This is a genomic window from Undibacterium sp. GW821-FHT11B02, assembly GCF_058808955.1.
This window is the reverse complement of sequence record NZ_JBXASD010000023.1, coordinates 1-57,671: the sequence shown is the minus strand read 5'-3', so window position 1 is coordinate 57,671 and position 57,671 is coordinate 1. Positions and strand designations below refer to the sequence as shown.

At 49.7% G+C, this 57,671-nt stretch carries 47 protein-coding genes and 2 pseudogenes (1 of these 49 running past the window's edge); 19 read left to right on the top strand and 30 right to left on the bottom strand.

Going from position 1 to position 57,671, the window contains the following annotated elements; genetic code table 11:
• The 5 genes from AC1RVX_RS29480 to AC1RVX_RS29460 form a co-directional block, all read right to left on the bottom strand.
• On the bottom strand, positions 1-921 hold the 5' portion of the coding sequence (locus tag AC1RVX_RS29480) for an NAD(P)-dependent alcohol dehydrogenase (RefSeq protein ID WP_493220156.1). Its footprint begins 12 nt before the window's first position; only the first 921 of its 933 coding nucleotides appear in the window; it begins with the start codon at positions 919-921; its stop codon lies beyond the left edge, outside the window.
• An 11-nt stretch (positions 922-932) separates the two neighbouring features.
• Positions 933-1,310 carry a nuclear transport factor 2 family protein gene (locus AC1RVX_RS29475; protein WP_493220155.1) on the bottom strand — a complete coding sequence of 126 codons (378 nt, stop codon included), beginning with the start codon at positions 1,308-1,310 and terminating at the stop codon, positions 933-935.
• A gap of 610 nt (positions 1,311-1,920) precedes the next feature.
• Positions 1,921-3,609, bottom strand: coding sequence for a methyl-accepting chemotaxis protein (locus tag AC1RVX_RS29470; protein WP_493220154.1), 1,689 nt, complete (start codon positions 3,607-3,609; stop codon positions 1,921-1,923).
• Positions 3,610-3,979: 370 nt separating this feature from the next.
• Positions 3,980-5,695: a methyl-accepting chemotaxis protein gene (locus AC1RVX_RS29465; protein ID WP_493220153.1), complete on the bottom strand. Its 1,716-nt coding sequence runs from the start codon at positions 5,693-5,695 to the stop codon at positions 3,980-3,982.
• 42 nt (positions 5,696-5,737) lie between these two features.
• A complete protein-coding gene (locus AC1RVX_RS29460) occupies positions 5,738-6,232 on the bottom strand; it encodes a chemotaxis protein CheW (protein ID WP_493220159.1) in 495 nt (164 codons plus the stop codon).
• A 482-nt stretch (positions 6,233-6,714) separates the two neighbouring features.
• On the opposite strand from AC1RVX_RS29460, the gene AC1RVX_RS29455 reads away from it, so the two are divergent.
• On the top strand, positions 6,715-6,933 hold the full coding sequence (locus AC1RVX_RS29455; RefSeq protein WP_493220152.1) for a transposase: 219 nt from the start codon (positions 6,715-6,717) through the stop codon (positions 6,931-6,933).
• A gap of 128 nt (positions 6,934-7,061) precedes the next feature.
• On the opposite strand, the gene AC1RVX_RS29450 is transcribed toward AC1RVX_RS29455, so the two are convergent.
• The 6 genes from AC1RVX_RS29450 to AC1RVX_RS29425 all read right to left on the bottom strand — a co-directional run bounded on the left by AC1RVX_RS29450 (position 7,062) and on the right by AC1RVX_RS29425 (position 11,440).
• On the bottom strand, positions 7,062-7,160 hold the full coding sequence (locus tag AC1RVX_RS29450; protein ID WP_493220158.1) for an Ig-like domain-containing protein: 99 nt from the start codon (positions 7,158-7,160) through the stop codon (positions 7,062-7,064).
• A gap of 145 nt (positions 7,161-7,305) precedes the next feature.
• Positions 7,306-7,821 carry an AAA family ATPase gene (locus AC1RVX_RS29445; RefSeq protein WP_493220151.1) on the bottom strand — a complete coding sequence of 172 codons (516 nt, stop codon included), beginning with the start codon at positions 7,819-7,821 and terminating at the stop codon, positions 7,306-7,308.
• A gap of 23 nt (positions 7,822-7,844) precedes the next feature.
• Positions 7,845-8,744: a glycosyltransferase gene (locus tag AC1RVX_RS29440; protein WP_493220150.1), complete on the bottom strand. Its 900-nt coding sequence runs from the start codon at positions 8,742-8,744 to the stop codon at positions 7,845-7,847.
• 16 nt (positions 8,745-8,760) lie between these two features.
• Entirely contained in the window at positions 8,761-9,300 is a 540-nt protein-coding gene (locus AC1RVX_RS29435) for a hypothetical protein (protein ID WP_493220149.1), read from the bottom strand.
• Positions 9,297-10,481 carry an SPASM domain-containing protein gene (locus AC1RVX_RS29430; protein WP_493220148.1) on the bottom strand — a complete coding sequence of 395 codons (1,185 nt, stop codon included), beginning with the start codon at positions 10,479-10,481 and terminating at the stop codon, positions 9,297-9,299. Before AC1RVX_RS29430 ends, AC1RVX_RS29435 begins: the two co-directional genes overlap by 4 nt.
• Positions 10,482-10,513: 32 nt before the next feature.
• Positions 10,514-11,440, bottom strand: coding sequence for an NAD-dependent epimerase/dehydratase family protein (locus tag AC1RVX_RS29425; protein WP_493220147.1), 927 nt, complete (start codon positions 11,438-11,440; stop codon positions 10,514-10,516).
• A gap of 634 nt (positions 11,441-12,074) precedes the next feature.
• Here AC1RVX_RS29425 and AC1RVX_RS29420 point away from each other — a divergent pair.
• Entirely contained in the window at positions 12,075-16,343 is a 4,269-nt protein-coding gene (locus tag AC1RVX_RS29420) for an NACHT domain-containing protein (RefSeq protein WP_493220146.1), read from the top strand.
• A 223-nt stretch (positions 16,344-16,566) separates the two neighbouring features.
• Here AC1RVX_RS29420 and AC1RVX_RS29415 read toward each other — a convergent pair whose 3' ends face one another.
• Complete coding sequence (locus tag AC1RVX_RS29415; RefSeq protein ID WP_493220145.1) at positions 16,567-17,352, bottom strand: alpha/beta fold hydrolase; 786 nt, start codon at positions 17,350-17,352, stop codon at positions 16,567-16,569.
• 116 nt (positions 17,353-17,468) lie between these two features.
• On the opposite strand from AC1RVX_RS29415, the gene AC1RVX_RS29410 reads away from it, so the two are divergent.
• Entirely contained in the window at positions 17,469-18,377 is a 909-nt protein-coding gene (locus AC1RVX_RS29410) for a LysR family transcriptional regulator (protein WP_493220144.1), read from the top strand.
• Positions 18,378-18,565: 188 nt separating this feature from the next.
• Here the strand turns inward: AC1RVX_RS29410 and AC1RVX_RS29405 are convergent, their stop codons facing one another.
• From AC1RVX_RS29405 to AC1RVX_RS29395, 3 genes are all read right to left on the bottom strand, one after another.
• Positions 18,566-19,234 carry a peroxiredoxin-like family protein gene (locus AC1RVX_RS29405; RefSeq protein WP_493220143.1) on the bottom strand — a complete coding sequence of 223 codons (669 nt, stop codon included), beginning with the start codon at positions 19,232-19,234 and terminating at the stop codon, positions 18,566-18,568.
• Between the two features lie 141 nt (positions 19,235-19,375).
• Entirely contained in the window at positions 19,376-19,726 is a 351-nt protein-coding gene (locus AC1RVX_RS29400) for a DUF6616 family protein (RefSeq protein ID WP_493220142.1), read from the bottom strand.
• A 108-nt stretch (positions 19,727-19,834) separates the two neighbouring features.
• Positions 19,835-20,476, bottom strand: coding sequence for an HD domain-containing protein (locus tag AC1RVX_RS29395; RefSeq protein WP_493220141.1), 642 nt, complete (start codon positions 20,474-20,476; stop codon positions 19,835-19,837).
• A gap of 120 nt (positions 20,477-20,596) precedes the next feature.
• On the opposite strand from AC1RVX_RS29395, the gene AC1RVX_RS29390 reads away from it, so the two are divergent.
• The gene (locus AC1RVX_RS29390) at positions 20,597-21,610 is read left to right on the top strand and encodes a GlxA family transcriptional regulator (protein WP_493220140.1); all 1,014 of its coding nucleotides are present in this window, start codon (positions 20,597-20,599) and stop codon (positions 21,608-21,610) included.
• A gap of 1 nt (position 21,611) precedes the next feature.
• On the opposite strand, the gene AC1RVX_RS29385 is transcribed toward AC1RVX_RS29390, so the two are convergent.
• Positions 21,612-22,535, bottom strand: coding sequence for an AraC family transcriptional regulator (locus tag AC1RVX_RS29385; RefSeq protein ID WP_493220139.1), 924 nt, complete (start codon positions 22,533-22,535; stop codon positions 21,612-21,614).
• A 112-nt stretch (positions 22,536-22,647) separates the two neighbouring features.
• On the opposite strand from AC1RVX_RS29385, the gene AC1RVX_RS29380 reads away from it, so the two are divergent.
• Positions 22,648-23,016: a nuclear transport factor 2 family protein gene (locus AC1RVX_RS29380; protein ID WP_493220138.1), complete on the top strand. Its 369-nt coding sequence runs from the start codon at positions 22,648-22,650 to the stop codon at positions 23,014-23,016.
• A gap of 51 nt (positions 23,017-23,067) precedes the next feature.
• A complete protein-coding gene (locus AC1RVX_RS29375) occupies positions 23,068-23,904 on the top strand; it encodes an alpha/beta fold hydrolase (protein WP_493220137.1) in 837 nt (278 codons plus the stop codon).
• A gap of 134 nt (positions 23,905-24,038) precedes the next feature.
• Here the strand turns inward: AC1RVX_RS29375 and AC1RVX_RS29370 are convergent, their stop codons facing one another.
• Complete coding sequence (locus AC1RVX_RS29370; RefSeq protein ID WP_493220136.1) at positions 24,039-24,605, bottom strand: TetR/AcrR family transcriptional regulator; 567 nt, start codon at positions 24,603-24,605, stop codon at positions 24,039-24,041.
• Between the two features lie 73 nt (positions 24,606-24,678).
• On the opposite strand from AC1RVX_RS29370, the gene AC1RVX_RS29365 reads away from it, so the two are divergent.
• The gene (locus AC1RVX_RS29365) at positions 24,679-25,398 is read left to right on the top strand and encodes a hypothetical protein (RefSeq protein WP_493220135.1); all 720 of its coding nucleotides are present in this window, start codon (positions 24,679-24,681) and stop codon (positions 25,396-25,398) included.
• A 313-nt stretch (positions 25,399-25,711) separates the two neighbouring features.
• Here the strand turns inward: AC1RVX_RS29365 and AC1RVX_RS29360 are convergent, their stop codons facing one another.
• The 7 genes and pseudogenes from AC1RVX_RS29360 to AC1RVX_RS29330 form a co-directional block, all read right to left on the bottom strand.
• Positions 25,712-26,197 (bottom strand): hypothetical protein, encoded by a 486-nt coding sequence (locus tag AC1RVX_RS29360; RefSeq protein WP_493220134.1) that lies wholly within the window; start codon positions 26,195-26,197, stop codon positions 25,712-25,714.
• 220 nt (positions 26,198-26,417) lie between these two features.
• A pseudogene (locus tag AC1RVX_RS29355) lies at positions 26,418-26,801 on the bottom strand (DUF2130 domain-containing protein); the annotation flags it as partial.
• Positions 26,802-26,941: 140 nt separating this feature from the next.
• Positions 26,942-27,280, bottom strand: a pseudogene (locus AC1RVX_RS29350) (helix-turn-helix domain-containing protein); the annotation flags it as partial.
• A gap of 834 nt (positions 27,281-28,114) precedes the next feature.
• Positions 28,115-29,224: a VirK/YbjX family protein gene (locus AC1RVX_RS29345; protein WP_493220133.1), complete on the bottom strand. Its 1,110-nt coding sequence runs from the start codon at positions 29,222-29,224 to the stop codon at positions 28,115-28,117.
• 219 nt (positions 29,225-29,443) lie between these two features.
• A complete protein-coding gene (locus tag AC1RVX_RS29340) occupies positions 29,444-30,031 on the bottom strand; it encodes a hypothetical protein (protein ID WP_493220132.1) in 588 nt (195 codons plus the stop codon).
• Positions 30,032-30,048: 17 nt separating this feature from the next.
• On the bottom strand, positions 30,049-31,551 hold the full coding sequence (locus AC1RVX_RS29335) for a sensor domain-containing diguanylate cyclase (protein ID WP_493220131.1): 1,503 nt from the start codon (positions 31,549-31,551) through the stop codon (positions 30,049-30,051).
• Between the two features lie 599 nt (positions 31,552-32,150).
• Complete coding sequence (locus tag AC1RVX_RS29330; protein WP_493220130.1) at positions 32,151-32,912, bottom strand: transposase; 762 nt, start codon at positions 32,910-32,912, stop codon at positions 32,151-32,153.
• Positions 32,913-35,092: 2,180 nt separating this feature from the next.
• Between AC1RVX_RS29330 and zigA the strand changes: the two genes are divergently transcribed.
• The 11 genes from zigA (at position 35,093) to AC1RVX_RS29275 (ending at position 46,054) form a co-directional block, all read left to right on the top strand.
• Positions 35,093-36,397: a zinc metallochaperone GTPase ZigA gene (gene zigA / locus AC1RVX_RS29325; protein ID WP_493220129.1), complete on the top strand. Its 1,305-nt coding sequence runs from the start codon at positions 35,093-35,095 to the stop codon at positions 36,395-36,397.
• Complete coding sequence (locus tag AC1RVX_RS29320) at positions 36,390-36,821, top strand: 6-pyruvoyl trahydropterin synthase family protein (protein WP_493220128.1); 432 nt, start codon at positions 36,390-36,392, stop codon at positions 36,819-36,821. Before zigA ends, AC1RVX_RS29320 begins: the two co-directional genes overlap by 8 nt.
• A 14-nt stretch (positions 36,822-36,835) precedes the next feature.
• Positions 36,836-37,783 (top strand): GTP cyclohydrolase FolE2, encoded by a 948-nt coding sequence (gene folE2 / locus AC1RVX_RS29315; protein WP_493220127.1) that lies wholly within the window; start codon positions 36,836-36,838, stop codon positions 37,781-37,783.
• Complete coding sequence (locus AC1RVX_RS29310; RefSeq protein WP_493220126.1) at positions 37,780-39,159, top strand: dihydroorotase; 1,380 nt, start codon at positions 37,780-37,782, stop codon at positions 39,157-39,159. Before folE2 ends, AC1RVX_RS29310 begins: the two co-directional genes overlap by 4 nt.
• A 31-nt stretch (positions 39,160-39,190) precedes the next feature.
• Positions 39,191-39,724: a DUF2796 domain-containing protein gene (locus AC1RVX_RS29305; protein ID WP_493220125.1), complete on the top strand. Its 534-nt coding sequence runs from the start codon at positions 39,191-39,193 to the stop codon at positions 39,722-39,724.
• A 5-nt stretch (positions 39,725-39,729) separates the two neighbouring features.
• Positions 39,730-40,443 (top strand): ABC transporter ATP-binding protein, encoded by a 714-nt coding sequence (locus AC1RVX_RS29300; RefSeq protein WP_493220124.1) that lies wholly within the window; start codon positions 39,730-39,732, stop codon positions 40,441-40,443.
• A complete protein-coding gene (locus tag AC1RVX_RS29295; RefSeq protein ID WP_493220123.1) occupies positions 40,443-41,717 on the top strand; it encodes an ABC transporter permease in 1,275 nt (424 codons plus the stop codon). The genes AC1RVX_RS29300 and AC1RVX_RS29295 overlap by 1 nt, the downstream gene beginning before the upstream one ends.
• Before the next feature lie 7 nt (positions 41,718-41,724).
• Complete coding sequence (locus AC1RVX_RS29290; protein ID WP_493220122.1) at positions 41,725-42,411, top strand: DUF3299 domain-containing protein; 687 nt, start codon at positions 41,725-41,727, stop codon at positions 42,409-42,411.
• Between the two features lie 82 nt (positions 42,412-42,493).
• Positions 42,494-43,705 carry a phospholipase D-like domain-containing protein gene (locus AC1RVX_RS29285; protein WP_493220121.1) on the top strand — a complete coding sequence of 404 codons (1,212 nt, stop codon included), beginning with the start codon at positions 42,494-42,496 and terminating at the stop codon, positions 43,703-43,705.
• Between the two features lie 666 nt (positions 43,706-44,371).
• Positions 44,372-45,559 (top strand): hypothetical protein, encoded by a 1,188-nt coding sequence (locus AC1RVX_RS29280; protein ID WP_493220120.1) that lies wholly within the window; start codon positions 44,372-44,374, stop codon positions 45,557-45,559.
• A 12-nt stretch (positions 45,560-45,571) separates the two neighbouring features.
• Positions 45,572-46,054: a hypothetical protein gene (locus AC1RVX_RS29275; protein ID WP_493220119.1), complete on the top strand. Its 483-nt coding sequence runs from the start codon at positions 45,572-45,574 to the stop codon at positions 46,052-46,054.
• Positions 46,055-46,331: 277 nt separating this feature from the next.
• Here the strand turns inward: AC1RVX_RS29275 and AC1RVX_RS29270 are convergent, their stop codons facing one another.
• The gene (locus AC1RVX_RS29270) at positions 46,332-48,113 is read right to left on the bottom strand and encodes a phosphatidylinositol-specific phospholipase C domain-containing protein (protein ID WP_493220118.1); all 1,782 of its coding nucleotides are present in this window, start codon (positions 48,111-48,113) and stop codon (positions 46,332-46,334) included.
• Between the two features lie 77 nt (positions 48,114-48,190).
• A complete protein-coding gene (locus AC1RVX_RS29265) occupies positions 48,191-49,480 on the bottom strand; it encodes a linear amide C-N hydrolase (RefSeq protein WP_493220117.1) in 1,290 nt (429 codons plus the stop codon).
• 342 nt (positions 49,481-49,822) lie between these two features.
• Here AC1RVX_RS29265 and AC1RVX_RS29260 point away from each other — a divergent pair, with 342 nt between their 5' ends.
• Positions 49,823-50,479: a response regulator gene (locus tag AC1RVX_RS29260; protein ID WP_493220116.1), complete on the top strand. Its 657-nt coding sequence runs from the start codon at positions 49,823-49,825 to the stop codon at positions 50,477-50,479.
• A 33-nt stretch (positions 50,480-50,512) separates the two neighbouring features.
• Here AC1RVX_RS29260 and AC1RVX_RS29255 read toward each other — a convergent pair whose 3' ends face one another.
• From AC1RVX_RS29255 to AC1RVX_RS29240, 4 genes are all read right to left on the bottom strand, one after another.
• Complete coding sequence (locus AC1RVX_RS29255; protein ID WP_493220115.1) at positions 50,513-52,699, bottom strand: ATP-binding response regulator; 2,187 nt, start codon at positions 52,697-52,699, stop codon at positions 50,513-50,515.
• A gap of 873 nt (positions 52,700-53,572) precedes the next feature.
• Positions 53,573-55,048 carry a hypothetical protein gene (locus AC1RVX_RS29250; protein WP_493220114.1) on the bottom strand — a complete coding sequence of 492 codons (1,476 nt, stop codon included), beginning with the start codon at positions 55,046-55,048 and terminating at the stop codon, positions 53,573-53,575.
• Complete coding sequence (locus AC1RVX_RS29245; RefSeq protein ID WP_493220113.1) at positions 55,045-56,028, bottom strand: ATP-binding protein; 984 nt, start codon at positions 56,026-56,028, stop codon at positions 55,045-55,047. Before AC1RVX_RS29245 ends, AC1RVX_RS29250 begins: the two co-directional genes overlap by 4 nt.
• Positions 56,021-57,499, bottom strand: a complete 1,479-nt coding sequence (locus AC1RVX_RS29240) for a hypothetical protein (RefSeq protein ID WP_493220112.1) — start codon at positions 57,497-57,499, stop codon at positions 56,021-56,023. The genes AC1RVX_RS29245 and AC1RVX_RS29240 overlap by 8 nt, the downstream gene beginning before the upstream one ends.
• Between the last annotated feature and the right edge of the window lie 172 nt (positions 57,500-57,671).

The following is a 57,671-nucleotide window of genomic DNA, read 5'->3' as shown; positions in this document are numbered from 1 at the left end:
TACGAGGCCCTTCCCGCCAAGCTTGCGGCCAGCTTCCAGAGCGCTGACCAGCCGAATTGCCTCGCTCAGGGGCACGGTCTCGGCGACCGGAAGGCGAAGTTTTCCGTCCTTGGCGGCACTAGCAAGGTCATCTAGAATATCGGACCTTGGCGTACAAACAATCGGTTTCAGTCGCCGGTTAAAGATTGAACGAATGAACTTGCCTGGGGTTGGGTTGATGTCGAGGAACACGCCATCCTTGCTCAGCAGGCTGAGACCTACAGCCGTAGTCATCGTTGCCGCCGTGTCGTAGACCACATCGAAGCGTTCACCGATCTTCGACAGATCGGTTGTCCGATAGTCGAAAACGGTTTGAACGCCAAGGGATCGAGCCCTCTTCGTTGCCCCCGCGCTGCAACCGCCTGAGACCGTGGCACCCAGCATCCGTGCGATCTGCACAGTTGCTTCGCCCACCGCGCCTGTACAGCCATTGGCGAAGACTCGCTGGCCAACTGCCAGCTTCGCCTTGTCTACCAGGCCGTTCCAAGCTGTTACGCCCGGGGTTCCAAGGCAAGCCGCATCCTCAAAGGAAACGTTGTCAGGCTTCTTGGCCATGAAGGTTTCATTGGTGACCACGGCATGGCCAAGCGCACCACTTTCCTTGATGCGGGCGAGACCGAACACGGCATCACCAGGTTTGAAGCGCGTCACGTCGGGACCGACCGAAATCACGGTCCCGGAGAAGTCACTGCCCATCGCACGCGGGAAGACTTTGCCGGTGACCATCTTGAGATAGCCGTTGCGCACCTTCCAGTCGATGGGGTTGATGGCAGCAAACTTGACCTTCACTGCCACCTCACCTTTACCCGGCGTGGCCAGCTCGAAGGCTTCGAGCCGCATCAATTCCGGGCCGCCGTACTTGTCGTATTGAATACGTTTCATAGCAGGCCGTTTCAGTGAGGCTGAACCGTTGCCATATAGGCTGCGAACGGCGTGGCATCGTAAATCACATCGGTAGAAGCGAGCTTTCCGTCCTTGACCCTGATGAGTTCAGCGACCATTGAGTGCGGAACCGGGTGTGTTTCAACGTCGTAGACCACCACCGCTTGCTTGTCGTCACCATGAACGGCGAGAACCGTCAGATTCGTGATCATCTGGGAAAACCCCGCCTGGAAGTCCCGGAAGCGCTCGATGCCTGTGGTTTGCCCGATGGGCGATGTGCAGACGATACCCTTGGCCGAAATCGAGATGATCGTTTCGACATCCTTTTTGGCCATTGCTTCCACATAGGTGTGAGCAATTTGTAAAGCCGTGGCGTCAGTTTTGGTCATGATGGTTTCCTTCTGTTGTGTAAGAAAACTCAGTTTAGATTACCACAGTGACAGATTCTGTCACCATTCTTTAAGCAAGCCCCCCCTCGAACGCAGTTCGGAGACTGCACGTTCGACGGGGTTGCCCACGCAGCAGACAACTCCTATAGAAGCGCAGATTTCCATGTATGGCTGAGAGCCAAATGAAAGAAAAGCAGAGCAGGCTGCGGAAAGCACCTGCATATGGTGAACCCGCTTACTCCGTAGGAAAATTGGTTGTGGCGAGCCTCAGCGAACGTCAGCCAAATTCGGTGCTAACGTCATGGTGAAATAAAAAAGTTCATATACACGAAAAAACACCCGAAGGCGGTCTTTGTAACTTGATTACGGTTTCGTTTGACCGTGGGAGAGCACAAGTCCTCACAAGCTCCTTTGATACTATCGTGTGTATTCAAGAGGTCAATGGCCAAGAAACCGCTATTGGGCTAATGTCTATGTAGTATGTGATTTGAAAAAGTGTCGTGCAAAAGACGATATGATACGGTTTGGCGTTACGGAATACCGCAGTCCAGGCGAACCGTTTTCAAGCGGTACTTGAGATGCTTGCGCATTGCCATTCCCCCTCTTGTCATCAGAGTGCTTCCCATTCCTCATGTTCAACTTCGGCCGAAACGGCAGCTCGGACCGCTGCAAGAACCGCGCCGTTCCGGGCCGCGTTACTCGGCAGTCCCACCCGTGATGTAGTCTGTTCCACAGCAGGCTTGGTGACGGTGACGCCGCTCGTCAGCTTGAAGACACTGATCACCTGGAATAAATTATCGGCCTGCTCCTGCATGCTCTGCGCAACAGCGGCATCTTCTTCCACTAGCGCCGCATTTTTCTGAGTGACCGCGTCCATCTGCGTTATGGCGCGATTGATTTGTTCAATGCCAGCCGTCTGCTCCTCACTGGCCAAAGCGATTTCGCCGATGATGTTGCTGACATGTTTGACGCTAATGACAATATCATCCATCGTGGCACCGGCTTGCTCCACCAGTTGCGCACCAGCATCAATATTGCCAACGGCGTCACCAATCAGGGTCTTGATTTCCCTGGCGGCGCTGGCTGAACGTTGGGCCAGGTTGCGTACTTCGGTAGCCACCACCGCAAAACCTCGGCCTTGCTCCCCGGCACGGGCCGCCTCCACCGCTGCATTCAAGGCCAGGATATTGGTCTGGAATGCGATGCTATCGATCACACCGATGATATCGACGACCTTCTTGGACGAGGCATTGATCGAGTCCATGGTGCTAACCACCTGGGACACCACGACCCCGCCTTTGACCGCAGCCTCGGAGGCTGAAACCGCCAAAGTATTGGCCTGGCGCGCATGATCAGCATTTTGCTTCACAGTGCTGGTCAATTCCTCCATCGATGAGGCGGTCTGTTCCAGTGCGTCAGCCTGGGCCTCGGTACGCGACGACAACTCCTGGTTACCACTGGCTATCTGCATCGACGCGGCGACAACCGTATCGGTGCCGACCCGCACTTGGTTCACGATCTTGAACAGGCTGCCATTCATGTCCTTCAGCGCCTGCATTAGCTGCCCAGTTTCGTCGCGCGAGCGGACAGCGATCGCGGAGGTCAGATCGCCATCGGCCACCCGTCGCGCCACTGCCAGGGCGTAAGTCAGAGGCCTGGTAATACTGAGCGTCAAATACCGGGCGAACAGTCCGCCCAACAGAACAAACGAGACGATGAGTGACACCACCAACAGCTTGCTGCTCGCCGCCACTGCATCCACTTCCTGGCTCAGTCCGTTCACTGACTCTTTTTGATAGTTCAAAAATTCCAGTTCGGCTTTCTTGTACGCCTCGGACAAGGGTGTGAATTGTTCAAACAACTTGGCCACGTCTTCACTGCGACCATCGTGCTTGGCTGCCAAGATCAGATCGCGGTTGGTGAGGTATTTCGAACGAGCAGCCCCGACATGCTGAAACAATGTCCGTTCCTGCTCGCTGGCCAGATGGGCCTCGATATACTTTTGAATCTCATTGATATGGCTGGTGGAAGCCTTGGCATCAGCAGCAAAGAAATCGGCTAAACTCGGATCACCACTTTTGACGATGGCCAACTGTCGCTTGAGTCCGGCAAACGTAATGTGATACCACTCCTCAGTCATGCGTTCTTTGGTGAGCGGTTCCTGCATCATCGCACGAGTATCGGCGGCAACTTGATTCAGACGCCACAGGCCCACACCGGATGAAACGGTCGCCAGTAGCAAGACAATGGCAAAGCCACAGCCAAGGCGGGTACCAATGCTCAGATTTTTAATTTCCATATGTCCTTTATCTCTTTCGTCGTGTTTCCTCAAGTATATTATCCGCATCGCTTATTAAACTGTAGCCCTCTAATCAAGCGGTTTCTTACGGACATACACCAATAAGAATTCAAGCTTGCGCAAGCTTCCTTAATATATTTTCGACAGAATCCTGGCCTGCTTTTGGCTTCCGATATCCACCGTACATCACAACTCACGCAATGCCCGCAGTTCAGGCTTCTCTGGAATACATTCCAGAGAATTTCTCGATAAGTTCACAAAAAAATCAGCTTCCCCTCTGTCCAAGATGACGAATGGCATCAATCAAATCAGACTAGGACACATCAAGGCGTGCTTGTTCGCTGATGTCAACGGCTTCATGCCCATGGGATCAAAACTCTTCCCAATCGCCGTTCGCGGATACTGATGAGTTCGCGGTCAACTTCACCGGTTTCGCACGCGCCCTCGCACGCTCGATGGGAGTGATCGGAGCAGAAACGGAGCTAGCGACCTGAGCCGGACGACTGACCGCCCTCAACGGTGTGACGACAGCGGAACGCACTGCTCCAATTTTAAATACGTTAACCACTTGAGCTAGGCTACCAGCCTGATCTTGCAGCGACTGGGAGGCTGCGGCGGCCTCTTCCACCAAAGCGGCATTTTGCTGGGTGGCCTGATCCATTTGAACGATCGCTTGATTCACTTGTTCAATACCCGCAGTCTGTTCTAGGCCAGCAATAGTAATCTCACTCATGATGTCGGTGACGCGTTTGACACTATCAACAATCTCGTTCATCGTCGCACCAGCTTGACCGACCAGCTTGGTGCCAGCGTCTACTTTCTCGACGGAATCGCTGATCAGCGTTTTAATTTCCTTGGCGGCTGCCGCCGAACGTTGTGCCAGATTACGCACTTCGGTCGCCACAACGGCAAAACCACGACCCTGCTCACCGGCTCGGGCAGCTTCGACTGCGGCATTCAATGCCAGGATATTGGTCTGGAAAGCGATACCATCGATGACGCCGATAATGTCAACAATTTTCCTCGCCGATTCGTTGATGGACCCCATGGTATCGACCACTTGCGAGACCACGGCCCCACCCTTGATAGCAACCTCGGACGCGGATACCGCCAACCCGTTCGCCTGACGCGCATTGTCGGAATTTTGTTTAACGGTACTGATCAGTTCTTCCATTGAGGATGCAGTTTCTTCCAGTGAGCTGGCCTGCTGCTCAGTACGTGAAGATAAATCGAGATTGCCGCTGGCGATCTGACCAGAAGCGGTGGCGATCGTGTCCGCACCGGTACGCACTTCGGAGACGATCTTGACCAGGCTATCGTTCATCTCCTTGAGTGCCTGCAGCAACAGTCCAGTCTCGTCGGTCGTGCGGGCTTCGATTTGACTGTTCAAATCCCCCGCCGCGACCGTGTGCGCAACGCGCACCGCTTCGCGCAACGGAACAACGATGGAGCGGGTAATCCAGATTGCCACTCCACTTCCCAACGCGAGTGTCAACACGGCAAGGGATAACAACGTCACGCGTGTGTTCTGATAAGTGCTCTCAGCTTGTTTTCCGCCTTCGGTGACCGCTTCTGTCTGTTGCCGAATCAAGTCTCTCAGCGCTTCAAAATAATTGCGTTGATCCTGTCGCATTTTTGTCAGCAAGAAGATGGTGGCTTCTTCTTTTTTTCCAGCGGCAGCAAGTTCCATGAACTGCTTTTGTGACACCCCATATTGCATCTTGGCGTCCACAGCAACACGCAGCAACGCCTTACCTTCATTTGACTTGACTAGCGCTTCCAATTTGGAAAAATTCTCACCATTTTCTTTCTTATTGTTGAGTATGTTTTGGCGCTCCCTTTCCACTTCCGCAGGGTCGCTCCACAACAGCATATTGCGCATACCCCGAGCGTTGCGATTCACTATATCCAAAATGTCATACGCATACACTGCCTTGGGGTACTTGTCATTGACGATTTGATCGGTACCCTCGTTTAACAATCGCAAACTTGAAATAGCAAACACTGTACTTACCGCCAACAACATCAGCACCAAGCCAAAAGCCCATCCCAGTCGTGTTCCAATTTTCCAATTTCCGATATTCATTCTTCTTCCTTTTTCCGTGATGTTGGTGGGCAGATACGGCCTTTACTTCGTCAATCTGTCGATCAGTCCCATTTCAGTGAAAGACATGAGCTTGTCAATATCGACCAAGATCAGCATGCGCTCCTCCACCGCACCCAGACCTATAATGTAATCCGTATTAAATACCACCCCCATATCCGGTGCAGGCTTGATTTGCTCCGCAGTCAAGGTAATCACGTCCGACACGCTATCGACCACCATGCCTATCACGCTACCACCAATGTTGAGAATGATAACGACAGTGAATTGATCGTAACTCGGGATGCCGAGATTAAACTTAATGCGCATGTCGACAATGGGTACGATGATGCCGCGTAGGCTGATCACTCCTTTGATGAACTCGGGCGCATTGGCGATATGGGTCACGGCCTCATAGCCGCGCAGCTCTTGGACTCTTTGGATGTCGATGCCGTATTCTTCTTGGTCCAAGGTGAAGGCAAGAAACTCTAACGCCTGAAAAGGCTTTTCCAGCGTTGCATGTGTCGTTGACGCTGGCATAATACTTTGTACCGTATCCATTCAAAAATCCTAAAAAAATAACTCCCTGCAGCGATATCCCCCACAGTTGATTAGCTCGGTATGCGAACGCATTAGGTTGTATATAGCGCCGCCATCAACTTGCATAAAGAAGTTATTGCTTGTTTGCGTATTATTTTTCCCCGACGTTACTGCGCGTTTTAATTTTGAGGTCCATTTAGTTTCCATGTGGAAATAAAGATATCACAAAAGAAAAATTCCACCTATCGGCAAAGCCTTATATTGAATAGGGAAATCCTTACTATATGGCGATCCGTAGCGGACAAGTCTTGGCTCGCCACTACCTCGAATATTCAAGTCCCCCGGTTACACCCTAATTCAGGAATTCATGCGATTGCACTACGGCGGTGCACCCAACCTCAGTAAGCCCCCGGTAATGTCACCTTGAATCCAAGCAGCTAAGCGCGGATGATTGTGTCCACGTAATAAGTGGACAAGTGTACATGAACGAAGAAATAGATATGCCGCAGGTGCGGCGTCGGCGTCACAGCGTCGAATTCAGGAATCAGGTGGTCAACGCCTGCCAACAACCTGGTGTGTCAATTGCAGCGACAGCCCTTCGATATGGATTGAACGCCAACATGGTACGGATCTGGATCCGTGAACATGAACGGCTAAGCAATGATCCTAAACAGGCGGTGGTGCGCCATGTGTCGTGTTGATGCCGGCTTATGTCAATGACATCAACACCATGCTGCGAGGTGAAGCGGAATCAGGGCTGAGGATGGGCAATAATGCTGATGAAGTGTTTTAACAGACAACCGAATCATCAGATGACTTTACCAGGTACTTACAATGGTGCTGTGGTAATGGTCGCAATAGTCGTTGTGCCATTGAAGAACTCCACCTTAGCTATCGTGCCATCGGTGTCGGTCGCGGTCGCACTCAGAATGATGGTCGCCGGTGCAGTGGCATTGGCCGGATTGGCCGTCAGACTGATTGTGGGTTGTTGTTGATGACATTGACGGTGGCCGGTGTACTGGTCGCAGTGTTGCTGGCACTATCAGTCGCTGTGCCGATCAGGGTAGCTTTTCTTATTGAATTTTGAAAATTTCGGAGTGCACTTGGTAAAAAACTGCCTTTGCTGATCGATCACCAATATTTAACAAAACTTCGCCATCCAGGTTGCTGCTCGAGAATCTTTGATTGATCTTTTTGGCAATTTCCAAGTTTATAAACCCTTCTTTTCTATTTTTCATTCGGTTGCACAATATTTCATCTGTTGTAATTAAAGTGATTAATTTGAATTCTATTTCATCTAAGTGGTTTGTAAGCGAATCAACGAAAGAGTCGTAAAATACATCAACAAGCACAATTGGAAAAGCAGAGGCTCCAAGAAAGGTTTTTACTAATTGAGCAGAAATTTCAATAGATTGGTAATAAGTATCATCGACGCCTGGAATGAATTTTTCTGAATTAATCATTCGCCTAATATCATCCACATCGACCACAACTGCAATTGAATTACACCTTCTTATATTCGAAACAAGCGTTGTTTTTCCAATGCCGGGTGCACCACGAATCACAATTATTTTATGGCAATTTGACATTCTGGTCTCTTAATCAAATCAGACTATAATCGATTCGTTGTCCGATATTTTTCACGATAGTATCCAATACACATGAAATAATATTGAAAACATTTTCCAATGTAGTTCCAAAAAGAAGGTAAACGTGGTTTGCTAAATTTTGGTTTCATGTTGATTTTTTGTGTAACTTCGATCTTTCGATTTCCTTTTCCATAACGCAAAAAGCGCTTGGAAAACCCTATTAATCCATCGGAAAAATCATGAAGAACAAGACTTTCTTCGCATATTTCAATGTTACCGAGCAACCATAATCGCCGTGTGACTTCGACATCTTCACCAGCAGCGTCATCAAAATATTCGTCGAAATAACCACTTTCAGCCAAGGCACTCTTCCAAACCAAAGCGTTGGCCGTGACGATGTATATCGGCACCAGCCTATCACTGGAATTTTTAACTTTTCTGGGAAGTAGGACATTTTCACTATCATAGAAAGCAGTAAGATTGGATTGGGGCCAGCCTTTGACATTGCCAGCAAATGCAATAGCTTTCTCCTTGCAGTTTGAATAGCCCGATAGCGTGGTTGCTGTTGGGATGCAATCACTATCACAGAAGAGCAGCCATTCTCCTAATGCAGCTTTCGCTCCCATATTTCTTGCAGCCGCGGGGCCTTGAATCAAACAATGTAAAACACGGATTGGGATCTTGCCGTAAGACATGAAACACTTGTTAAGTGTTATCGGAACATCGGAATTATTGTCAACAATAATAATTTCCATTGGGTATTCGTTTGACGGAATAACTTCAAAAAAAGTATCTAAAAATCTATTGATGCCAGACTGGTTGTTTTTCACTGGGATGACAACAGAAATTGACCCACATTCAATTGACGGGATGGTTCCAGAATACAAATTGTCGGGATTGATGGATTCTCCAAATCTTGCCATTGATTGCCCTAATATTTTATTGATTAAACATGAAATCTTGTAGCGAAGATTTCATTGACGATGACGCCGCATCTATTGTCGATTTATTTTCTGAATTGTTGTTACGCAAGAAATCATTGAATTTTTGCGATTGGATGATTCGGTTTCCATATGTAGACCACTCATCCGAGTTTGGTGGAGGCGTCTTATTAAATGAGTCATATTTCATCCTATTTATCAAATTCGTATTCGAACTTTCATCGCTGCTAAATATACTTAGTACTCCAACGTTCTTGTTTTTAAATTCTATTTTCATCGAAGAAATTTCTTCATTGGATAACTCTCCTAAAAGAAAAACTGGGGTATACCCGTGTCTTAGAAATGCTTTGATTGATTCCGTCTGTATCAAAGAGTTCTGAAGTGTCAAGCCATTCAATGATATAAAATGTTCGTTGACCATTTTTTTTAATTTATGATGATTAATACAAGCTCCTGACGAAAAAGCGGCGCGAACCTCTTTCTGGAATTCATCTGTCAGAAGAAATATTGGAATTCGTACCAATGCAATATCAATCATTTATCGCGCTTTATTGGAATACTCTTCTTAAAAGGAATAGATCGAGATTTTAAGAATTCAGATCGATCTGTACCTGAAATATTGCTTACAAGCGACTCGACAGTATGCGTGGAAATTATTCTCTCACTGGCATTGGAATTTGTAACCTCTTCGAAATCCACATACCTTCGCTTGTAACACCAGTTACAATGTGGGAGATCTGACTCCATTTTGGCCGACCCACCACGCCGCCCAACCACGTGTTGCGCTCGAAGATTTTGGTATTGATCTCCATTCCAAATTTCCTCAAATGTATTCTTGGTCAAATTCCCTAATGTAAGTGCGGCATGGCCAATAAGGTGATCACAATAACCAATATTCCCTGCATAATCTATATAGCAATATTGCCATGGATGCGAGCATCGAAATGGCAAGCCTGCATCTAATGTTAAAGTTGAATCAAGGCTAGCGCCAAGACGCAACTCTATGTTCAAATCGAGTGCACGTGCGGTGGCAATTCTTAAGCTTTCCGGAATTATGGACATCACGTTGTCTAAGTGAAGTGGATTCTCTTTCCTTGTAACTATTGGGAAAAGGGTTAATTTTTGCACGCCATAGGATGCCGAAAATTCGACAATATCTTTTATCTCATTGATATTCAAACTCGAAATCACTGTGTTGAAACAAATTTCGCCTTTTCCTCCAGCTTTAGTTTTTTCAGACTTACCTACTTCGAGCGAGCTTTTTAGTTTATCCAAACTGCCACGGCCTAGAGACTTAACTGTCGAGCTATTAATAGAATCTACCGAAACGACTACGTTGGCTTGGCTCTCCATAAGTTGTTGCCATAAAGGTTGGCGAATTGCAAGCGCATTCGTAACTAGTCGAATTTTTGCACCCGAAGTACTTGCGATCTTTAGCTTTCCTTCGAAATCCTTCAATATTGTGCTCTCGCCATATCCCCGTAAATCAATTAACGAAGCAGACGGGAATAGTTTTTTCGACACTAATTCAAATAATTCGTTGCTCATGTTTCGATCTTTATACTTCCCGTCAGCAGATCGACACATTGAACAACTCAAATTGCAATTCTGTGTCAGTTCTACAAAGAGTACAGGAGGCAAACTCTCTAACTTGATAATTCCATTTTCAAATTCGCTATTATTTATGTCAAGATTGTGATGCCTAGCAAATGTTTCCATATCTCTTTGTCCAGGAGTTAACTTTGACTAATTTATCTTCTTGCATTGACGATTTCATCAATGCTTTCCTTTGAGAACGCTGAAATCAGACGTGCGAGACCTTCACTAAGCGGCGTTGTTGAACGCCATCCTATTTTCTCTCGCGCGCGCGTTGGCTCCCCGCAAAATCTTGAAACGTCATATGTACGACATGGCGCGTTAGAAAACGTAGCTTTCATTCCTCCAATTTCGATTGCCATTTTTGCAAGTTCGTACAAACTCGTCGCTTGCCCTGACGCGAAATGTATTGGATCAAGACTTGAACAGCCAACATCTTCAAAATACCTAACTACTTTAATCAGTCCATCAACAATATCATCAACGTGCGTGAAATCAAACGCGTTTTCAGCTCCTTCAATCTGCAAATTTCCGCCGATAGCCGCTGCCCTGGCGAACGCTGGTACAACCCGATCTGAATGATCTTTTGGGCTCCCATAGACGCTCGAAAATCGAATTATGGATGTTCTAAGACCATTATCTGTTGCCCTTCCTATTAATCGTTCACCCTCGACCTTTGATTCTCCATAAATGTTGACAGGCTTTAGTGGTGAAGATTCACTAATTGGGATGCCGGTACCTTCTCCATATACTTCTCGACTACTAGCTGAAATTATCCAAGGTTTTTCAGCTCGTCTCAATGCTTCGTTCAGCAAAGTCTCCAATCCACCAACATTCGTCTTCCAACATTCTTCTGGATTCCTCTGCGCATGTACAACTCGCGATACCGCTGCCAAGTTTATTATCCCAGAACAACCACCAATAGCACGAATGACAGATTCCCTATTTCGAATGTCTCCAAATTCAGCGGCCCGTCCACGAATATCAAAACCAATTACGTTGTAACCAAATTCAATTAGCGCCAATTTAAGTGCGGTTCCAATCAAACCACATGATCCAGTTATTAATATTGATTTATTCATGATCAAATGAAATGGTCCTTACGCCATGGGAGAGCGAATGACGCAATCAAAATCGGAACTAAATATTTTGACTAAGGGATACTCTGCCCCAGTAATTTTTTTGCACATGTCTGCACTCGATTTAGAAAATTATCTCTTAAATGGAAACGAACTAGAAACTCCGGATGATGAGACACAGCCATCTGCTCATGCTTATTGAGTTGTCAATGTAGATATTATCGTCAAATCGGAAGATCAATTTTATTAATTTTGCTACTCAAATTAATAATTAACTATATATTACATTTATGGAAATCTTCTTTATGATAATTTGTGTTCTTCTCAATAAGTGTTTTATTTTGCATCGAGAGCTGCTTTAAACTGTTCTATTACTATTGAGCTCCGGCCAGGAGAGCGGAGCAAACACAATACTTGAGAGGCTAATTTGTTGTTACGCATGAATTTCGCTGACATTCGAGAACACCGAGGCAGACAGATGGGGGGCTTTGAGGAACTCTGCTGCCAATTGGCTGCCTTAGAGGACCCGGTTGAGGGCTCATGGTTCGTTCGGAAAGGTCCAGGGGCGGACCAAGGCCTGGAGTGCTACCGAAGGTACGCAGACGGGCGCGAAGTTGGCTGGCAAGCCAAGTACCTCATGAATAGCTTCGAATCGACGCAGGTAAATGATCTAACTGATTCCTTTCAGCGCGCGATGGCCGCCCATCCTCAGCTAAAGAAGTTCATTGTCTGTCTGCCTATCGACCTTCAAGACAACCGCTCGGGCCAGAAACTGAGCCAGGTACAACGATACGAGGGCTGGCGCGACAAGAGCATCAAGGATGCCGCAGCGGAGGGCCGCATCTTGGAAATCGAACTTTGGAGCGCGTCAAGTATCACGGAGCGGCTTGGCCGCGACACCCCTGCCTACTCGGGGCGAGCACGCTACTGGTTTGACACCGTCCGCTTCAGCACAGTTTGGTTCTCTGAGAAATTCGAGGTTCCGCGTCGCAATCTTGGCGAGCGATACAGTCCGGAGAGCCATGTGGACTTACCCATCCAGCAAGCCTTACAAGCGCTTGCGCGTAATGCTGAACTGCTAAAGGAACCGGCCGCCTGGGCTGCAGAAATCACATACCGGCTCGACGGAGCGACTCGCAACCTGGTACTGCACGGCTTTACTTCCGTAGCAGGCCGGATGAAACAATCCTGCGAGCCGCTTCTAGATGCTCTCACCAGCTCACCCGCTACACTGGACGCTCCCCTCCCCTTGGATATCTGGGTCGCATTGTCGGCAGATGGCGTGCTGAGCGTCTCGAATGCGTTGAGCGAGATTCAAGACAAAGTCGCCGCCAAGGACCATACAAGTGTCCGGAGAGACCTGTTCGATCTGTATTCATCGATAGACCACGTTAGGCGCGAGCTCGCAAGCGTACGTTGGCGTCTCGCGAACAAGCGGGAACTGCTCATCTCTGGACAGGCTGGCATCGGCAAGTCGCATTTGGTTGCCGACTTCGGCGCAAAGCAACTTGAGCTGGCACGCCCATTTATCTTGGTACTGACCGGAACCTTGGCCGAGGCCGAACCTTGGCAACAGATACGCGAGCATCTGGATCTAGGTCAGGTTAGCACGAACGAGTTCCTCGGGGCTCTGGACGCTGCTGCAGAGGCCGCAGGTTGCCGGTCCGTTCTCGCAATTGACGCCTTAAACGAAAAGCACGGGATCGACCTGTGGGAAACTCGCCTTCAAGGGTTCGTTACACAAATGCAGCAATTCCCGCGCTTGGCCCTAGTCTTGACCGTGCGTGACACATATCTGGAATACCTCCCGCTGAAGGGAATCGAGCATGTGGTTCATCATGGCTTCGCGGGCCATGCCGGAGCGGCAGCCAAGGCATATCTAGACAAGCGCGGTATAGCACGTCCCAGTTCGCCAAATTTGGCTCGTGAGTTCGAAAATCCCCTATTCTTACGGACATGCTGCGCGTACCTTGACGCGGAAAACCTCAAGCAACTTCCCAAGGGCCTGGAAGGCATCACGGCTATTTTTAACTTCTACCTGTCAGCGGTGGCTAAGAAGGTGGAAAGAGAGTTGAAGCTGATGCCCCAACTGAAGATTGCACGTAAAGCACTCGACGAATTTCTTGATGCTTGCGCTGCGCACTGCGACTTCGGTAGTCTGCCATTCGATACTGCGAGTGAACTATTCGAGCGCTTCCTCCATTCAGGGGGAAGAGTGGATCAGAGCCTTTTGTCGGCGTTTCTCTCCGAAGGCGTGCTTACTCAGGAAATGGAGCGCCACGAAGGAAGGAATATCGAAACCATCAGGTTTACGTTCGAGCGGCTGTCGGATCACCTGCGAGCCGAGCGCCTCATTGCGCAAATTGACCCTGCCGACCTGACAGGATCAATTCGACGAGAGCCCCTTGTCACCTACTTTGATCCCGACGCATCTTGGCGCTTTGCTGGTGTCATTGAGGCGCTTACGGTCCAGTTTCCCGAGAGATTCGGGTACGAATTGTTCGATATATTACCCAAGGATGCAATCAATTCCTCGTCGCTAACCGACGCCTTCATAAGCTCGCTTGCGTGGCGTGCGCCCAGCGCGTTCTCGCAACGGACGGTCGATTGGGTGTCAACGCTATGCGAGTACACTGGCCAATCATCTTACGGGTTGTTGCTGCTAGTTTGTACTGAGCCGGAAAATCAATTTAATGCCGAATGGTTGCACCAAGACCTCTGGCAGCGTCCCATGCCTCAGAGAGACGCTGTGTGGTCTATCTTCCTTGCGGAAGACGACTTAAGTGAAGGCGGTACGACCGAGACCCTCATTGAGTGGGCTTGGCAAGTGGAAGCTGGGGAAGTGGAACACCAGCGTCTGTGGCTCGCTGCTGTCGCGCTGACATGGTTCCTGTCGACCAGTAACCGGGCCGTACGAGATCGCGCCACGAAAGCCTTAGTAAATCTGCTGTCCTCTAACCTTGTTGTTGCCGCTGCCCTGCTCGACAAATTTGGTCAAGTGGACGATCCGTACATCTCTGAACGCCTGCTTGCGGCTTGTTATGGAGCCATGATGCAGGGAATAGACCGCTCCGGATGCAAAGCGGTTGCTTCAGCAGTTTGGGCGAACTACTTCGCCGGTGACCGCACACCGCCTCTTAACCTGTTAGCACGCGACTATGCATTAGGCTCCCTGCTGTATACCCAAGCTGCAGGCCAGTTGCCCCCGGAAATCGACATTGAAGCTTGCAAGGCCAAGTTCACTTCACCTTGGCCCTTGGAACCGGTGACCGACGAAGACCTTAAGAAATACCGTAAGAAAGGGTATGGCGATTCTATTTTCTCGTCGACCGAAAGGGATGCGGATTTTGGAAACTATACCTTGCGCACATGGCTGCACGACATCACGAGTTTGCCTCGGGAACATGCTGGGCAAACCACGCAGCAACTTTACGAACAGTGGGAAGCAAGCTTCGAGGACATGGCAACTGCTACACAACTTAATGCTTACACGAACCTGCTTCGTGCGAGCTTGAACTATCGCCAGCGGCTCGAGCGGAGTTGGTACAGCGATGAGGGTAGAGAAGAGTCGGCACGGTTATGGGACGAACTAGTGAAGGCGAACACGGAGCTAAAGGAACAGCTCTCGCCGGAGATGCTTGCAGAGTACGGTCGTTTTGCCGAGCGGCATCAACTCGAGGCGACCAGGATGAACGACAACGGCATTCATCCGCCTGAGTTCGATCACGCGACTGTGAGGCGCTGGATATGCGTTCGTGCGCACGCGAGGGGATGGACCGAGGAACTCTTCGAAGAGTTCGACGAAGGCTCCCACATTTCTCGCGAACGCATGGGCAATCATCGTGTCGAGCGAATAGGAAAGAAGTACCAGCGCATCGCACTTGCGGAGATCACGGTTCGATTGACCGACAACCTCGCTATTTGCTCTTATCATGACGATGGCCAACTGCGGGCCTTCGAATACGGACCCGGTGGCCGCTACATGAAGAAGGATATTGACCCATCACTCCTTGTACGTAGCACCCAAGAGTCTGGTTGGTCCTCAACTCCTACCACTTGGTGGACGCCGTCTTCACCGAGGCTGCCGTTCGGCGACACGGACTTGCTCCTTGCATGGCTTGCTGTGGAAAGTGACTTGTGCAACGGCCCCGAAGAGATTGAAGTCGCCAGCCCCGACGGTTGCCAGTGGCTTGTCGTGCATAGCTTTCGACACTGGAAGGTTCCGGGTCAGAGCAGACGCAACCATGCAGACGCGTGGTCCCACATCACGTGCTTGGTCACTCGCCTCGGTGCTGGACCTGCTCTAGCCACAAATCTGCTGAGCCAGCAACGTAGTGACTCATCGAGACTGTCGGATGATGGAGATCTGGAGACCTTCTTGGGAGAGCACGGCTGGCGCGACGGAAGGGAAATAAAGCTTTCGAAGGACATCTCCATAGGTATCGTCACTCCCTACGCTGCCATCGTCGAATCCCTAATCGCCGAAGGCAATACGAAGGATAATTCAGTCGAGGATTCGTTCACGCTCCACTTTCCGTCTGCTGGCACTATGAAGCTTCTTGACCTGCGCCTTCACAGCGGAAAGAAACCGCAATATGTTGACGCTGCAGGAGTTCTTAGGTGGCAAGATCCCTCCCTACATACGCGTGGTGCCGGAGCAGGGATTGTCTCTCGCGACTACTTCCTAGAACGCCTCGCCCAAGCCGGGCTTGAGCCAGTGTGGGTTCTTGCTGGCGAGAAGAACGTGTATGCGAGTCAATACTCGGGCGGAGGCAATGGGTTTGGTGGCCGCTTTCATCACACTACTGTTTTCATCGTTGATGCTGGAAGCTTAAAGCCCTTCGGTCAGAAAACTGATTTTCTCCAGCCAAGTAAGGAACAGTTGAACGCGCTCCGTAAGAACTGATAAGGAACGAGGCTAGATCGTCTGTCTGCAACGCAGTCGTTCCTACCTAACTCGACAATCCGATCACGAAAGGCCACCTTAATTGAAAAAATGCTTTTGTATCACGTTTTTCAGGTACGATAATACTTATCAATTGCATATTCTGGCAAGATCATCATGAACAGCAAAGCAGCCGTAAATCAAATTTTTGTTAACGCACTGGTGCCCTTCTTACCCTTGTATTTTATGGGTTGGCCTTCAACGATTGAATGAACTCGACTATGGTGGCCGCCACTTCCACCGGCGATTCAAGGGGTGACAAATGACCGGTCCCGGGTAACACGTGCAGCGTAGCCTGGCTGATGCGAGACAGCAGTTCCGCCTTGAGCATAGGCACCGTGTCCACTCGGTCCAACTCACCCGCGACGACGGCAACTGGTACATTGATCAACCCCACTACATTGGAAATATCTTCGAGGCTGGTCGAAGTTGGCCAAGCATCACGAGCCTGGGGAGCGCCGCGCAGACTGTCGGCAATGACTTGCTCACGCAGAGCGCCAGAGAGCGGCTTGGCGGTCAGCATACGTTCGAGCGCCATACCAACCGATTCGCGCGACAGGTAGGCTGATTGCATTCCAGCGCGGGCCTCAGGGGGTAACACCAGCGGTGTCGGTATCGTTGCAACCAGCACCAGGCCAATGAGACCTATAGGATGGCGCGAGGCCAGTACTTGGGCGATTTTACCTCCCATCGAGTGTCCCACCAGCACGTATTCACGTAAGCCCAGGTGGGCGATCATTTGCTGCGCATCGTCTGCAAAGTCAGCCAATGCATAGCCGGTAAGGGGGGCGTCGGAGTCCCCCCAGCCCCGCAGATCCGGCGCTACGGTGCGATAACTCTGAGGCAGCGCTGAGATAACCGCGTCCCATGTGCGCGACGAACCACCCCAGTAGTGCAGAAATACAAGAGCTGGAGCGCCGTCGCCCTGGTCTTTGACGTTAATTTCAATACCATTGACTGCAATTTTCATGATGATTCTTCCTTGTTGGTAAAAGCATGGGTATATTTTAGATACGATCCCTAAACGCGATAATCTGGCATTTGCTATCATCAGTCATTCGTAAAATTATCGAATTAAGGAACGCAATGGATCGTTTGACCGAAATTGGGGTGTTTGTTGCAGCGATAGATGAAGGAAGCCTGGTGGCGGCAGGCAAGCGCTTCGGCTTATCGGCGTCAATGGCAGGAAAATATCTAAGCAGTCTAGAGGCGAGTCTGAATGTGCGACTGATTCAGCGTAGCACTCGTAAATTGAACGCTACCGATGCCGGGCGCGCATATTATCAGCGCTGCAAACGGATTCTGGAGGAGTTTGAGGAGGCCAACCGTGAGGTAAGTGACAGGAGCACTATGTTGCAGGGTCAGTTGCGCATTACTGCCCCGGTGAGCTTCGGGATGCTGCACTTGGGGGAGTTGGTCGCTCGTTTCATGACCGAGCACCCGCACATTACGGTCGACATAACACTCGATGATCGTTATGTGGACCTGCATACAAGCGGCATAGACGTGGCGATTCGGATCGGGCGTCTGGCTGATTCAGAACTTGTGGCTCGGCGCTTAGCGCCATGTCGTATGGTGTTCTGTGCGGCACCGTCGTTTATACAGCAACATGGCGCTACCCTCACACCCAACGACCTTCGCACTGCTTCACGCTTGGTCTTCAGCGAAGCCGTCACCGCTGGCGGCTGGAATGTCAATGATGCGGCAAAGCATCAATATCTAATCGACGGCCCTGTACGCATGCAATCAAATAATATGCATATGCTGCTGGCAGCGGTGTTGGCTGGCACTGGTATCGCACACGGTCCCACCTTCGTGTTCGGAGAATATCTCGCCTCGGGAAAACTAATCCAGCTATTACCGGATTTTGATAACTTAGAGCTATCGGTACATGCAGTGTTTCCAAGCGCTCGCTATTTGCCGTCCAAGGTACGCCAGTTCATCGACTATCTGGCGACAGAGTGGGCCGACGGCCCCAGTTGGGACCGTCATTGATGAGCGAAATGGACCTGGAGTATTGCTTGCCTTCCCAAATTGCGTATTCCAGTGAATGAAACCACTCATTCCACTCTAGCGTACCACCGGCCGCCTTAGACCGTTCGAATCAGGATCGACTCTTAAGCTACTTCAGGACAAGCGATGGCGCAGACTTTGCCCTCGCAGGGTGTCGCCAATTGCACTACTTATGCGATTGATGTCCCCAGCCGATCGAGGACGGGCAACAGTTCGGCTGTTTCCGGTCGACGTGTGTAGTCGAGGTTGACCTCAGAATAGGCGATCATGCCGTTCTGCCCAATGACATAGCGGGCCGGCATCGGTAGGGTCCATGCCGGATCGTCGTTAATGACGGTCAGATCGTTCTTGAAGACAGTCTTATAGATGTCAATCAGATAGTCTTGCAACGCGAAGCGCAAGCCATACGCATCGGCTACAGTACCGTGTGGATCGATCAGAATCGGGAAACCGAGCTTATTTTCCCTGATCGACTTACGACTATTCGGCGCGGTCTGCATCGAAATGGCGACTAGCTGCGCGCCTCGAGCGGCGATGTCGCTACGAGCCTCTTCCAGCGCCTGAAGTTCCAAATTGCAGTAGGGACACCAGACACCACGATAGAAGGTCAAGACCACTGGCCCATTGGCTAGAATATCTGCAAGATTTATTGTTCGTCCATCGGTATTCTCGAGCGCAAACGCAGGTGCTCTGTCTCCTGCCTTTTTTGCTCGCTCCGCTTGGCCTGAGGCGATAAGCTCCTCAGTTGACCGGTGAAGTTTCTCCACCGCGAAACTTGGAATTCTAGTGCCAGATTCAACCTTTTCCCTGAAGGCGTCGAGTTTTTCTTTTAAAGACATAATGATTTCCTTTTTTTGCTATTGCTTTGGCCGACTCAACGGTTTGTGATCGACAGGATGCAACTGCAAGCCCCCCTTTCGCACCTGTTGCAAGAGCTATGATTGTAATCAACCGATGATCGGGAAGTTTCTTGAAAAGGCTTACTCCGGACGAACCATCTTGGCGTTGCCTAGCAGTGCATCCGAAAAATCTTCTACAGATCCTCTGACATTCACCTGCTCAAAGAAGTCGTACCAGCCGGACGCAGCAATCCGGCGCTCGAATTCGCGCTGAAACTCAACGTTAGGTACGCGATAGACACAAAAAAAATCGTACGGCGCACGATGATCCGTTTCGCGGGCGTTCTTGCCATAGGCGATGACATCGACGCCAGCGGCTTTCATCGCATCCACTGACTCGATGATTTTCTTAATGAAGTCCGCTCGCTCATTTTCAGAGCATTTGGCCCATGCAGGCGCGTAGTTGTAGAGTTCGATAAATATCTGTTGCACGGAAAGTGCCTCCTTGTGTGTCGAATGAAACCATTCTTCGTGGACAAGGGTGGAGATGACAGATCCTGAAATCCGTTCTAATTCACCACCCTGAGGTGACAGAGTCTCTCAGCTGTCGAATGGAGCGGTGTTAATGAGGTCGCATAGGTTCGTGCAACTGAAACCATGAACATGGCGATGCCCAATATCGACCAATCCGGTGTTAATAGCTGTATGGGGCTTTTTTCTGACGACTTCTGCTAACGCTTCTGTAAACGCAGCCTTCAATCCAATCCTGGGATAAAGAGCGAGCACATCATCAATTAGAGAAGGAGTAATTTCATCCAGCCGAAGCCCAAAAAGGTCGGCATAGGCTCCGATGTTAATAAGCGCAACTTCTGGTTGTTTGCGATCGACGATGCCTGAGGAAGTGTGCAGAGCTATGGCGTCCCAGACAAGCTCGGCCTTAGATTTTGGGTAGTCGTTCTCAAGCAGGAAACGGTTAGCAGCGTCAGCACTATCAACCTCGAAGCGCTGGTCTGCCGCGAACTCGTCGGAGAGGCTAAGGTCGTGCAGAATTGCGGCAAGATAGACAAGCTCGCGGTCGTACGCTAACCCTCGCCGCTTGGCTATGAATTCAGCAAACCACCATGTCCGGTGCAAGTGGTTAAGCAGTACTTTTGAATGGACCCGTTCGACGAGCGATACTGCTTTCCGGGTGAGCGCAGAATCCGGAGGGGTAACGCCTCCAATAGTGACTAGTGTGTTCATATGTTCTCCGAGAACGTGAAGTTGATGAGGTTTTCAGCTTAAGCGCCCTTGACATGGCATAAATGACTGTTTTCAGTCGATTTGTGCCAAAATACAATTTATTAGATAAATGAGGCGAAAATGGGTAAGCGAACAGAACCAGATAAGCAGCCTAAGGCTGGGCGGCATAAGCGAATCGTGATTTTGGGTTTACCGCCGGTGGAGGCGATTGATGTGATCGGGCCAGCCGAGGTCTTCTCTTTTGCGAACCGGCTACTCGATGAGCCCGCTCCCTACACGATCGAATTGGTATCTTGCAGTGCGGATGTGTATCTGGAAAGCGAAGTCGGCATCGGACTACGGGGACACAAGACACTTGAACAGGAGCGGCATGCCGACGAGCCAGTCGACACCTTGATTGTTGCTTCAGGCTTTAGATCAGTCGAACGACTTGATCCAGAAGCAATTGCATGGATCCGAACCAAGTCACCATCGGTGCGCCGAGTATGCTCAATATGTGTGGGCGCGTTCGCATTGGCGGATGCGGGACTATTGGACGGCCGCAGAGCAACAACTCATTGGCAGATGGCAACACAATTGGCTGAACGTTACCCAAAAGTCGAGGTTGATCCGACACCAATCTGGGTGAAAGATGGCAATGTGTATACTTCGGCTGGCACATCAGCTGGGATCGATCTAGCGCTCGCTCTTGTAGCCGAAGACCTGGGAGATAATGTCGCACTGGAAATTGCGAAGACTTTAGTCCTGTTCCTTAGGCGACCTGGCGGGCAGGCGCAGTTTAGCGTTGCTCTTCGATCGCAGCGGTCGTCGAGCTCAAGCTTGGACGAGTTGTGTCTTTGGATCGGCGAGCATTTGCATACGGAGCTTACGGTAGAGATACTGGCAGACAGATTTTCGACCAGTGTCAGGACGCTTATCCGTACGTTTCAACGGGAACTAAACGTCACGCCCGCCAAGTATGTCGAAGACGTGCGGCTTGAAGCTGCCTGCCGGGCGCTCGAGTTGGGACGGAATTCCATGGAAGAGGTCGCACGTCGAAGCGGGTATCGCAGCGTCGACGTGATGCGAAAGGCGTTCTTAAGACGCATAGATGTGAGTCCCAACGAGTACGCGCGACGTTTCAGGATGCAGTAATCTAGAGAGGTGGCTGTTGTGCATTGTGTGGCGCGCGCCGGTATTGCGTTGGCGCGACGCCACGTGCCTGCTTGAACGCGCGGCTGAACGAGAATTCCGACTTGTAACCAACACGCGTCGCGATCTCGCCGAGTAGCAGTTCAGTTTCTTCAAGCAGTTGCGCAGCAATGCCCATGCGCCAGCGTGTCAGATATTGATGCGGCGGCTCGCCAACTGAAGCGCAGAAGTTGCGGGCGAAAGTAGCGCGCGACAACGCAGCCTCTTTAGCAAGCTCATCTAATGTCCATGCACGCTCAGGTGCTTCGTGGATGCACGCCAGAACCCGTGTCATATGCGGTGAACGCAAAGCGGAGAACCAGTCGTTCGCTGTTGGAGAAGCAGCATCTGCCCACCCGCGCATGAAGTAAACGAACAAAGACGAAAGCAGACTGCGCACCACGATGTGGTTGCCGAAGTTCGGCGTTTCCACCTCGTCGCGGAGCATGCGTAATGTATCACTCAAGGGTGAAGACCCGGGTTCCATTCCAGCCCGGAGCAACACGGCCTGTGGCAATGCGCGTAAAGCGGGAAGCGCGAGGTGTTGGTCCATATTGAACTGACCGCAAATCAGCGTGGTAGCCTTTGCGTCGCGGTCCTCTACACCGTCGCGCATAGAGAGGAAGGTGTCAAGCGGCATGGTTTTTCCTCGCTTAGAATGCGCCACTTCATGCGCGCTGCCACGCGGAAACAAGACTAACTCACCAGCATCCAATTGCATGGGTTCTGCGTCGCCCTGGCGCACAAAGGCACGTCCTTCCGCCACGAAATGAAACACAACAGCATTGCGAGGCTCGACCTTGAACCCCCAAGGCCCAGCGACACGCGTGCGCACCAACACCAAACCGTCGGCGCGGACTGCTTTCAACCAACCATTTAATGTCTGCATCAGTTCATTATAGCAAAATGAGACGATTTGATATGTCTTTGCTTCTTTTAGGCATGGTTCATCTCCCTACGATCGTTTCTAATGATGATGTTCATAACCTTAGAGGCCAGATATGAGAACTAAAGACCACATCAAACAAGTAATAGAGACCATCTACGACAAAGTCTTCAACCAGGGACAAGGAGACTTATATCCAGGCCTCGTGGCTGGTCCGTACGTTCAGCACAACCCACTCTTCCCGGATGGGCTGGATGCCATCGTGGGCTACATCAATCAGTCCGGACCTATCCCCTGTGAGGTCAAGCGCATCGCGATCGATGGCGATCTGGCCTTTGTACATGTGCGCTACTTGAACTGGGCTGGCCAAGAAACCGCAGGCGTCGACATCTTCCGTTTCGATGCCGATGGCAAGATCGTCGAGCACTGGGACGTACTGCAGCCTGTGCCAAAGAGTGCGAACAACACAAACACGATGTTCTGAGCTGCGAACTGCAATGGCACAGATGATAGTACCCAAAGACTGGATATTGACATGACGAAACCAATGATCAAAGAGAGTGTGGAATTCATCGAAATCGATGGCTTGAAGATTCGTTTTCTACGCAACCGTGCTGGAGAGGGAATTCCGTTGCTGCTCACGAGTCCCTGGCCAGAAAGTTTGTACGCCTTCCAGCGAATTTGGACTATCCTCAGTGCCAGGGCCTCCCTCATTGCAGTCGACCTCCCGGGCTTTGGCCAATCGGAAGGTCGACCGCAATTGATGTCACCCCGGGCAATGGGGGAGTTCATTCCCAAGTTTCTTTCTGCACTGGACCTGGAGCGAGTCCATGTCGTTGCGCCTGACGTCGGCACCTCGGCGCTTCTCTTCGCAGCGAACGCCCATCCGAATCGGTTCGAAAGCCTGGTGGTTGGAAGCGGTGCTACCGACACCGCCCTCGCAGCCGGGACGTTGAAGGACTTGATCAACGCGCCATCGACTGCCCCCTTCGAAGAGGTCAGCGGCGACGTGATTGCCCTCGGTGCCATCGATCAGTTGATGAAGACCAAACCGGACCCTGATGTACTGAAGGATTATCAGGCATCTTCAGTTGGGCGTCGTTTCGTCGAAGCGATGGCCTACGTGCGCGCCTATCCGACCGATCTTCCGCTCCTGCGAGCAGCACTTCCGGGCATTCGCATCCCTGTCCTGAGCATTTGGGGTGCGCACGACCCGCTTGTGCCCCCGGAAAACGCTGAGGTTCTGGACAAAGCCTTGCCCAGAACGCGCTCGCTGCTACTCGACGGCGGTCATTTTGTCTGGGAAGATTGTACGGATGAGTATGCTGCGGCGATCCTCGAATGGATTCGAGGCGGCTACAAAGCAATCTAGGGCAGCGTGTGGTGTCATCGCCCCGCACTTATGTTTTGTCGCTTGGACATCCTTGTTTTTGAACGTTTGCCGTTCTGGCGATGGTATTTGTTATCGTCACGGCTCGCGGTGCCACCAGCACGATTAAGGAGAGCTCAGGCATGCCCCTGCAGTCGACTGGCCTCTTCCACCAATTGCTGTGCCACGGTTTCAAACGGCTCCATACTGCGCTCCGCCCGGCTTAGCACGACCGCACCCTCGACCGAGGCGATGAGTACCATAGCGAAACGGCGGGCTACGTCATCTGCTAGTCCTCCCTGTCTGAGCAAATCGGTCAGGCATTTACGCCATGTGCGGAATACGGCGGTTGCGTGCGCCAGCAGTTCGGTGGAATCGGTGGCCACGGTCACTGCAAGTACGGCACAACCGGATTCGCAATCGGAGCGAGTGAGCACGGTACGCCAGATCAGCAGAAAGTGTTGCACCACTGCCTCGGCAGAAGAGCCGACGCAGCGATTCATGAAGTCGGTCAGCACGCCGCCGGCCAAATCGATAGCGGCAGCAACGAGCTGGTCTTTGCCATCTGGAAAGTGATGGTAGAGGGAACCGCGCGGAGCACCTGTGGTGGCCACAACTTCGGAGAATGAGGTTGACTGCAGCCCGCGCTGCGCCAGCAATGCCATCGCCCCTTCGATCATGCGTTGACGAACATCACTGGCCACGGGCTGCTTTCGTAATTTTGTTCATTTGGCACCATCAAAAGAAATTATGACGATCATTATAATCGGTGCTACTATGATGATCGTCATAGTTCAAAATCAAGGAATGACTATCATGTTGAAACCTGGCTTTGCTTTTTCGTCCCTGTTGCTCGTGCTGGCTCTATCGGCCTGCAGCTCTGCCCCTACTTCCATCCTATCTCGTGAAGGAAACCACGTCATGAATCTTGATCAAACCAAGCAAGCCCTGGTGGGCGAATGGAGCAGTCTGGCCCCCGAAATCCGCCCGAGCGCTCTGAAGAACCAGGACGGCAGCCTCAAGCCTTTCTATCTAAAGCGTGATTTCAAGTATGAGGCAGGTGACCGTTTCGAGTTGACCATTGTCAATTCAGCAGACCCTTACGGCAAGGTACCGTTGGCGCGTATTTTGATCCGGGGTCATATGACATGGTCAGGAGATCACCCAATCGCGCCTGGTGCGCATAAAGTGGACTTCGTCGCTGACGAAGCTTATGAGGTGACGCCGCTGATCCAAGGTTTTGCTGATCTGCTCAATCAAGTGGCGGGCAAGGGCTACACTCACTGGGAGGTTGGTGGAACGCAGAGCGTGTTCGGTAAATCCTTCGCACCATTCGGCCTGGTCGAGGGCAAGAACTTTATGGAATACGACCTGGTGTATCTCTCGCACAATTTGCTTTTCTGGGGCGCACGCAATATAGATGGCCGTGGCTTCAACTCAGAGGCAAACCGGCCAACTAACCTGCAGATCCCTATGGCACGTAAAGGTAGTAATTAATGTTGCACGAGAAGCGACGTCCGTAGTCCATTAAATGAAATGGCCATTTGCCGTGTAATGCCGTTCCGTTAAGCCTGAGCGGCATTTTTTTATTTCAGGCTGCTACGCGCATCGGCATCGATGGTCTATCACTGCGTGTCCAGCAAGCACTGGCGAGCGCTCCTTGACATGGCACTGGCTACGTCTTTGCCAATCGACGGCGCAACCATGTAAAACGGGGCTGCTGGGATGACTGCATCCTTACGCATCAATTCGCCGATTGCCCTAGGTCAGTCATTATTCAGTTGTGCGTATCCGACATACAACATAGAAGCTATTCAGCGGCATATACAGCAGTAGTTGCGTTTCGATAACCATTCCGAACTTCTGATTTGCAAGTGGGACAACGATAGGCACACCAACCTTTGCTGTCTTCAAGTGGATTAAGAATTGACTTGCGCCCCTCGTTAAAACATTTGGTACAAAGGTAATGCGCTGGGTCATTTTGCTTGGCTACTTCAAGAAGAGCATAAACCAAACTTCCATTGTTCCACGGCTCCATTAGCTTGTATCGTTTCGCCTCCTCATGCCAGCCCTTCATTAATTCGATTTGTGATTTGAGGGATCGAATCTCTTCTGCCATTGCAACCTGTTCAGCGTTGGATTCCATAGCACTACTTTGTGCCGATAAAATTGCGCTTTGCAAATCAATAACTTTGCCTTGAATCTCAGTTGTAGATTTTAATTCGAGAAAACTCTTTGCGATATCTGCAGCGAAGCGGAGACTTGTGATAGTACCTGTTATTAAGGTCATATCCATAATATACCGTTCCCCTTTTTATAAAACCTATGCCGTGAGCGATCATAACAATATTACTTTTTGGTCCGGCAGCCGTCCAAACCTATCTTCGTCAACTGCATATTCGCACAAGTAATACCACTGAATCGCATATAAAAATATCACTCAGTGGCATTTCGCCTGTGTCACCCAGTCGCATTAAAAACCACCTGCGCTTTAATTCACAGATGGCTAGCCTGATTCAATTTGCATCGGAAGAATCTTGTTTCTTGAGCTCGGAGAACTTGGTGGCCATGGTTGGGTTACCTTTGGTTAGTTTTTTGATCGTCACGTCCTGAGCCTTGTCGTTCGCGAGACGGAGATTCCGGTCAGTGCCGATTAGGGCGTCTTTTGTCTTCTGCAGGTGGTCGATTGATTTATCAATCTCATCAATCGCAGTTTGAAAACGCTTGGATGCGAGCTCGTAATTTTTTCCAAACGCTGTTTTGAATACTTCTAGCTCGTTTTCAAAGTTTGTGATGTCAATGTTCTGCGCTTTGACAAATGCTAGTTCCGATTTGTACTTGAGTGAATTCATCGCTGCATTCCGCAGCAGTGTAATAATGGGAAGAAAAAACTGCGGTCTGTTAGTTTGCGCTGGATTATGACCCGGCGTTTGCATCAAATTCTGACCCACTCGTTTTAATGTCTTTTAAGGGTTAGGTTGAGGTTAGTTTGGTCTTTTTTTCCTTTACGTGTTCGTTTGCTAGCTGAATTGACCCGGTCAGTTTGATCCACCTTCCACTTCCTGGCGAAGGCCGCCACCCGGTCATACGACCCTTCAAATCCCAGTTCTTTCAGATCGAGATGAAGCTGTTTTAGGCTGCGTCGTTGTTTCCGATTTTTACTCGCTTCTGTCTTAAGCCAGCTTGAAAGCTGCAATGCATATTTGTCGATGGCACTGGCTGTTTGTCGTTCTGCATAGGCAGGCTCAGTGACTTCAGAGCGCAGATAGCGCCGGACAGTGTTGCGAGAGATGCCAAGTCGTCTGGCGATCTCCCGTAATGGAATCTGGTCACGAATGTGCCAGCGTCGAATAATACCTAGTAATGCCACGTCAATCACTCCTGCTCCCTACTCATCAAGATAAGTAGGATTGTGTGCTAAACGTGGGTCAATTTTAGATGCAATTTATTCAGCAAAGTGGGTCAATTTTCAGTGCAAATCAACAGCTTGATGAAAGTTAACGCAAGTGCCAAATTTGCTTGGTAGAGTTACCAAAGCAACGTGTTACCACGTGTGGTCGGTTCGATAGTTCAAACATACTAACCAAGCAGAATTGAGTTGCTATCCAGATCTATTACAATGATACCTTCAGACTCATCGCTCTCAACAAATCTGCCATTAATTATGGCTCCAGATAGTAGCCAATACAAAGTCGAATTTAAGTAGGCTTTTGCGGATGAATACTGACCTAAACTTTAATCTGATGCAGAATCAACATGAACCACAATTTATACGAACCAACCGAATGGACATTTGAATTTTTGCTCAGATTTAAGTTACTTCGTCACTGTGCCGATCCCAACGCTTATTTACGCGATATACCTGGATGTGAAAATTCGACTATCCGTGTCAGACAGGATGGGAGTATAACTTTGCATTTTTCAAGGAAAGCTGATTCTGCGACATCAGCTATTGCATGTGCAATAGCTGACGCGATGTGTGTGATTCCGTGTATTTTGCTCAGTGCAGAACTTGTAACCCAGATGAAAAAAGAAATTTTGAAAAGTTCGTAGTTTTTAGATCGTTTGACAACATGCAGCGACCACACAAGTACAGATAAACAGGGGCCGCACGGACTTATATCGACAATACCAGGGAAATAGAAATTCGATGCTTTTTTGAATGCTAACTTAAGTGTTATACGTCTGTATTTCAACCGGAAAGAGCCGCATTTTAAGCACGCTTCTCAATAACAAACCAGGCATTTGCGCATGGTTTACCAACGATTGCTATCTGTTCCATTAGATGTAGAGGCAAAGGTAGTGACGAACATTGATACCGATTTATCTTGGCAAAGGCGAGTGCTTGGATATTGCCCCGAACAACGGAATGTATCTGCGTGCGCATAGTGTCAAGAACTACTGCCCTACGCCGATATTCGCTTCGCTTATTTGATGGCCGTGATTCAATCGGTTTTTCATGTACAACGCAGGGAATCTCAAAGTTTCCGCTTTTGTTCTGTTGACCGCCAGCCAGCAGCCACAATTGATCATACTCCGCACTAATGCTTTTTTTCAGGCGATAGCGCCAGGCACGATGAATATGATTTTCCTTGCCCACACATTCGATGCTGGTGCAACTGATCGTGCTAGCGATGCTGCGCAACGCCTCAATTAACAATAGTCGCGGCTGGATGCCATGTAAGGCATGGGTCGCTTCGCGTGTCAGGTCACGACAATTAGCCCTGCTCGACTGAACACCGCCCACCTTGATTGATCTGCCTTGGACTGTATTGATCATGGTAAAGGTCAAATAAAGGAGAGAAGTATCATTCATGCTAAGCTCCAGCGTTACGCCTCCTTCACGCTTGAACGCATCCTGACGTACCAAATAAATAGAAAAACTTTTCTCGTTTTTGCCGCTGAACTGGGACAGTAAAACACGACCTCCGTGCATGATATCCGCCGTCTTCCTGGCACCCAGGAGGCGAAGCAGCAACTCGAAATGGCTTGCAAGCATTTTTGCTCGCTGAGTTGAGTTGATATTCTTGTCAAAGAAAGGTCGATGAATGACTTCGAGAAGGCTCGGCTCGCTTTTGATCGCCTGCTGTAAGTAACTGCTTCTCACATACTGAAACCAGAACGCGCTCGATTTCAAATTGAGCAGCGTCCTCACAATGAACTTACTTCTTCTCCCGATACTGGCTGACTCAGAGGTAAATGCTTTCTCATACACCCAGGCAAAATTAGCAGCAAAGCGACTTATGCATTGAGACCAATGCTTTATATGCACGACAGGATTCAGCGTGTTTAAAAACGGACTTTTTTGTTCTGCGGTGTACACGATTCTGCCTGTTAATGCAACTTAATGTGGCAGATTGTAACTCAATGTATCCAATTACCTGTGAGAGTGGTTCTTCAGTATTGGTGAGCAGCGGCACAAAACATGAGAATTTCAGCATAATTTAACAAAATTTGTATATTGACTTGACATGAAATCAATCAGCCCAAGTTGCTGATTTACCCTACCCTCGCCGCTCTCATTGATCACAGCTTTAAAAGCTCAGGCAATAATGCGCAAGGTCAACGTGTCATTGATCAATAATATGGATTGAAGCCGTTTCCGATCAAGGGAAGATGCGCCGTAATTGCCGAACGAGCGAGTATAAATCTGATAGCAATCAGGATTTTTATTGCTCCACGCCAACGAGCAAGAAATATATTCATCACCAGGAATTGCGCCAATGAGGGTTTGTTGCTCACCATTGATACTGCATAGCAGTCCGGAAGACGACCACATACTTTCTGTTTGCAAAACGTGCGGCAGTTGCGCGTTCTCGAATTCTTCCGGCCATGTTAATTTGTCCGCGTAATTATCAGGTGACAACCCTGTCACCTTGCTCGGTTCTGTCGGCGAGTTTGATTCAACCATGACGAAATTGATGCCATCTCCTGGAGACAATTCAATCTCGTCAAACCAAGACACATGTTCACAGCACCCGTCTGGTCGCTTGGTCATTGCGCTGATACGCAAGTGCACGGCTTTTCCTGCATCAGCAAACATGCTGACGTTGGGGGATATTACCGTCGCGTTTTCAATGCCAGCACGGCACAAGAACTTGCCATTAATGGCAATTTCAAAACAAATCATGGTCGTGTATTTTTTCTTTAGGCGACTCGCGTGAGACTCTTGTTGCGGCAAACGCGGTCGCGGCCATTTCTTTTTGCCACATAGAGTGCCCTGTCAGCCGCCTCAATCAATTCCAACGGCTTGTTCACGTCCTTAACTGGGATAATGGCTTCTACGCCTGCACTGATGGTGACAAAACCTGCTTCATTACCTGCGTGTGGTACGGCCAGGTTGTGAATTGCCAGACGAATATTCTCTGCGATCAGTCTTGCCCCTTCCGCGTCAGTGGCAGGAAGGATGACAGCAAATTCTTCACCACCGTAACGTGCAATAAGGTCACCGGCACGGTTTTGACAGGTTTTAGCAGCCTGGCTTATTTTTCTGAGACATTCATCTCCTGCTGTATGACCGTAAATATCGTTGTATCTCTTGAAGTGATCCACATCGAACATGATCAGTGCCAGTGAACTCGCATTGCGAATTGCCCGATTAAATTCTTCTTCTAAGGTAATGTCAAAATTACGTCTGTTTGCCAGTTCGGTGAGCGCATCCTGTAATGATAGTCGCTCCAAGGCCAAATTCAGGTTCAGCATGGCATCTCGTGCAGCCGCACTTTCTGCTTCAGCATTCAAACGTAGCTTGATTTGACCTGCGAGATAAAATCCGACTGAACTCAGGACAATGACGAGTATTCCGACACCGGCGGAATGTAAATAGGTGTCGGCAAGCCAGTCTGAAAGGATTTCATTTTCTGACATGGCAGCAGCGGCAAACAAGGGATATTTATCTAGGTGCCGAAAGCTGTTCAGTCGTTTTACACCATCCTGTGCAGATTTGACCGTGAATGTCCCTGATGTTTTAGTAATGCCTTCTTTGTAGACGGTCGTCGTCAGCATATTCTTGCCGATGGAGTCGGCCTGCAAAGGTCGGCGCGTCAGTAAGACGCCGCGATCCATGACCAGAACAATCGCGCCATCTTTACCAAGATTAAAGCTGTTATAGAATTTGTTGAAATAATCTATATCTATCGTCGCCAGGGCAACACCGGCAAAGCTACCGTCTGCGTGATTGATGCGGCGCGATACGGTCATGATCCAGGCACTACTTGAACGACTGCGTATGGGTATTCCAATATATGGTTTGTCTTCCAGATGGGTGCGATGATAGATAAAATAATCCCGATCGGAATTATTAACATTCTCTGGTGTAGTCGGCAAAGAATTCACCAGCCATCGTCCGTTTTCGTCATAGACAAACAAGCCTTTGAGTTGAGTCAATTCCGCTGTCCTGAGCACAAGCAGTTTATGCATTCGTGTTAAGGCAGCAGGACCAATGCCTTCTGTTTCAACTCGTTCGACGATACCCAACAGTGCTGTATCTGCCCCTTTGATCGTATCGTCAGCATGCTGAGTGATGGCACGTGCCATGTTGGCAGTGGAAACTTGTGCTTCGCTCAATTGATTCTTTCTGGCGGCCCAACTACGCCAGCCATCCATCAACATCAGGGACAGGCAAACGAGAATGACAAATCCCAGAACCATGCTTGTCAGTGATATTCCCTTCGTTTTGACTCCGATGGTACTAGTTGCTTGCGTTTGACTGATCATTTTTACTAGGGGATATGTCGGCACACCTTTTATATTTCTATGCGCCCTATGCATTGAATGTTATTTTTTATTTATTGAGGAATATACCATATGATTAGTAGGGGCAATTGTTGGCAACAGTCAAAGATATTCACGAATACCAGAAGGTAGCTTTATATTAGCGGGTTTTGAGCAACTGAATATTACTCACCAGAATTATTTGTTCACTCAAAGAAACACATTTAATTCTTGGCCGCTGAAGATCACCATACTCTGTTGTGCAGCTTTACAACCATTGGAATCAAATTGAACCAATGAATAATGATGCTAATGGCCTGCAAATCGACGCACTCAGCGCCTCATGCCTTTGACGCAACATCGAATATGCTGATCAACCAAAGCGTGTTACGGGAAAGGGCCGGAGAGGTCGGCGCAGGCAACCACTCCAGATAGTTTTGATTATGTTTTTGCTTGCAACTGTAAAAAAAGTGGCGGGGTGAAATCACTATTAACACCGCGACAGATGACGACGCTGCTGCAATCTGCTGCCAATGTTACCGACCAGAGGCTGATACCTCATCGGCATTTTTGTTGATATCTTCATGAGTGGCCAGCAATCTGGCGCTTTCCGCAACTCTGAACTTGTCACGATGGGTGTTAAAATAAGCAATAATGTCAACTGCTGCACCGGTCAGCATGGCATCTTCCAACAACCTGTCAAAAACATTTTTCCAGACATCCTGGTTTGACCAGCGTTCAAAACGCATGCGGACTGAAAACCAGCTACCAAACTCAATCGGCAAAGCTCGCCATGAACTACCCGTTCGTGCCATCCACAGTACCGCCTCAACAAACAGACGCTTGCGTGCCGCAATCTGACCGTAGGCCATTGCGCCTCCAGGCAGCAGGTTTTTTATTTTTTCCCACTGATCATCACGCAGCAGCATTTTCAATGACTTTGATTCGCCCGAGTCCGGCATGGCGCTAAATATATGTGACAACACTTCCTTGTGCCGTCTCAATTTAAGGGGGGTGCTATCGCTTGAGGCAGCAATGCCTTTATTGGTGCGCCGGGCAGCCACCTTCGTGCGAGAAATATTGAGCTTCTTTGCCAGTTCAGCATCTGGCATTGTGCCCAAAAGAGCAATTTCCTCCTTGGTCCACCTGTGCCTGTCTGTCTCTGTAGGGCAATTTTTCTTGCAGTGATCTGGCAAAGGAATTCCAAGGCGTTCGCGTCTGCTTTTTGCTACTGGTATCGAAACACCTATTCTTTTTGTGGCAATTCTGTCGCTGGACTTGCCCAATTCGGCATTCATTTCAGGTATCCATTTTATATAAACACGTCAATACGTACACTGCATTCATTCGAGGCCATATATATAGCACAAGAATTCATGCGTCTTTCACCCACCCACTGCTTCGCAGATTATTTGCTTTCCACCGTCGTCGCAGCTCAAAAATTATTTCGCTTACTTAAACTGATGCAGCAAACATCCCTTGATATTTTCAAGTCTGTCATGCTCTTTAAGGCAAGTTGATGCATTGCTACAATTTTTCCGAGCCATTTCAGATTCGTTTGTTCCGCGTAGTGAAACACGAGTACCACTTAGTTTAACTGGCAAGCCAACGACTACACATTGTTTGTTTTGCTCTACCAAAGTCTTTATAGATGACATAATTTTCCTTTTTTTAATCATGCGCAGCAAATACCACGTTTCACCGTCAACGCATCTTAAATATTAACAACTTAATTTAATCATCTCCAGTTGCTTCGTTCTATGTTCTAAAAACCGGATGCCTGCGTTTCGTTTTTTTCTTTAGGCTCTTCATTGACAGAGAATCCTCCACCCATTAATTTTGCCATCAAAAAATAACCAACCAAAGATAAAATGCCCAACAAAAGAAGTACCGAGTATAAATTTAAAAAAAAGTATGTAGAATACAGGCGCTAAAATTATCCCCAAAGCACCGCCAATCATGAACCCGGCAATACTACCAATTGTTCCTAAGAAAAGTGCTAAAACTGAACGTGCCAATGTCGGATTTGTCGCATCTGTAATCTTTGCACCAAACCAAACTGGTAGCGAGCCAACGATTACAAATCCAATTCCTCAAGCGAGTGCGGGTAAACCTGAAACGGTGAGTGATGTCACTAGATCTTCCTTTTTGTGCGTCTGAATGCGAATAGTTTTGATTGTTTTAGCGTTCTTACAAACATTCAATGCACTTGCCTATGCTTTATTTAGGGCATTTTGCGAAGAAAATAACAGAATCTGGTGGCTGACCTGCCAAGCAGAAATGTCCATTGCGGCTAATCTAAATTAAAAATTGATTAATAACAAGAACGACAATTACTTTTGGCCGTCCGCTTGAATGAATTGTTATCAGCCTATGCTCCTTACTGCAACATCGAATTAACTACCCTCAAATCCACCTCCCCCAGCGCTCCAGTGGTCGCCTTGAGCTTCAACCCCTGCAGCAAAGTATCGTAACGCGCCTTCGATAAGTCTTTTTGCGCATTGTAGAGTTATTGCTGTGCGTTCAGTACATCGACGTTGACCCGGATGCCCAGGCGATAGCCAGCCTGACTACCTTTCACAGCGTTCAATCCTGATTCTTGTGGTGAGCATCCAAGTCGCATCATGACCAGGAAAATTGATGTACTTTAAAGGAGTATGAATGATCAAGTTCTTTAATTCTCACCTGGCGGAACTGGCATGGCCTTTTGCCCTTGTGTTTACCTGGCTAGCTGGCGAGTTCGGCCACCGATGGACTAGTCGGTTTGTTACGTGTCACAAATGACCAGCCTGACGCTGGCCAGGTAACTGAAAGGCTATCGAATCTGGTAGCCATCAATTGTGTGATCGTTGTGTCTAAGCTCAAAGTCATGGTAAGACTATGGAGCTTCGAAAATACCAGCAGCCCCCGCAGATTTCCGTGATCTGATTATGCCCAACATGCCGCCAGCAAGTGATTGATTTTTCAAGTATTAGTTTTGCGATTCTGAACTTAATCAGAAACGCCTTAGTAATGCCAAGTCGATCACTCCTTTCCCCTACTCAACAAAAATAAGTTGGATTGCATGCTAAACACGAATCAATTTTATATTGACGTGCTGCTATTTTTTTATCGTAAAAATACTCATAAATTTCAGGCCTTCAATTGCAACACTGTTGCATTTATTGAGATAGTAATATATTCTCCGACAATGCAATTGTGTTGCAAATTGATTTTTCCGCCAGCTTTGAGCCAGGTAGTCAACAGTTTGTTCTTGCTGAAAATCATGATGCCGCTACATTGGCATCATCCTCAACTGTGCTGGTACGCGGATTATGCAGTTAGATTGCATGCCTAAAAACAGATGCACAATCAGTGGCTTATCGCCCAAGCAATGACTTGCCAGTAATCACAGGCATTTTGCGTAACGATAATGCCCTGTTTTTTTAACTCAACAATGCAACAAAGTTGCATTTAATCCTGGACCAAAGACCAGTCTATGCAAACAGAACGTTATGCCATGCCACAGAAACCGTTATTGCCAGTGACCGTACTATCAGGTTTTCTGGGCGCAGGAAAAACTACCCTGCTCAATCACATACTCAACAATCGCGAAGGCAAGCGGGTCGCTGTCATCGTCAATGACATGTCAGAAGTGAATATCGATGCCGACCTGGTACGTCAGGGTGGTGCCGAGTTATCACGCGCCGACGAGAAACTGGTAGAGATGAGCAATGGCTGCATATGCTGCACCCTGCGTGAAGATTTGCTGATAGAAATCCAGCGTCTGGCCAGTGAAAATCGTTTTGATTATCTGTTGATAGAATCGACCGGCATATCCGAACCCATGCCAGTGGCAGAGACCTTTACCTTCCGCGATGAAGATGGCCGCAGCTTGTCTGACATCGCACGCCTGGACACCATGGTCACAGTAGTGGATGCCTATAATTTCTTGCGCGATTATGCGTCGGGCGACAGTCTGAACCAGCGTGGCAGTTCCATGGGTGAAGATGATGAACGTACCGTCGTGGATCTGCTGGTAGAGCAAATCGAATTCTGCGATGTGATCGTTCTCAACAAGGCTGATATGGTCAGTACTGATGATTACGCCAGACTCAGCACAATATTGCAGGCCTTGAATCCACGGGCTGATATCGTAGCAGCCAGCTTTTCCAAAGTACCGCTGGACCGCGTCCTGCACACGGGTCGCTTCAATTTTGAACAAGCCTCGGCTGCACCCGGCTGGCTGAAAGAACTGCGCGGCGAACATGTGCCGGAAAGTGAAGAATACGGCATACGCAGTTTTGCCTATCGCGCCCGCAGGCCCTTTCATCCGCAGCGTTTCTGGTCTTGCATTCATCAGGGTTTCAAGGGCGTAGTGCGTTCCAAGGGTTATTTCTGGCTGGCCACACGCATGGATATCGCAGGCGAATGGTCGCAGGCCGGTGGCATCTGCCGCCACCACGAAGCCGGACTGTGGTGGTCTGCTGTCAGCCAATCCGAATGGCCGCAAGACCCCGATTATCAACAACACATTCTGAGCAAATCAATAGAGCCATTTGGTGACCGCCGGCAGGAACTGGTCTTCATCGGCATGGACATGGATCAGGCAAGCATAGAAGCAACACTGGATGCATGTCTGCTGACAGCATCCGAAATGGAGGAAGGGCCGACACTGTGGGCCAGCTATGCCGATCCATTTCCATCCTGGTTACATAGCGATGATGATGACGAGGATAGCGAAGAAGGCAATGGCGCAGACACAGGTATCAGCAAACAGCATGAGGTCTTGATTCATGCCTGAAGTTCAGCCTGGCGCAATGTTGCATACCCTGTCCAGAAGTTTTGTCTTTGAAGCGGCCCATACCTTGCAACGGCCACTGCATGGCGACAGCAGCCAGCGCATTCATGGCCACACCTACCGTGCCAGCGTGCATTTGCAAGGCCAGCTTGCACCAGACAGTAGCATGCTGCTAGATCTGGCAATGCTGGACAGGCATGTACAGAACCTGCGCCAACAACTCGATCACCGGTTTCTCGATGAAGTTACAGGACTGGGACCAGCCACGCTGGAAAACTTGTGCAGCTATATCTGGCAGCAATTACAAACAAGCCTGCCGGCCTTGGTAAAAGTCAGCGTTGAACGCGGCATGACAGGCGACGCATGCTGCCTGACATCCGTTACAACAACAAACCAGATAGCGGGCACTACAACACGTACTCCATGAAACTACAACACATCATGAATAGTCAAGATTTACCTGATGTCGCCAGACATGGCACGGTCAGCCAACCCGGCGCACTGGACTGGGTTGGTATGCAGGGAGTGGAAATGCCACTGCGTCTGGCGGAGACTGGCTCACGTCATTCTCCCTACCCTCTCCATCCTGTTCATGCGCATATCAATGCCGAAGTCAATCTGCCAAACCCGGACATCAAGGGCATACACATGTCGCGCCTGTATCTCTTACTTGACAGTTTTGCCGATATAGAAAGCCTGCGTCCTGCCAGCCTGCATGATTTGCTGCGGGAGATGGTCAACAGCCACCATGATTGTGGTACCAACGGCGCCCGTGTCAGCATCCGTTTTAATTTGCTGCATCGTCGTCCAGCCTTGCTGAGCCTGGATCTGGCAGGCTGGCGTTCTTATCCGGTCAGGCTGGATGCCAGTTTGATAGCCGGGGTTTTGCAATTGCAACTGGGTGTGTCGGTTTTGTATTCATCCACCTGCCCTTGCTCTGCCGCACTCAGCCGCCAGTTGATCAGCGCTGGCTTCATGGCCACATTGGGGCAGCGCGACACGCTGTCTGCTACCGAAGTAGCTGACTGGCTCAGCGTCAACAGCACGCTGGCCACCCCGCACAGTCAGCGCAGCATTGCCGAAGTAAGCCTGCTATTGCCTCCAGACGCAACCGAATTTGGCATACTGCCGCTCATCAATCTGCTGGAAGACTGTTTGCAGACTCCGGTACAAACCGCAGTCAAACGCATTGATGAGCAAGCCTTTGCTAAACGTAACGGGGCAAACCTGATGTATGTCGAAGACGCCGCCAGACGTTTACAGCATGCCATGAATAGTATCAGTGACAATACAGAAATCCGGGTGCGGCACCTGGAAAGCCTGCATCCGCATGATGTCTTTGCGCAAAGCAGATCAGGCTCTCCACTACTTGCCCGAGACTGGCCATGATCTCCAGAAACCAAACCGCAACGCTGCCGGTCATCTTGATCCGCAATGCCATGATGGTCAATGAGGGTCAGGTCAAGGCCGTTGATATATTGATACGAAAGGGTCACATCGCCTGCATCGCCAGCTATATCGATCATCTGGGTCAAGATGCTGACATACAAATCGATGCCGAGGGGCGCTGGCTGTTACCGGGAATGATAGATGATCAGGTACATTTCCGTGAACCCGGCATGCCCGACAAGGGCAGTATCGCCAGTGAATCAAGGGCTGCAGTAGCTGGAGGCATCACCAGTTTCATGGACATGCCCAATACCATGCCACCGACACTCAGCGTAAATGAACTGGAGCACAAGAAAGCGCTGGCAGCGCGCAACTCCGTGGCCAACTATGGTTTTCATTTTGGCGTCAGCCACCATAATCTCGACACCATCGCAGCACTGGATCCCAATTCGGTGGCGGGCATCAAGGTATTCATGGGGGCATCGACAGGGCAAATGCTGGTGGATAACCCTTTGGTACTGGAACGCCTGTTCCGCATTGCTCCCGCGCCTTTACTGGCACATTGCGAACACGCGCCGACGATAGAACATCAGCAAGCCAGGTTCCGTGAGCACTATGAACGTCAGCACGGCGAAGTACCGCCCGATTGTCACCCGCTGATACGCAATACCGATGCCTGTTATCTATCATCGTCATTTGCGGTGGAACTGGCACGCCGTCACAACACCCGCCTGCATGTACTGCACATCAGCACTGCACGCGAGCTATCCTTGTTTGATGCAGGTTCAGCACCTGACAAGCGCATCACTGCCGAAGCCTGCCTGGCACATCTGTATTTTTGCGACGAAGACTATGCCCGCCTGGGCAATCTGATCAAATGCAATCCCGCCATCAAGACCGCGGCCGACCGCCAGGCCTTGCTGGAGGCAGTGGCCGACGGTCGGATAGACGTGATCGGTAGCGACCATGCACCACATACCCGGCGCGAGAAATCCCGCAGCTATTTTGAAGCATCTTCCGGCTTGCCGCTGGTGCAGCATGCCCTGCCCTTGCTGATGCAGTTGTATGAAAATGGAAAAATGGATTTATGCACCATTGTTGAAAAAACCAGTCATCGCGTCGCCGAACTGTTTTCCATCAGGGAGCGCGGCTATCTGCGCGAAGGTTATTGGGCCGATCTGGTCTTGCTGGAACGCCAGCAAAGTGCCCAAAGCGTGCGTTCCAGCCCGGTACTGTATCGCTGCGGCTGGTCGGCCTTGCAGCAAGAGAATTTCCATTATCGCGTCAATACCACCATTGTTTCCGGCCAGCTTGCCTGGCATCAGGGGCAGGTACAAGAGCCCTGCCAGGGGAAGGAACTGACTTTTTCGCGATAAGAACATAACGGCCACATTCCCAGGAGTTAACATGAAAAAACTGATACCCATCGCCCTCTTCACTTGTTTGCAGTCACTGGCAGCATGGGCTAGCGCACATGAAGCCCACGAAGCCCATGTGCACGGCGTCGCCAACTTGTCTCTGGCGCAGGATGGCAACAAGCTGCTGGTGGAATTGGACAGTCCTCTGGACAGCCTGCTGGGTTTTGAACATACCCCACGTACCGACAAGCAAAAACAGGCAGCCAGGGATTTGCTTGATCTGATGCACAAGCCAGCCACGCTGATCAAGTTGACTGCGGAAGCTGATTGTCAGTTGAATACCGTGAAAGTGCAGGCCCCCATTCTGCAAGCGACTGCACAGACCACAGCCAGCAAGGATGTACACGCCAACCTGCATGCCGAGTATGAATATACCTGCGCCAAGGTAGTGGCATTGAAGTCGTTGCAACTCAGCCTGTTTGATGCTTTCCCTGCCATCCGGCAAGTGGATGCGCAAATGGCTGGCCCACGCGGACAGGTGGCAGCCACACTGACAACCAAGCAACGCGTGCTGGCATGGTGACGTCAATGCAACCTGCAGACACTGGCCCGGCCCTGTGTTTCAGCAATGTGTTGTTTCACTGGCAGGCCGCACAGTCTCCCTGTCTGAACATAGCAGACCTGAGCATCAATCGCGGTGAAAGCGTATTTTTATATGGTCCCAGTGGTAGCGGCAAAAGCACACTGTTGTCACTGGCGGGTGGCATCATCACGCCACAGCGCGGCCAGATCACGGTGTTGGGTACAGACCTGGGTGCACTGTCCGGTGCAGCGCGGGATCGTTTTCGTGTGGATCATGCGGGCTATATTTTTCAGCAATTCAACCTCATCCCCTACCTGTCGATACTGGACAATGTCTTGCTGCCATGCCGACTGTCGGCAAGACGCCGACAACGTGCCCACGAAATGCACGGCAGCCCGTATACAGCTGCTGCCACCTTGTTGCACACTCTGGGGCTGGATACCAGTCTACATCAACGCACCGTAACCGGCCTAAGCATAGGTCAGCAACAACGTGTCGCGGCGGCCCGCGCTCTGATAGGTCAACCAGAAATCATCATCGCTGATGAACCCACTTCAGCACTCGATGCCGACAGGCAAAAAGATTTCATCGCACTCCTCTTGCAGCAATGCGCCAGCCACGGTAGCAGCCTGCTGTTTGTCAGCCATGACCACCGTCTGGCAAACCACTTCACGCGTGAGCTGGATTTGCAAAGTATTAATCTGACGGAGCAACACTGATGCCCTATTTTTTGCAACTGGCCTGGAAGAGTGCCTGGAACCGCCGTCTGACACTTGGCCTGATGCTATTCGTCATCAGCCTGTCCGTCTGTTTGCTGCTGGCAGTGGAAAGACTGCGCAATGATGCACGCGAGGGATTCTCGCATGCCGTCTCTGGTACTGATCTGGTGGTCGGTGCCCGCACCAGTCCGTTACAACTGATGCTGTATGCTGTCTTTCGCATAGGCGAAGCAACCAATAATATTTCGTGGCAAAGCTATCTGGACTTGCAGAAGAATCCTGCCGTGGCCTGGGCCGTGCCCTTGTCACTGGGCGATTCACATCGCGGCTTTGCCGTGGTGGGGACCACGGCTGATTATTTCACCCGCTTCCATTATGGCGATGGAGAAGCGCTGCAACTGGCCCAGGGCCAGTCTTTTGGTGATGGACCAGACCATCTGTTTGCCGCCGTCATCGGTGCTGACGTGGCTGACAAGCTTGGTTACCAGATCGACGCCAGAATCACACTTAGCCACGGCACCGGCGATGTGGCACTGGCAGAACATGCTGACAAACCATTCAAGGTGGTCGGCATACTGGCGCGCACTGGTACACCGGTAGATCGCAGCGTGCATATCAGCCTGCAATCGATGCAGGCCATCCATCTGGACTGGCAGGGTGGCGCGCCTGTACCGGGGTTTTCCATCGCTGCTGAATATGCACGCAAGTTTGACCTGCAGCCCAAGGAAATCACTGCCGTGCTGCTAGGCCTGCATAACCGCAGCACAGTATTTCGCCTGCAAAGACAGATCAATACTAACGGCACAGACAGCTTGCTGGCGGTCTTGCCGGGTGTAGCGCTGGATCAGTTATGGCAAGTCATCAGCATCATAGAGCGAGTCTTGCTGGCCATGTCTTCACTGCTGGTAGTGCTGGGTAGTGCCGGCTTGTTGGCAGTCATGCTGGCCAGTCTGAATGAACGCCGTCGCGAACTGGCGATTTTGCGTTCTGCTGGTGCAGGCCCGGGTCACCTGTTTTTCATGTTGATGGCAGAAAGCCTGGGCCTGACTATTGCAGGTGCAATCAGTGGCCTGCTGTTGCTGGATGTGCTGACACTGGCAGGTAAAAACTGGATACAGATGCATTACGGCATCCTGATCAAAGCCAGCCTGATCAATATGACAGAAATTCCGCTGTTGGGCCTGGTGGTACTGACTGGCATGCTGGCCAGCCTGGTTCCGGCCTGGCTCGCATACCGCAATTCGCTGGCCGATGGCCTGACACCCCGCTTATAGGAAAACCATGAAACCATTTCCATTAACCTACAAATTCTGGCTGGGTGGCACCTGCATGCTGCTGTTCATGTTGGCTGCCTGGTTACTCATGTCTGGCAGTACATCAGCCAAAGCAGCAGAGGCAAGTGCCCAATACAAATTGGGCGAAAGACTGCCACAGAAAAAAACAGTGGCACCTGCATCCGTATCAAAAACACCGGCTAGCCCAACGACGGCAAACAGTGACAGTTTCAAGGAAATCAGCTGGGAAGCCCTGATCCCCAAGAACTGGGACCCGAGCAAAGACTTTAAAAACCTGGACATGAATTTCCTCAATGACGGTGACCCACGCGCCATGGCCGCCCTGCAAACCATGCGTGAAGCCTGGGACAAGGCACCGATTGAACCCAGCCTCAACGGTACCCGCATAAAAATCCCTGGCTTCATCGTACCGCTGGATGGCGAGCGCGGAAAGCTCAGGGAATTCTTACTTGTGCCCTACTTTGGCGGGTGCATACACACACCACCGCCACCGGCCAACCAGATCATTGATGTCACGCTCGAAAAACCAGCCAAGATACAAATGATGGATGCAGTCTGGGTGACAGGCGTGCTAGAAACCACACGTAGCGACACATCCATGGGCAGTGCAGGTTATCGCCTGACTGGGATAAGTGTCACCCCCTATGTCAGAGGAAATGAGCAAAAGAAATGAGCAAAAGAAAGTGTCGCCCTAAGGCAAGTAAAAACAGAACATAGGCAAAAAATAAGCAGCACATAATTTACAAGGCAGAACCATGCGAAAACTCAGTCTATTGCTGGCGGCAGCACTTACCCTGTCGGGACCGGCACAAGCAGAATTCGGAATACCCGGCTTTGAACTGGTCTACACCACACCAGCAGAAACAACACTGATCAATCCCGATTTACGCGACCCGGTCACTGTATGGTGCGAAATGCTGGATGCGGCAAAAACGGACATTGTCATTGCCCAGTTTTATGTCGCAGGCAAAACGGGAGAATCGCTGGACAAGGTGATTGCCCATCTGACTGCCGCTGGCGAACGCGGTGTCAGGATACGGTTTCTGATGGAAGAAAAAGGTAAATCTGCTTCCGATATGGCGAGCATAGAACGCCTGAAAAACATCCCTCATCTTGAGTTTCGGTTCATGGAATTTGGGAAACTGCGCGGGCAAGGCATCATCCACGCCAAGTATATAGTCGTAGATGAAACCCTTGCCTATGTAGGCAGCCAGAATTTTGACTGGCGTTCATTAAGCCATATCCATGAAACCGGCTTGCGTATCACCGATACGACGATTGTCAGGCAGCTACACAATATTTTCGATATCGACTGGCAGGCGCAAGCCCTGCTGGCAGAAGGTAAAACCGTACCCGCGCAGAACCAGTCTGTGGTGCTGGCCGACAATAGCCAGACCAGCTATCTGGTGGCAAGCCCGAACGCTTTTAATCCAGTTGGTGTCGGTGATTCAGAATCAGAACTGGTGAGGCTGCTGGCAAGCGCCAAATCTGAAGTCAGGATCACTTTGCTTGACTATGTGCCGCTCAGCTACGCCCCCGGACGCCAGCGTCCCTACTACGCCGTGATCGACAATGCGATTCGTGCTGCGCTGGCGCGGGGTGTCAGGGTCAAGCTCATGGTATCGAACTGGAATACCGAAGAACCTGCCATACATCACTTGAAAAGTCTCGCAGTCCTGCCCGGTATGGAAATCAGGATCATCACCCTGCCCCAGGCCGGTAGCGGCTTTATCCCTTTTGCCCGCGTCGTCCACAGTAAAACCATGTCGATAGACGGCAAGTTGGCCTGGATAGGTACCAGCAACTGGAGCGGCGGCTATCTCGACAATTCACGCAACCTGGAAATCGTTCTGCGTAACGAGACCATGGCAAAGCGCCTGGCAGACCTGCATGAACAAACCTGGCAATCCCCCTATATGCAGCCACTCGACATACAGAAAACCTATCCCAAACCTGTGAAGGGTTAAGCAACAGGATCGATAGCAAAGCACAAACTTAGCTCTTCCCACTTTTGATTTCAAATTGACAGGAAGCAAGCTGGCTTGGTAGAAGCTTGCGCTTACGGCCATCTTAACGCCACCAGTGACTTTGGGGGAAGTCTAGCTAACGGCTTTTATAGCAGGCTTGGGAGAAATTAACTCACGGACAGGTGCCACTGACTATCGTCAACTTTGATGCAAGCCCCCGGTTGTACCGGGGGTCAGCTTATCTACGCGCTTCATCGAAAAAACAGCAAGCGCGAAGTAAATACGTAATTGGTTTCACCAACCAGTACCTCTCCAAGTCCTCCTATTCTGGGGCATGGCGCAGTAGTCATACTTTGGAAAATCAACGAAACACAAGCTCCCAATCTTCCAAGCATTGTTACGATAAGGCCGTGACCATTAGGTTTGTTGCGCAAACTACACATCATTTCAAATCATCAATTGATTGTGTTTCCTCAATGAGAAGGCATGGTAAATTATAGCTTGCTTTTTTCTTAAGGTTCATTTTGGAAGGACGATGCATGAAGTCTCGTCCAGAAAGACTCTCAAAATGAAGTGATAGGGAACATTGCCAAGCCAAGAGTAAATGAGGCATTTCCTGTGAAATCGTTTTGAAAGCAATACACTCTGACAACTGACGGGAGCTATATGACAGATGATCAAGAAAAAGAACTTGAATCCGGAAAAATAGATTCAGGACGACTTCCTAGCAAGAGTATCGGCAGCATACCATCTGGATCAGTGACAATTGTGAAAGAAGACTATACACGTCCACGCTCGCAAAGTGCGCCTGCAAATGCAAGTTCGTCAGAAGTAAAAAAACCAAAAACTGAATATGGTGCTTATGAGGAAAAGAGTGCGGAAATTCTCAATCTGCGGGGAGAAAGCGACCATGCAGACGCCAGCCTAAAGGCGGACGCCAGCGTGAAATATGGCGTATCCAACAAAGGTCTGGTCGCAACAGCAGCGCTCTCTGCCGAAGCACAGGCTGCACTAAAAACAAAAATAGAAGGGCGGGTTGCTGACAGGGAAACAACCGGGACGGCAAAACTGGAAATCGCAGCAAAGCTGGCTGCCAGTATTGGTGCCAATATCAGCAAGAGTGGACTGAAAGTTGAAGCCGATGCTAGTGCGAAAGCGACTGCCACAGCCAACGCCAATGGCACGGTCAATGTGTCGGACAGGCATTCCGTCAGTGGTGGTGTGGAAGCAGAAGCCTACGCAGAGGCAAAGGCAACAGCGTCTGTTAAATTGGGGGCAGATGGTGCCGAGACTGAATTTGATGCAACAGTCGGTACGGGTGCGAAAGTTGGTTATGACATTGGCGGCAAAGAAGGCGATAACACCATCAAATATTCACCACGTGTTGTTTTTGGCAAAGTCGGTGCTGGTTTTAAAGGTGGGGTTACTCACAATGCTGGGAAAGTTGGCGTTGATGTTAAGTACACCGTCAATCTGGGGATTGGTGTGGAAATCAAGTTAAAGGCCGAATACAAAACCGATCAAGTCGCTGCGGCCGGTCGTAAAGCACTTGAACAACTGAAGGTAAAGCATTCTGAAATCGATGCAAGCACAGGACACAGTTTTGAAGACAAAACAGATGGTACGGTTCGTGTCATCAATAGCCATATTGCCATCATTAGCAATTATGGTGGCAATCTGGCTGATGAAGGAAGTAAGCAAGGCGGCGTAGTGGGTGCCATCCATGTTGGTTCTGGGACGGTAATTAAATATGGGGGTAAAGTCATTGAATCATTAGGCGGCTCCCTTGTTGAGACAGGGGGAGCGGTCGTCAAAACCGGTAGTCGAGTCATTGATTTTTTCAGATCCTGGTAATGAGAGGCGAAAATGCAAGAGCAAGACGAAATGAATGCTGTATTGGATGAATTGAGCGCAGAACTCCTTGATCGGGCACATGACCATGCACTGGAAGAAGGTTGGCCCGAAGAACTGGCAGAAATACTGGCTGTAACCGCTCTGGAACCATTCTTGCAAGATGTTTTTGATGATATCCCTGCCGAGGAAGCATTTGAAACTGCCGTGAGTGAAGCGCGATTTATGCTATTTGAAGATGCCTTTGTAGAAGCACTTGATGAAGGGCAAAGCCATCGTGATGCCTTTATGTTATTACTGGGAATTGAATTGAGACTCGCCGAAAGCCGCAACGAGGCCATAGTACGTTTTCCAATTGAGTGGATTGATGCAGGGGTTACTGCCATTGAAAATGCTGTAAAGGCAGGTCAGCCTGTGACACGCCAGCTTATAAACGGATTTGAGGCTTTTAAAGCAGCAGCTATTGCTGAAAGCACGAATGTATTGAACACCGATTAATTGAAGTCCGAAATCCACTCAGCATACCAAGAATGACTCAATGGGATCTGACGCTGCCAATAAGTGTTGATTTGGACTGAAATTTGATAATCAACTCGCATCGGGCCGTGTTGCGAGAGCCAAGACGTCTGGCGATCTCCCCTGCTGGAGTCTGATCACAAATATGCCAGCGTCAAAAATGCCTAGTAATGCCACTTCAATCACTCCTCCCCCCTACTCATCAAAATGAGTAGGGTTGCTTACTAAATGTGGGGTAATTTTCTGTGCAAGTTAGCACTCAGCGTGCAACAGGTAGTGTTTGTACAGCGAACTGCTGGTTGCTATTCGATGCGGGATTGCTGTTCCGGCTCCCCACCTGCAACACTTTTCCGTCGCCAGTACCACCAGCGCCACCGTCCACTTCTACCAGTTTTGTGCTGTCGTTTCCCTGCGTGACGCTGAGCCAGGGTAGCCTGGCTGCGATACCAAACGGCGCTTCTTGGTCATTGGGCTCGGCGTGTTCTAGTTTCCAAAGCTGGGAAGCTGGAAAGATAGTATCCTGCGGCTTTCCTTCCATGTATTTTTGCAGGATCTGCGGCTGCCCTGATGGCGATATGGTACGGGGCGAAACTGTCACCGCTAGGCGGCTGCCGACTTCATTATTACCCGAACGAGGGCTGACGACAGGGTAGTCGTACTTTTTATCGTCCATGAACTGGGTGCGCAACATGACGCAATATTGATCGGCAGGTCTTGGAATAATCGTCCAGCGCTGGTTGCTTTTATCCCCTTTTTTCCATTGCCAGATAGTCGCATTGTCTTTTGTCGAAAATCCTTCTACATCCCATGCTTTTTTGCTATTACGCGCGATCAGCATGAGATTCGTGATCGACAGCAGCATCGGCCATGCATAATTACTGAGGTTGGCGCTGGCATAACCGGGTAGGGAAAGATTGCTCATGATGATGTCGCGCACAAAATCGATCTGTATCGTCGCCAGCTTTGGCTCGTCGCGGTCGCCCGTGTCACCGCGCCCCAGCATGAAGTCAGCAAAAATGACATTGAGGCGAAAGATGTCCTTGTTGATGTCAAACCAGTTCTTATTTGGGCTGGTCTGTTTGCCGTTGACGGTCATCGGTCTTTGCACATCGAAGGTCAGTTGACGAACCCGGTAGACGAGACCCGCATTAATATTCGGCGGTGTCAGGGTCAGCGAGGTGCTGAGGAATTTGTTGAAATTTGGTTTTCCACGCTGGGCGTCAAGCATCTGTTGCGTGGCGTGGTTATACATCACGTCGTTATTGGTCGTATTCGCATATTCACCGAAGAGAATGCCGGTTTTCTCAAACAAGCCCATCTGGGCTGCCTGCGCCGGAGTGATATTCTTGCGACCACCTGAGTCGTAAGCAGCCCAGTCAAACAGGCTGGCTTTCGGGTTGTCAGGATCGTAGCCCTGGGCCACCACAAACACCTGTTTGCCATGCGACCACAGATCATTCAAGGTGACCGTCTCCAGCTTAAACCAGGATTGATCTGCAGATGTGATCAATTTTGTCCCGAAATACTGCAAGAACCAATGGCAGAGCTGTTCTTTCTGCGCCCCCTTTAACGCATGCTTTCCTATGGTATCGAGGCCCAGGATGACCACTTCGGAAGGATGGGCGTTAACAAATGCCTGGATGTCGTTCAGGACATTCTCGAAGGAGGTGCCGGGAACCACGCCATGACCAACGCGTATGCCCGCATAGTTGTTATAGTCGCCAGCCCGCAAATCGAGAAACCGGACACCCTTGTTCAGTTGTTCCAGGGTGTCGCCATACTGGGTGATGGCGCTATTGTCCGGCGCGACAAGGTGATCGCAACTGTAGGAGCCGCTGTCGTGCGTGCCAGGCAGCCGCAGGTCTAGCAGCCTGACGCTGCCGATAAATGCACCCAGGCCAAGTGCGCCTTGCTGTGGTCCGCCCATCCAGTCGCTGGCTGAGAAGTTGCAGGGTAGGCTGGGCCAGTCAGTTTCAAGAATTCTTTTGCCATCCTCTTCATTGGGCGCCCTGACCTGTTCTGAACGAAAAGTCGTACTCATGGTGGTTCTCCTTGCGAATGCTGTCGATTTAATCCTGTCAATGTTTGCTTGTACGACTCATGCTTGTCGCCTGCTCCTCAGTATGTGGGTGACTTGCTGAACGATGCTGTGGCATCTTGATACCACTCGTTGGAAGTAGGTGGCGGGAACAGCGGTGTCGATGGAAAAACCGGTATCTCCGCGCCGTGTCCGATATCAAGTTTGTGCATATTGTTGAAGTCCAGTTGTTGCAGGTCGATCGCTTGCAACAGAGGATTGAAAGCACTGGTGTAATAGAGTGTCTTGTTGGTGTGGTCACGCACGAGGGTCCAGTTGCTATAGTCGGCGACATGAGGTGACATCGCAAATGACTCGCCCGGTTTGTCTTTCGGCTGCCCCAGCAAATAACCGTAAGGTGTGCCCATGGCGATTTGCACTGCCTGCAACGCGATATTCACCAGTGTCTGGACTGAACCGGCATAGCCAGCGCCGACGAGCCGACCTTCCTGGGTAAGCCAGGGAGCCGGCAACCAGTGTGATCCGTCCCGGGCAAGCTTGCAAAAAGCATTTTGCATAACGGCTGCACACACGAACCGCGAAGGAGCGGTTGGGTCTCCTGGCAATCCTACCAAGCCGCTGGCAGGCAGCGGGTAGACAGGCGCTGAAGGATTGAACGGGCCGAAAATGGGACCGAACGGTGTGAGGTTGTTGTACATCTGCAGATTGGTGCGTTGCCAGTCATAGCCCGGCCCATTTGTCAGCAGGCCAGCGGCAGTCGCACCTAAACCCACCCTGTGTTCCTGCTTGTCTTCATAGGCAGCTCCGTACACCTGCATATAGCCGTTTTCGAATTCGATGACTGCGCTGGCGCCCGTCGCGTCGGTAGCGATGAAATGCAATGCCAGGTAACCGGGCACATCGGGCCTGGAGCCGAACACATGAATCTTGCCTGGTGCGAGCGCGCTTTCGAGTTCGGCAACAGAGGCAAATTGCCCGAGCACCCAGGCAACAAAGTCAGTGTAGTTGAGCTGGGGGATGTCGCCGGATTCCAATTTCTTCGGATACACTGTACCGGCAAACCAGAGCGCCGCGCAAGACAAACCCTTTTCGTTGATGCCGTCGACAAAAATGGGGGCGACTTCAAACAGTGGCCGAGGCGGTGCAGCGCCAATGAAACCATATTGATTGTTCCAAGTGAGCATATTGCCCTGGCCGCTTCCTTTAACCTGGATCAACTTGTGGGAAAATGGGAAATCCCATCCACGGTTGACCTGATAGAGCACAGTCTCGGAAAAGCCGGACAGTTCCATCACACGCGAACTGACATACAGTTGTGGCTCGCTCTTGCCTGGAATTTGTGGAGCACTAAAAAACATATTGGTGCACATCGTCGTATCTCCTGAAAATTAGTTCAGTGGCATGCAGCGCATCAAGGCATTTACCTGGGTAGCTCACTGTCACCATAAGGACTGCTAAGTTCCTGTCCGGGCAACAGATTCTCAGATGTGGCACCTACCCATTGCTGCCCTAAAGCCATCCTTGCAGATGCAAAGTTATTTGTCATTTCCACATCATTGATGAGTATTATTGTGAGTAGAATCGCAGAAGTAAATGAGACTGAAGCCCTAGGACTGGTCTTAAGGCTGGTCCCAAGACTGCGCTGGGACTAGTAACAAATAAAAGGCAAGTCCATAATGGCAACGCCACCTATCCTGTGGGAGTGATGTGCAATGAAGCTATTGGTAGTCGATGATCATCCCGCCCTGCGTTCGGGCTTGGCGGCGTTACTGCGGGAATTTGAAGCGCAAACCGTCGTGCTGGAAGCGTGCAACGGCCTTGAAGGACTGCGACTTGCAGGCGAGCATGCTGACCTTGATGCCGTCTTCATCGACCTGTTCATGCCGGGCATGGATGGCATGACGGCATTACAGGCTTTTGCACAGCGTCACCCGCAATTGCCCGCAGTCGTGGTGTCTTCATCAGAAGATGCACGCGACGTGCGGCAGGCGATAGCCCTGGGTGCATTGGGATACCTGCCAAAATCGGCCAGCCCGCAGACGATCCTGTCGGCGTTCCGGCTGGTGCTTTCCGGCAATATTTATGTGCCGCCCTTTATGTTAGATGCCATGTCTGATACCGTGCCAGACACCGCGCCTGTCAACGCTGCCCAAGGCAAGTACGAGACAATTGATAGCCGCCTGACGAACCGTCAGCGAGAAGTGCTCAGGCTGATGTGCGATGGCCTACCAAATAAAGAAATCTGCCGCAGGCTTGGCCTTTCGGAAAAAACCGTCAAGGCCCACGTGTCAGGTATTTTCAAGGCCATGAATGTCGTCAACCGTACCCAGGCCGTCAGCGCAGCACGCGAAGCCAGTCTGTTTGCGTAGAGAGTTACGGCGGTATTGAGGGAAGGATTTGTTTTACCTCAGGTTGCTTACAAGCCGAGACGGACAGGCGCGCATCAAGCTGCCAATGGCGGCCCGTAGCCTGCTGTTTGATACGGGTTTGTGCAATAGCATAAAACTGCTAGCCTGGGCTTCTCGCAGGCGATCGGCGGCAGTGTCTCCGGTAATCAGGATGGCGGGAATCTGCTGGCGAAAGTTCGATTGCAGTTGCTCAATCACGTCAATGCCTCGCTCGCCGTCGCACAAGCGGCAATCACAGATGATCAGATCAGGTGCCGCTGTCCATGCGTCAACCAGATCCAGCATCTCCTTGCCAGAAGCCGCCACCATGACTTCAAGCCCCCAACTGCCCAGCAGGCTTTGCATCGCGCTCAGGATAGCTATTTCATCATCAACCACCAACACCCGGCCACTCAGGTGTTGACCTACCGATTCTTCCAGAAGCGAGGCTGGTGCGGCTTCTGCGGTCTGCATCAGCGGTATTTCTACCGAAAACATGGACCCCTTACCCAATTGTGACCGGAAGAAAAAATAGTGATCCAGCAGAAGACTCAGTCGCTTGACGATGGCTAAACCCAGGCCCAAGCCCTGGGTACGGTCACGTTCCATCTGGTCGACTTGGTAGAATTCCTGGAAAATATGTGCCTGATGCTCCTCTGCGATACCACGACCCGTGTCCCATACCTGAATACGCAGATTGTTCTGGTGTCGCCGACAGCCGATCACGATCCGGCCACTCTCGCTATAACGAACGGCGTTCGACACCAGATTGCGCAAAATGCGTCCCAGCAAGACCGGGTCGCTCTGCACCGACAAGGCGCAAGGATGCAGGATAAGCCCCAACCCCTTGCGACGAGCCTCATCGTGGAATTCGCGCTGCACCCGCGCCAAAAGAGGCTGAATCGGGAAGCCCCTGTGCTGTGCTTCTACGATGCCCGCATCAAGCCGGGAGATATCCAATAAGGCGGCGAACAATTCGTTCATTGTCGCCACCGAATCTTCCATGTGATCCAGCATTCTGCGTGCCTCGCGGTCGAGAGTACGCTCCCTCAAAGCACCTACAAACATACCCAGCGCGTGCATAGGCTGGCGCAAATCATGACTGGCTACCGCCAGGAAACGTGACTTGGCGAGGCTGGCGTCTTCGGCAATCTGTTTTGCAACCCGCAAGGCTTCTTCTTGGGCATGGCGCAACGACAGATCGTAGGAACATGCCAGCAGGCAGCTTTGCCCCTGGTACTCCAGCGCACGTATCGACACCGCCAGCCAGAGAGGCGAGTCGGTACAATCCTGTGCGCGCACTTCAACATTGTCGGCATAACCGTTTAGGCGAATCAGGTCGAGTAGGTGCGTGCGGTCTCCTGAATTGACATAGTAGTCCTGGACATAAGCATGGCCGACTTGCTCAGCAGTGAGTCTAACCAGATCCAGGAAGGCCTGGTTGGCGCGCAGGATCCGGCCGGTTTCCCTGTGTGATAGAGTTAAAGGAATAGGCGTAACCTCGAAGAGATGTGCCAGATATTGCTCGCTCTGCTGCAATTGCGCATACAGTTTCTCCCGTTCCGTAATTTCTATTGATAGTTGCGCGTTGGCGTCCAGTGCGTCAGTCAGGTGGGCGTATTCCAGGCGACGCAAGCGCTCCATTTGGAATGCGGCAAGGCTGCCAACGATGTTGACAACCATCATCGCCAGGATAAAAGGAGCTATTTCCGCTACCGTATGGTTGCTCGCGAGTACACCAAGATAACTGATGGCGCCCCCTACACCACAAAGCAGACGATGTACAAAGCGCAGCGGCACGACCAGATACACGGCAAACAGGACTGGCTGGTTGATGAAGATATGCAGCAAGAACCCGGCGGGCCGCGTTGCCGCAATCACGACCATGGTGATAAGCGCGAGAGAGGTCCAGGAAAAAAGGGCGGCATCAAACCACTGGTGGTTCAATGAATTCTTCAGGCGCGGTAACAGCCACAGCGATAAAATGACGACCGACAAACGCCAGACCACGCAAAAAGCGAGCAAGGCATCGGACTTCACTATCATGAAGTCGTTGATAAGCAGCAGGCATTCTATGGCGGCCCCGGCGATGACGACACGACGCCCGGTTGTCATGGCCTCGGCCCGCCCGTACTGGCGATAGGCGCATTCTATGTCTGCTGAGACAAATTCCGGGATACGACGACGCAATTTAGCTGCCATGTCAGCGCCAATCTAACATTAATCAAAACAATGAAAGGTCTAAACGTTCTTATGACGCGACATGCATGAATCATGCATTTAATAAAATATTGCATTATTTACAATTTTATAGATTTGAAACAATCTATTTTATTGATCAATGTTTTATCTGGACATTTACACCCCACTGCTTGCGTTTTCGGGCATTGTCACTTTTACTTCACAGGACGAAGTCCCCTCAAGTCTGCGCTTCGACGTTCAAATCGAGACCAGATGAAAACATCATTTTATGCAAACAAATCATTGGCTTACGGACACCTGATGTGAAAACGTGTGGGGCCTAGTGATTCTACCTAAGATATTAATACTGCGATGTTTTTTAATCATTAAATGCTTAATTGACGAGCTGCAACAAGCCGGAAAGTCAATAATCACGTGCGTTTCAAGCAAACCGTGTCAAATTGCACGAAAAGTACGATTACCCCCATTTAGATCCTGTGCTTCAGCAAATAGCAGTCAACCCGATTCACTGGCTTAGTAATCTCTGCCTTGTGGCAACCTGGGTACGGATGCTGGCATGTAGAAAAAAAAGGAGAAAAAAGGCACCCCTGCTCTATTGCAGGTCTTTGAAACGAATGGAGAAAATTGGCTACCGCACCTCTATGCACGGAAGATACGATTACCCAATTGAGAGCCTAAACCATTTCCAACCAATGTATCTTGAAATTGCTCTTCGTTGTCGAAGCGGACAATCTGATCAGAAATTTTCATTGTTATTCCTAAGAAAGCTGACGTCCGACCAGGCACAGGGCGCAAACACCGATCTTCCAAAATCAGAGTGATAGCAAGCAAGGATTCATACATGGAATGTTCGAGCAGCTAACTATTAACTGTTTATTTACCAATGTATCTTTTCTTCGCATTCGGGCTATTCTTTCTCTTCTTTCCTTGCTTCGCACAACCGATTGACTGCCCGCCATTTCGCTGGCATGCGGTCAATGGAAGAAATTGAAATATGGATAATTCAATTCTCTTCTTTGTTCGACGAATTCGATACGGCGGAATCCAAGCATTAACATCTAAACAAAAAACAAAATGTCTCTCCTCAACACGCAACCATCGTACACTGGAGCCATATGGCGTAGTCGAGGAGATGCGATTTGTCTCATCGTCTATTATGCCATCCGCTGCAACGATTCTCTGCACCAACGTTGCCGCATAAGACTCTAACCATATCAATACTCGGCACACTTGCCAAATTAAAAAAACTGATAGGATTTTACGAATCTGCACTGAACACTGAATACCAGGAAAAGTCTTCTGAATATGCTTATCAAGATGCTCTGCGTAGGTAATTTCTTTTTTCTCTCTGTCCTTTTGCCATAGAAAATTAAGTACTATCATTGCATTTTCAAGTAAATCCCCGCCAGCTCTAAAATTCAGTTCGTGCAGCCACGATTTAGTTTTCATTGAAAGATTTATGCGCGATTGAGGTTGCCTCGAAGAAAATTCATTGCACCACTCAGTCAAATCAGCAATCATTCTGCTCCGTGTATTTTCTAATTTAGTGGCAAGTAAAGTGTTGCTACACGGCAGATGGAATCCTGTCCGAATGACTCCCTCAGTTAGTAGCATCTCGGGAGTAATTATTTTCTCAGCAAATAAAGTTCGATCCTTCACGAAATCACATTGCATGCAATTCTCCGCCATCGAAAAAAGTACTCGTTTCTCATCATCAGATCCGATTACTTTTGGAAAATGCCAATTCCCTTTCGAATCGTTGTCAAGGCGCTTGGCAACAGAATTAAGTGACTTGAATTTGTCAGCTATTGCCTGCGGGGAAAGACTTCGCCATTGCAAACAAACATTTTTCGGAAAAGGAATTAATGGTTCACTGCACGATTTGCATACAAAAGCACTCGTTTTACCGAATTGCGGACGACCAAACCATATTGGACTAAGGCATTCCTTGCATTGGCGCTGCAAAATTGTTCCGTGCAGAGGGCATCGCTCGCAACCAGCTATTTGAGGTAAATCTGACCAGTAGCCAGCTTCTAAGCAAAAGGGGCAGACTACTTTAGGGAACTCAGCTTCATCCCATAGATCAATACGGGGAACACGGAATTCTTTTGGGAGTGATGAAAAAAGTCGTTCATATAGCTGTTGTCGTCTCTCCCCACTCCCAGACAAAAACAAAACTCGAAATTCATTCTCCGACGCTTCATTTAGCCACGAATATTTAAGTTTTAAAGATGTGAATGATTCAAAAGGGAATGCCCAAGATTGAACCCAATATTGAAAATTGTTGACATCTCTCTCCGGAGACCAGGGTGAAAGCTGGTGCCATTTTTGTCGATTTTGTAAAATCATAGGTTTCTCGGATCAGACATTGTCCTCAAATGGACCAGGTATCCTGACGCCAAAAGAATGCCCTTCCACCAAAGATAACTGTTTGCATTATTTACGTCTAAAGAAATTGCCAGGTCAGTTAGTCCCATCTCAACAACTCTAGTAAGGCTACGCATACCTACCACCGGCCGTATCTTCATGTCTTCTGCAGATTCCGCAAATGCCTTCCAAAGCACATTGGTTGCATTTTCAAGTCTAAACCCCTTTGCATATAGATTCGGAACATAGGCTGCGGTAATGCAAGTTTTACTGCCTCGTGGAAATGCCATTTTTAAATGATCATCGTATTGACGTAAAATGGCCCTCAAGATATCTTCAGTGGTGACTGCTTCAAACATAATGGGGTTATCGAAAAATCTTCCAACCACGTCCTTTCTCTTTAACCTTAACAGTTGATTTCTTAAGTCTAATAATTCAGGTTGCCCAACCAACAAAACAGTTGGTGAAATTCCAAAGAATTCAAGCTGGTTGGTTAAATCAATTAGATAAGAACAATTCTTCACAGTCAGACGCTGTGCTTCATCAATCATGAGCAGCAATCTCGGATCTTGCTTTTCTGAGCAATGCATAATAAAAAATTTGACTATTCTCGATCTTAAATTGTCGCCATCTACGATAAAGTTTTCTTCTTGATTTATAGAAACTAGCATATGCTCATAAAATTTTTTATCCGAGTCATGCGTTCGCGTTATCAAGATCGCACGCGCCACAGTAACAGATGGCGACTGCTTTTTTATTGCTTCTTCTATATAGTCCATCATGCGCGATTTCCCGAATCGGGAGGTAGCGTAAAGTGCAATTCCTATCTCCATTTTTTCGACTTCTGCCAAAACAATCTCAAATACATCTTCCATCATCGGTGTTTGTATCGTGTAGTCAAGTTTGCTCGTTGGAAATCGGTTAGAGTGAACAAATAGATTGTTTCCCAAATTATTATTCATCCAAATCTCCTAAGTTTTTTTTCGCTTGTTTGGCAAGACGTGCTCGTTGCGCGGCAGCTGATGTGGATACAACTGGAATAATTTCAGACGGAATTTCTGGCGTGCGTATTTCGATAACTTGCGTTGATGTCGCCTCCATCTGGCGTGCCAACGCCAACCCTCCCTTTACAATTTCGCCGTACTTTCGCCTACTATTTTTTTTCGCTACCTGCCGTCCTTTTTCCTCGAGCATGTTTTGTATAGGCGTCTTACCTTGACCGTGCTGACCGAAGCGTAGATTTTTGTCAGCATTGACTGCCCGCCTGATTTCAAGGGTATGATCACTAGCACCCCAGTGGCCGTCCGCCAGCAGATTTCCTAGTGGACGTCCAGACAATTCAAACGCAAGGAGTGTGCGTAAGTTTGTCTTTGGATGAACAATTATGTACTCACCTTGAAGATCAGCGCGAATACTGAGGGACTCATTTGTATACTTGGCGCTAAGGTAGTTAATATACATGTTGGGATTGTCTTTACTTCGGCGGCGCACCCTAACACGAACAGGTATGACACCGACTTCTGGACTTGATGCAGTTACTGGTGGCATACGACGAAGAATTGGATGTTTATGTCCTTTGAAATAATCTCGCAAATAATCTACCGGAGCCTGCTGCAGAAGTCCTTCAGTAACATCTCTGTTAATCTCGGCCAGTCCCTGATAAAAGAGACGACATAGATCATCGTTCTCAATCTCCCATCTGATCGCTTCCTCAGCCGGTGATTGGCGACCTTTATGCGCGGGCCCGCTTCCAGTTGTGGAAGGCAAACGACTGAAATAACCTTTGACGAGTCTTCCAAATGCGCCTTCGATATTGGGACGGCCGCTCCAACTGCCTAATGGCCCAAAGCAATTTTGTGTCCCGAGTTGATCTGCAGTAGATAAGTACCGATCACCAATATGAATCTTCGCATTATCCAAGTGCATCACGGTCCAAATTGTCCCCGCAAGTTCAGGGTAAAAGTCACACGCACGAAACGGTGGGGCTGGATCACCACTTGGTAGACGAACAATATAGCCAGGGATTACTGCAGACCTAATTGCTTCGATTAGTGCACTCTCATTTGCCTCTGGATTTAAACATACTGCGGCACCGAGTACGGCTTTGCTACCTCGATCAATAATCGCTATACCAACAGGACGCTCAGTTGGAACGATTTTCTCGATTCCATCTATGCATATACGTACGCCTGCAATGCCATGCAAATTATGCTCGTCTGACTCGACTTCTTCGAAAGGATCTGTCCGACCAGGGCGTATGGAATGTCCATTCAAAACAGTTATGTTTGCAACGACAGTCCTATTTTCATTGGCATGAATATTGGCGGGCATGTTGCTTTCTTTGATTTCCTTTACCAGACGAGAAATACTTGAATAGAGCGGGCGTTTAGTATTGAATGGATATTTCGTTTTTTTATAACCACGATTGGTCAATGTGGCTGCAATCCATTTCTGCAAATCCAGTGGAGAAGCCGAAGCTGGGTACGGCCCCTTACCTCTTTTAAGGACTCTATCGATAAAATCTTCGTACTGAGCTTCCCCTGAAATTTAGTTCCCCAAAGGTGACGTAAAATAAACGTAACTTTGGAAAAACAAATGATGAACA

Excerpts from the sequence above, each read along its gene's own strand:
- AC1RVX_RS29475 (WP_493220155.1), bottom strand. The coding sequence starts at position 1,310 with ATGACCAAAACTGACGCCACGGCTTTACAAATTGCTCACACCTATGTG.
- AC1RVX_RS29470 (WP_493220154.1), bottom strand. The coding sequence starts at position 3,609 with ATGGAAATTAAAAATCTGAGCATTGGTACCCGCCTTGGCTGTGGCTTT.
- AC1RVX_RS29465 (WP_493220153.1), bottom strand. The coding sequence starts at position 5,695 with ATGAATATCGGAAATTGGAAAATTGGAACACGACTGGGATGGGCTTTT.
- AC1RVX_RS29460 (WP_493220159.1), bottom strand. The coding sequence starts at position 6,232 with ATGCCAGCGTCAACGACACATGCAACGCTGGAAAAGCCTTTTCAGGCG.
- AC1RVX_RS29455 (WP_493220152.1), top strand. The coding sequence starts at position 6,715 with ATGAACGAAGAAATAGATATGCCGCAGGTGCGGCGTCGGCGTCACAGC.
- AC1RVX_RS29445 (WP_493220151.1), bottom strand. The coding sequence starts at position 7,821 with ATGTCAAATTGCCATAAAATAATTGTGATTCGTGGTGCACCCGGCATT.
- AC1RVX_RS29440 (WP_493220150.1), bottom strand. The coding sequence starts at position 8,744 with ATGGCAAGATTTGGAGAATCCATCAATCCCGACAATTTGTATTCTGGA.
- AC1RVX_RS29435 (WP_493220149.1), bottom strand. The coding sequence starts at position 9,300 with ATGATTGATATTGCATTGGTACGAATTCCAATATTTCTTCTGACAGAT.
- AC1RVX_RS29430 (WP_493220148.1), bottom strand. The coding sequence starts at position 10,481 with ATGGAAACATTTGCTAGGCATCACAATCTTGACATAAATAATAGCGAA.
- AC1RVX_RS29425 (WP_493220147.1), bottom strand. The coding sequence starts at position 11,440 with ATGAATAAATCAATATTAATAACTGGATCATGTGGTTTGATTGGAACC.
- AC1RVX_RS29420 (WP_493220146.1), top strand. The coding sequence starts at position 12,075 with ATGAATAGCTTCGAATCGACGCAGGTAAATGATCTAACTGATTCCTTT.
- AC1RVX_RS29415 (WP_493220145.1), bottom strand. The coding sequence starts at position 17,352 with ATGAAAATTGCAGTCAATGGTATTGAAATTAACGTCAAAGACCAGGGC.
- AC1RVX_RS29410 (WP_493220144.1), top strand. The coding sequence starts at position 17,469 with ATGGATCGTTTGACCGAAATTGGGGTGTTTGTTGCAGCGATAGATGAA.
- AC1RVX_RS29405 (WP_493220143.1), bottom strand. The coding sequence starts at position 19,234 with ATGTCTTTAAAAGAAAAACTCGACGCCTTCAGGGAAAAGGTTGAATCT.
- AC1RVX_RS29395 (WP_493220141.1), bottom strand. The coding sequence starts at position 20,476 with ATGAACACACTAGTCACTATTGGAGGCGTTACCCCTCCGGATTCTGCG.
- AC1RVX_RS29390 (WP_493220140.1), top strand. The coding sequence starts at position 20,597 with ATGGGTAAGCGAACAGAACCAGATAAGCAGCCTAAGGCTGGGCGGCAT.
- AC1RVX_RS29385 (WP_493220139.1), bottom strand. The coding sequence starts at position 22,535 with ATGCAGACATTAAATGGTTGGTTGAAAGCAGTCCGCGCCGACGGTTTG.
- AC1RVX_RS29380 (WP_493220138.1), top strand. The coding sequence starts at position 22,648 with ATGAGAACTAAAGACCACATCAAACAAGTAATAGAGACCATCTACGAC.
- AC1RVX_RS29375 (WP_493220137.1), top strand. The coding sequence starts at position 23,068 with ATGACGAAACCAATGATCAAAGAGAGTGTGGAATTCATCGAAATCGAT.
- AC1RVX_RS29365 (WP_493220135.1), top strand. The coding sequence starts at position 24,679 with ATGATGATCGTCATAGTTCAAAATCAAGGAATGACTATCATGTTGAAA.
- AC1RVX_RS29360 (WP_493220134.1), bottom strand. The coding sequence starts at position 26,197 with ATGGATATGACCTTAATAACAGGTACTATCACAAGTCTCCGCTTCGCT.
- AC1RVX_RS29340 (WP_493220132.1), bottom strand. The coding sequence starts at position 30,031 with ATGATTTGTTTTGAAATTGCCATTAATGGCAAGTTCTTGTGCCGTGCT.
- AC1RVX_RS29335 (WP_493220131.1), bottom strand. The coding sequence starts at position 31,551 with ATGGTTCTGGGATTTGTCATTCTCGTTTGCCTGTCCCTGATGTTGATG.
- AC1RVX_RS29330 (WP_493220130.1), bottom strand. The coding sequence starts at position 32,912 with ATGAATGCCGAATTGGGCAAGTCCAGCGACAGAATTGCCACAAAAAGA.
- zigA (WP_493220129.1), top strand. The coding sequence starts at position 35,093 with ATGCAAACAGAACGTTATGCCATGCCACAGAAACCGTTATTGCCAGTG.
- AC1RVX_RS29320 (WP_493220128.1), top strand. The coding sequence starts at position 36,390 with ATGCCTGAAGTTCAGCCTGGCGCAATGTTGCATACCCTGTCCAGAAGT.
- folE2 (WP_493220127.1), top strand. The coding sequence starts at position 36,836 with ATGAATAGTCAAGATTTACCTGATGTCGCCAGACATGGCACGGTCAGC.
- AC1RVX_RS29310 (WP_493220126.1), top strand. The coding sequence starts at position 37,780 with ATGATCTCCAGAAACCAAACCGCAACGCTGCCGGTCATCTTGATCCGC.
- AC1RVX_RS29305 (WP_493220125.1), top strand. The coding sequence starts at position 39,191 with ATGAAAAAACTGATACCCATCGCCCTCTTCACTTGTTTGCAGTCACTG.
- AC1RVX_RS29300 (WP_493220124.1), top strand. The coding sequence starts at position 39,730 with ATGCAACCTGCAGACACTGGCCCGGCCCTGTGTTTCAGCAATGTGTTG.
- AC1RVX_RS29295 (WP_493220123.1), top strand. The coding sequence starts at position 40,443 with ATGCCCTATTTTTTGCAACTGGCCTGGAAGAGTGCCTGGAACCGCCGT.
- AC1RVX_RS29290 (WP_493220122.1), top strand. The coding sequence starts at position 41,725 with ATGAAACCATTTCCATTAACCTACAAATTCTGGCTGGGTGGCACCTGC.
- AC1RVX_RS29285 (WP_493220121.1), top strand. The coding sequence starts at position 42,494 with ATGCGAAAACTCAGTCTATTGCTGGCGGCAGCACTTACCCTGTCGGGA.
- AC1RVX_RS29280 (WP_493220120.1), top strand. The coding sequence starts at position 44,372 with ATGACAGATGATCAAGAAAAAGAACTTGAATCCGGAAAAATAGATTCA.
- AC1RVX_RS29275 (WP_493220119.1), top strand. The coding sequence starts at position 45,572 with ATGCAAGAGCAAGACGAAATGAATGCTGTATTGGATGAATTGAGCGCA.
- AC1RVX_RS29270 (WP_493220118.1), bottom strand. The coding sequence starts at position 48,113 with ATGAGTACGACTTTTCGTTCAGAACAGGTCAGGGCGCCCAATGAAGAG.
- AC1RVX_RS29265 (WP_493220117.1), bottom strand. The coding sequence starts at position 49,480 with ATGTGCACCAATATGTTTTTTAGTGCTCCACAAATTCCAGGCAAGAGC.
- AC1RVX_RS29260 (WP_493220116.1), top strand. The coding sequence starts at position 49,823 with ATGAAGCTATTGGTAGTCGATGATCATCCCGCCCTGCGTTCGGGCTTG.
- AC1RVX_RS29255 (WP_493220115.1), bottom strand. The coding sequence starts at position 52,699 with ATGGCAGCTAAATTGCGTCGTCGTATCCCGGAATTTGTCTCAGCAGAC.
- AC1RVX_RS29250 (WP_493220114.1), bottom strand. The coding sequence starts at position 55,048 with ATGATTTTACAAAATCGACAAAAATGGCACCAGCTTTCACCCTGGTCT.
- AC1RVX_RS29245 (WP_493220113.1), bottom strand. The coding sequence starts at position 56,028 with ATGAATAATAATTTGGGAAACAATCTATTTGTTCACTCTAACCGATTT.